Raw genomic sequence first — 57,671 nt, 5'->3', positions numbered from 1 at the left:
AATCAATAAAGCTCCAATTCCAATAATTGCAATAACAAAAATAATCCCTATAATTTGAAAAATTTTTTTCATTATAATCATCCTTTCAATGTGTACTATTTTTCAATTTAAGATATACGCCATATTTATTACCAATTTTTAGGGGTAATCCTATCTATATCTTTTTTCCTTAATATGAATATATATTAACCTACTAATTAAAGCAAGTCAATATTTTTTTATTGTTATTCAGTATATTTTTATTGTTAAATTTATTTCAGTTAAATAATTTCTCAATAGTAACACTAAATGCCACTTTGTAAATTTAAAAGCAATCTTTGTAACTGACAACTAAATATTTGNNTATTCCAAATGCATGCTTTGTAAGTGAGATGCAGTTTCATTTTTCACATTTATTGGAGTATTATATTAAAAATAAGCATGCTAAATGGAGATTGACTCCCTCTCAATTTTTTGTAATCGGAGATTCCACCCATTAATATAATAAATATCTATTATATTTTATATAAGTTAGCATACATAGGCTCTGAGTTTTCACTAAATCTATACACCTCTTATACCTACATAACATATATTAAAAGTATATAAATATATTGATATATTTTATTGGAGGAGATTATGAAAAACTTATATTATTAATATAAAACAATAGCTCAATTGGTATTATAAATAAAATCAATAAACATAAGAAACAATTATAGCAACTTCTTCTTACCATTGATTTATATAATTTATTCTATTATGGTACAAGTTTTAATTTTCCTATTACATATTATCTATTTTCAACTAAAAAATAACATGAAAACTTTTGCAACTTGGTACAAGACCCGTTATTGACAGAGCTAAAGCAAATGAAATTATATCCTCTATAAGCACTAGCAGTAACCTATATCTATTACCCAAATATGAGGATTATGATATATTGAATTATCCTTTCAACAAAGAATAAAACTTGTAATTTTAATATTAAATATAAATTTGTTAATGTAATCTATTTAGCCCCCTTTCTAAATTCATATTATAGTGCTATTTTATCGAGCTTATTTACTAATTATAATGAAATATCAGACTTTATATTAGTATAAAATCATGTAAAGTAGTATTTTTTTAATAATATATATTTTAAATAGGAGAATTGATGAAAATGGAAAACACAAAAAATTGTAATGACTCTATAATCTTACCTAATCCAATAACTCAAATAGCTAGTATGCCATACCCTCTATATCTTTCACTTCAAGGAAAATATTTTGTAGGCTATGCAGATGAATTAAATTTTGGCAGGGGTAAAAGTGCATGGTCAGGATTAGTAAATCCTTATTATTCAGGAGTTAATCTACACGTATATGTTTGGACTGTCACAAATATTGGAGAATCACCAATAAGAGCGCAAATATGGTTTAATTCAAATCCACCTGGATGCCCAGAGATATCAAAATTAGTTACTCCAGCTAATACAGCTCTTTGTCCATTACCAAAGCCACGAATTAGGTTGCTTAAAGCAAGCAATGTTATAGGAGAACCTAAAGGTGGAGTTAAGGCATTTGTTAGAAGAGCCCTTCCAGAGGTTACAATTGCCGACGAAGAAGTAGGTAAATTTATTTTTCCTCCTGGAGGATCATTTATTATTTTCTTATCCAATCCAGAAACGCCAAATGAACTTGCTCAAGGTAGAGTCGCATTTGGATGGTGGGAAGAAAAGATAAAGTAAATCCTACTAATAATTAAATTAAAATATAAAAAAGGTGCTGCTACACAATAGAAAATATTTTCTAGGTGTGACAGTACCTTTATTAATTATATTTTAAGTATAGTAAAACTAATAGTAGTTCCAGATTCTAAAGAAGATGAACACTTTATATTTCCTCCATGACTCTCTACTATATACTTAGATATAGAAAGACCAAGCCCTGAACCTGATATATTAGTGTTTCTATACTTTTCACCTCTATAAAACTTATTAAAAACAAATGGTATATCCTCAATGCTAATTCCACTACCAAAATCCTTAATATTTACAGTGATTTTATCTATCTCATCATCTACCCATATCTCAATTTTTTCTCCTGATCTAGAGTATTTTATTGAATTTGAAATAATATTATTTATAACTTGATTTATTCTTATTATATCTATAGAAATCAAAACCCTTGGCAATTGTCCCTTAATATCTAATTTCATATTATGAGTAGCTACATCAATAGATAAATCCCCTAAAACTTCTTTAAAATAATCATCAGAGTATATTTCTGTTCTTTCAATTGACATTTCATCCAACTCTGTTTTCGATTGTTCTAATATATCATCTATTAACTTTGAAAGTTCTTTAGATTTCTTCAATATAATGTTTGAATACCTTTTTATGCCATCTTCATCATTTACAATTCCATCTCTTATGCCCTCAACATACCCTGATATGGATGAAAGAGGAGTTTTTAAATCATGTGAAATACAGGCTAATAATTCTTTTTCATTTCTTTTTAGCCTTTCTTCCTTTTCTTTTGAGTCTATCATTTCACCTCTCATAGCTTCAAAATCATGGCAAAACTCTCCAACTTCCCCATGGTAATCATAGTTTATTTTACACTTATAACTTCCATTTAATATAGTTTTTGCACTACTATGAAGTTCCTTAATGGGTTTTATTATATCAACTTTTACAAACTTATTTATCATAATAGCTAATATAACTATAAAAAATAAGAGTATGCATAGGGGTATAATTTTCTCATTTTTGCTTTCCTTTTTTAATATACTCTGTGGTAAATCTATAATTATAATACCTTTCTGAGCCTCATCATTAACTAACGGTGTGCTATATCTAATTAATCCATTCTTTCTATTGTGAAAGGCATTATCATAACCTATTTCATTTTCAAGATTTATCTTTTCTCCTTTATTAAAATCATCTATAGAAGAAAATATAACCTCTCCTTTTAAGTTTATAACTGTATAATCATAAAAATCATTTTTCATGTAATAGCTATTTACTTTAAACATTTCTTTGATTAATTCCCTTTGGCTTGATGTTCCTATCCTTAATAAATTAGACTTATCTTCTTTTTTAATATCTTCCTTTAAAATTAGGAAAGAATATATCACAGATAATATAACAAATAGACATATTAACCCTGCAAATATGTCTATTTTTTTATTGAGGTAATTATTACTTACTCTATTATTTCCCACTTATATCCTACTCCCCATATTGTCTTTATCGACTTTTCACCGTATTCTCCAAGCTTCTCTCTTAACCTTTTGACGTACACAGCTATAGTATTTTCATCCATATATTCACTGTAACCCCATACACTTTCATATACCTGAGACTTTGAAAATACTTGGGAAGGATTAGAAGTAAAAAAATTCAATATTTGAAATTCCTTAGAAGTTAGTGGTACTTCCTTATTATTTAGTAAAGCTTTATATGCCTTAGAGTCTACTATTAAATCACCAAATTGTTTTACATCTGATAGTGTATCACTAGAAAATGAAGTATACCTTCTTATATGAGCTTTCACCCTTGCTACTAATTCCATTGGAGAAAAAGGTTTTGTCATATAGTCATCTGCCCCTACACCTAATGTTAGTATCTTATCCATCTCTCCACTTTTAGCTGATAACATAAGTATTGGCATTTTCGATATCGTCCTTATTCTTTTACAAACTTCAACACCATCTAAAAGTGGGAGCATAATATCTAAAATAATGAGCTTTATCATAGGATCATTAGCCAGTTCCACACCTTTTAACCCATCATTAGCTATCAATACCTGAAACCCATCTATCTCTAAGTAATCTTTTATTAAGTTTCCTAAATCATTATCATCTTCAATTACCAAGATTTTATCATTCATTCTACTCACCCCCACTTCCATTATATCATTATTTTACCATCCCCTACTTTTTATAAATTCAAATATCTTTTTTTCTCTACTATCTGAATCTTTTTCATTATATCTTCCAATAGACAAATCACCATCAATTCTTCCATCCTTCAAATAAATCAATCTACTTGCTCTAGAAGCTGCCTTTAAATCATGAGTTACCATTACTATGGATTGTCCCTCTTCATTTAATTCTGTAAGAATATCTAAAACCATAGCTCCCGTCGAAGAATTAAGTGCTCCTGTTGGCTCATCTCCAAAAATTATCTTAGGACTATTAATTAATGCTCTTGCAATTGCAACCCTTTGCTGTTGTCCTCCCGATATTTCTGAAGGATATTTATTCTCAATATCTTTCAGATCTAATCTATTTAATAGTTCATCTGTTTTTTTATTTATGCTCTTCTTGTCTTTATTGTTTAGATAACCACAATAAGTTATATTTTCTCTTATAGTTAAATCATAAAGTAAGTTTATACTTTGAAAAACAAAGGATATTTCTTTATTTCTAATACTTGTGGCTTCTTTTTCTCCTATATTGGTTATATCTTTTCCTAAAAGTTCAACACTACCTGCACTTGGGTTATCCATAGTACTAATAGAATATAATAATGTAGTTTTTCCAGAACCTGAACTTCCCATTATTACAGTAAAATCACTTTCATATATATCTAAATTAATATTTTTTAATACATTGTTTGATGTTTTTCCTAAAATAAATGATTTACATAATCCACTTGCTTTAATAATACTTTCCATCTCTTCTCCCCCTACTCTTCCATAAGCTCCGCTGTAGATATTTTTCTTATACTAAACATTGATATTATTGTTGCACCAAGAGTTAATATTTCAATAAAGACTATTGTGCTTATGACCTTACCATTTGAAATCATTAAACCATCTATTCCCATCATTGCATATTTAAATACACTTTTAGATATAGTAGCATTTAAAATAAATCCAACTAAAGATGAAATACCTGTAAGCAGCATAATTCTATATAAAGTTCTCTTCAAAATATAAATATTTGAAAATCCTAGAGATTTTATAATAGCGTTATTTCTTCTATTATCGGTATTATTCATAATTATAAGATTTACTATATTTAATATACTAAATAGTAATATTCCTAAAAGAATAATTGTAGTAACTGGTATAGCTATCTCAATAACTGACTTACTTGTTGTAGCAATTAAACTTGGACATGTATCTATAGAACATACTTCATATTTCTGTTTATAGTTTTCTTTAAACTCTTCATAATCATTTTTATCTTTTAAAGTGATATTGATGTTTAAGTTATTAAGGTTATTTCTAATTTCCTTAGGCACTACATCTAAAGTCATTCTCATATTGTAGTTATTTGACATCATTCCTATATATTTACCAGTGATAAGTAATGATCTTTCTTCCCCTAATATTTTTATATCAATATAATCTCCAATATCTAAACTTGCATCTTTTAGAATTTGTTCTGTCAATGCAATTTCGTTTTTATTTTTAGGATTTCTTCCCTCTTTAATAGATACATTAAACCCTTGGTTATTGTCATAGTTATCATATAAATAAGTAATAACCTGAGCATTTTTTATATTGTATCTTGATACATCTAAATAAGCGATCTTTCCTACATCAAATGAGCACTCTCTTACTCCTAAGACCCTCGGATCACTCTTAATTTCTTCTAAAGCCTTATCATATGACTCCTCTCCACTTGGAAAGTCTAAGGTAACATCTCCCTGAAGTAATCCAAACATATTCCATGCATTATCTTTCATATTAATCATTGAGTAATTTACACTAACTAAAAATACTGAAAGGTATATTACAAGGGATAATACTGTTCCTATAATTAAATTTTGCTTTTTGTATTTAAAAATATCATTTATAGCCATGGACAGTGGTGATGAAGCATCTTTAATAATTGACTTCTTAAATTTCTCTTTAGATGAAGTCACTCCTATTCTAAATGCCTCAACAGGCTTTATTTTATTTATTCTTCTAAGTAAAAGATAAATATTAGATATTAAAACAAAACTCATTAATATTATTGTTAAAAATATAAAGTTAAAATTATTTATGCCACCTTCATATATTCCAATATATTTAATAGATATCTTTACTAAATAATTAATATACCAAATACTGAAGAAACTTCCAGCTGTTATTGCAATGATTCCCACTATTCCAAAACTTTTTAAATATATATTACGTATCTGGTTTGAGGTAAATCCCAATGATTTATATACGCCTATAGATTTATACTCCTTTAAAATGTTGTTCCATAATACGAACCTTATTATTACAATAGATACAATAAATATCAATATAGCTGTACTTAACCCCACTGCACTCGTAATTTGACTTCCAGCATTTGCTGCAAATATTGTAATCCACTTATCATATATAACTCCATCAATTGAATCACCTATATAAGAAATTAATTCAGATGTTGCATCGTTTCCTTCTTTAGATGAATCATAACCAATATATTCAGATTTAATAGGTTCATTAAAGTCATCATAATCATTACTACTTATATATAAATTATTATAGCCCACAACAGAACTTGGAACTACTGAATCGTTTACTAAAGCTGATATAGTTAAATATTTGTATTCATAACCATCTTTTATCTTTAACTTATCTCCTATTTTTAAATTCTTAGAATCAGCTAAAAGATTTGAAACCCAAATAGTACCTTTACTTGGAGTCGTTACTTTTTCTCCTTCTGTTATAACTACATCCCATGGATGAGCTTTCATACCTTCATAAATTATTAAATTTGCCATTCCCAAATCAAGGTTTTCATCCCCTAAAAATACTTGTCTATCTACTGTTAAACCCTTTGTTTTTCTAATATCTTTTTCATTAGTTTCTTCTTCCATAATAAAACTTTCAACTTTTGAAATAACACCCTCATTATATGTCTGAACTACAATATCCTTTATATTTTCTCCTTCATAATAATCATTAGTATATTTTGAAACTGTACTTGTAAAGCTCGTAGATAGTGCAAATATAGATGAAGATACCATTAAAATAATTGCTATTAAAATTAATTGTAATTTTTTTTGTTTAATTTTCTTTTTCCACATCATCATCCCTCCATACTTTTATATTACTTATTAAATTTTAATATATTTATTTCAAATTCTTAATGAATTCTTACATTATTATAAATTGATTATATACTAAGGAATTCCATCAATAATGCTATAATTAATTTATATTGCTCCAACAAATCATTAAGTTTTTGGTATAATAGATTTACTATACTTAGGAGGTACAGCATGAAATCAGCACAATATTATATAGAAAGATTAGGCATGACACCCCATGTAGAAGGAGGATACTTCAAACAATCAGTACTATCAGAAGATTTCTTTAGAGAAGATAAAAAATTATTTAGTAGCATATACTTCTTGCTTGAAACAGGAGATGTGTCTCATTTTCACAGATTAACTTCTGATGAAATGTGGTATTACCACGATGGGCAACCTCTGACTATATATATGATCACACCAGAGGGTGAGCTTATAACTAAGCAATTAGGATTAGATGTAGAAAAAGGAGAGGTTCCACAAGTTTTAGTTCCTAAGGGATATATATTTGGTTCTTCTATGAATAATGATGGATTTGCTTTAGTTGGATGTATGGTAGCCCCTGCCTTTACTTTTGATGATTTTGAATTATTTGAGAGAAGAGACCTTTTAAATATGTATCCAAATCTAGAAGATATAATAAAAAAGTTAACTAGATAAACCTTCTTCCTGATATTAGCTAAATATTTATTTAATATATCATGGATAAAAAAATGGGGCTATCACACTAAAAAATTAGTGCTACAGCCCCATTTTAATATTGGAGATGAAATGTAGTATTTATAATCCTCCATATAATCTTTTATTTTATTCAATGCCCTTATTAATATTTTTAATCTATGTAGAATTAGCCATTCTTTATGTCTTTTTTTATGCACATTTGCATTAATAATATTCTGACACTTCCTTATATCCGATTTTATTTGTCGGTTTTCAAAAAATAAACTTCTGTGACTGACCAGATAAATACCCAACACACTATGCTTAATATACCTGGGAAATAAGCAATATATAGAATTGCTACCTTCTACACCTTTGTTATTCTAAATAATATATTTATATTATTTGAATCTATATATAAATATATTCAGATTATCTTCCCAGTCCTTACTATGCAAAATAAAGATGACAAAAGGAGTGAACCCAAATGACTTGATTCACTCCTTAGTTATTATCTTATTTGACCATTCCCAAATATTATATACTTATTAGTAGTAAGCTCTTTAAGTCCCATGGGACCTCTCGCATGTAGTTTTTGAGTACTTATGCCTATTTCTGCTCCAAATCCGAATTCCTCTCCATCAGTAAATCTAGTAGAAGCATTTACATAAACTGCTGCTGCATCTACTTGTTGATGAAATTTTTGAGCATTTTGATAATCATTTGTTACTATAGCTTCTGAGTGGCCTGAGCCATATTTATTTATATGAGTTATCGCTTCATCTATATCCTTTACTATCTTTATGCAAATTATATAATCTAAATATTCTTTATAATAATCCTTTTCAATTGCTAGTATTATGTCATTTACTATTTCTATAGATTTTTTGTCTCCTCTAACTTCTACTTTTCTTTGTCTTAATTCATCAACTATTACTGGAATAAATTCTTTTGCTATTTCTTCATGAACAAGTAATTTTTCCTCAGAGTTACAAACTGCTGGTCTAGTAGTTTTTGCATTTATAACTATTTGTTTTGCCATTTCTAAATCACTATTTTTATCAACATAAACATGACAGTTCCCTGTTCCAGTTTCTATTACTGGTACTGTAGCATTTTCTACTACTGATTTTATTAATCCAGCGCCTCCTCTTGGTATTAGCACATCTATATATTCATTTAACTTCATCATATTTTTAACAGTTTCTCTACTTGTATCTTCTATTAATTGAATACAATCTACTGGTAACTTAGTTTTTTCTAAGGCTTTTTTTAATATTTGTACTATTTTTTTGTTGGAGTTTATAGCTTCACTTCCACCTCTTAGTATTGTTACATTACCTGACTTTAAACATAGCCCTACTGCATCACAAGTAACATTTGGTCTTGCCTCGTATATTATTCCTATTACTCCTAGAGGTACCCTTTTTTTCCCTATTTGTAGTCCATTTGGTCTAGTTACTATTGAACTTACTTCACCTACAGGGTCTTCTAAGCCTGCTACTTGTATTAAACCTCCACTCATCCCTTTGATTCTGTCTTCATTTAAAAGCAATCTATCTACTATTGCTTCTGATGTTCCCTTATTTTTTGCATTTTCTATATCAATTTTATTTGCTTCTATTATTTCACTAGCATTCTCTAATAATGCTTTTGCCATTTCATTTAAAGCTTTATTTTTTTCATTTGTTGAAATATTTGATAATATATACGCAGCTTCTTTTACTTTTTTACCTTTTAAAATTAACTCTTCCATCTTAAATTACTCCCTTCATATTTTGTTTATCTTTCTTTTCCCAGAAATAAAGTTCCTACATCATCCCCATTTAATATATCAATAAGTTTACTTGGGTCTTTTCCATTTGCTAATATCATATTTGTACCATTATCAGTTACAAGCTTTGCTGCATGTATTTTAGTTTCCATTCCACCTGTACCTAAATTACTTCCTGCACCTTCTGCAAAATTTAGTACTTCTTCCGTTATATATTTCACTTCTTTTATAAGCTTTGCATCCTTATTTGTTCTTGGATTAGAGTCATAGAAACCATCAATATCTGATAGTATTATTAAAAGATTTGCATCCACAATAGTAGAAACTATCGCTGCCAGATTGTCATTATCTCCAAATTTGGATATATTTTCAATTTCATCTATAGCTACACTATCATTTTCATTTACTATTGGAATTATTCCGCACTCTAGCAAGGTTTCAAAAGTATTTGCAACATTATTTCTACTTCTTTCACATTCTATAATGTCTCTTGTTAAAAGTATTTGACCTACTGAATAGCCATATTCTCCAAATAGTTTGCTATAAATATTCATAAGTGCTACTTGTCCCACAGATGCTGCTGCCTGTTTTTCTCTAATAGTTTTTGGTCTTTCCTTTAAGTTCATTTTACTTACTCCAACACCTATGGATCCAGATGTTACAAGGATTATTTCTTTGCCACTATTTATTAAATCAGATATTGACATGGCTATTTTTTCAATTCTTCTTAAGTTTATGTTTCCATTGTCATAGGTTAAGGTTGAAGTACCAATTTTTATAATTATTCTTCTTGAATTTTTAATATTTTCGCGATATTTCATTTTTATCTCCTCTTAAGTTTTCTTCATTAATTTTATCTTTTAATAAGCTTGTAATAATATTATCATAAAAATATAAGTTTATTAATACTACCCCACTCTGCAATTTATTAGAAATAACTTCCAATGCATAGCAAACCTAAGAATATATCCTGTACATAAAATAACCCACGACAATACATTGCTGTATTGTCGTGGGTTTTATGCCGGAGGCGAGACACCACCATTAAATTCAAAACTTATTTACATATTAATTTAAAATCAATATAAATTTATTAGCCCAAAAGCTTTGAAAATCCTGGCTCTTTTCACAGCTATGTAGCAAGTCCAAATTTTAGTAACATTTCTAGCTACTTCACTATCTACTCCCCAAGAAAAATTAGGTTGCCAAAAACCTTCTTCCTTCAATGTATTAATCCAAAAAGAAAAGTTCTTTTCTATAAAGGCTTCAACTAATTTATACCATTGTGACTCAGGTGAAGTTACTAAATCTAAAGGTTGTGATACATATTCCATCCATTTAGCCTCATCTATACAAAGACAGTCCAATATTCTTCTTTCCATAGACCTTATAGTTACATCACTAATCAAATTTGAATTTAGTTCTTTTAAAACTATAAATAGTCTTTGTAGGCAATAGCAATCATGGTCAGAACACTCTTCATTACTATTTAAAAACTCTATACATCTAGCTGCAATTTTATTACCTATCTCTTTTTGGACAATATTACCATACTTGATAAAAGCTGAGGCAACAACAGCACAAGGGTTAGGATTAAATTTTGTATCTGGAGCATATATCCACCATGGTGCATGGGGAAAGTTTTCAACTTCCTTTGGAACCTTCTCCCAGAATGATGGCGTATCTTCAATGGTTTTTTCAAAATAATTTAATAAATTTCCAAACCAAGGCTCCTCACAATTAAGGTCATAATCATATGCAATAAAAATGGCCTCAGTAGATGATATACTTGTTGATGATGGTAATAGCATATCAGCTTCTAATCCATTTCCAAAACCACCATCCTCATTTTGATATTTTATTAGTTCTGATACTATATCATCTTTACTTCCCTTATTAAAAGTATAATTCCATTTTACTTTTTCAATATCTCTACCATTACTAAATATATGCTCCTCTATATTTTTAAATTGGCTCATCTTTAACTTTTCCATAGTACACCTCACAAATTTTATTTCATAACTTAATGTTAATATATTAAGTACCTTTAGTATTGTAAAAATGCGACGTTCTATTTAATTAACTCGTTTATAGCTTTCATAGGAGTGTTTCCATGGTATTTTTTAAAGTCATTTATCATATGAGCTTGATCACAATAACCATAACTATAAGTAATATTACTAAGATTAAAATCTCTCTTAAAAGCTATGTCTTTCCATATATTTTGATATCTAACCAAACTGCAGCACTTCTTAGGAGTTATTCCAATATATTCTCCAAAGATACGCTCCAACTGTCTAGAACTAACAGACATATAATTACTAATCTCTGATATTGTAGTTACCCCTTTAGACTTCAAAATATAATATACTCCATTTAATAAATTTTTATTTCTAAAATTCTTATTGAATAATCTTCTAAGCAATAACTTTTCTATGTAATATATTCTTTCTTCAATCTTAGGATAATATATAACTATATCTTCAATTTCTTTTCTTAAACCCATAAAATATTGGTCTACAATTGCAAACTCATTACACTTTTTAGGCAATTGATTATCTGTAAATAAATGCACAGCCCAAAAGTTAAATCGGATACCAAAGGTAGAAATCAACGCTGAGGTTTTAACCTCTTCTGTATAAAAAGGAGAATCATTTATACTACAAAATAGGTTATTCACTTTATTATTACTATAATCTATATCAAAAATTATATCCATACAACAATCTGGAATCACAATATTGTTTCTATCCCCCTCTTTAGTTATTTCCTTATTTCTATAAGGCACTGGACTTCCCCAAAAGCATCTTATATATGGCTTTAAAGTATCACATGGCTCAACTTCTCTATAATTATCTGATTTATTTATTATATTATTAGTTATGGGTTTAAATAAGTCTGATAGCTCTTTCATTTGTTCCACCACTTTATAATAATTTATTTTTATTTTTGTTAATAATCGTACTAATATTATAACATTATTTCTAATATTTAGAATAAACTTTATCTATTAAAATCTTTAATAGATAAAGTTTATAAAAAGTGTTAGTGCGCTTAATTTATTACTAGAATTAAATGTAATTAAGTGTTAATATATTCATATATTTTACAAATAGCATATATTGAATTGTACTAACTACATTACAAATATTATTTAGTTATAAATGAAAGGAGTATAAAATTTTATCTATTTTAAGATTAAAACAAAGGTTATAATTACTAATAATTTTGGGGAGGGATTAATTTTGAAAGGCATAAAAAAAATAATATGTATATGTTGCTCTTTAATTGTTATAACATCACTTGTGGGTTGTAATGGTGTTAAAGACAAGTCCTCTAGCTTAAGTGATATAACTAGCATAAAATTCAAAGATTTTTCAAAGGATATTTCTGAAGATAGGATATATAGCACTATAGAGAAACTTTCAGCAAAGGATGATGCTAGAATAACCGGGTTTGATGGAGAAAAGGATGCAGCATCATATATTTCTAAAGAGTTTAAAGACATGGGACTTAGTGTTGATGAACAAGAGTTTCCTGTAACCGCATTTAAATGTAATGATGTAGAAGTAAAAATAGATATACCTGAAAGTAAAGTTATTGAATCTAAGGCTTTAACCTTTAGTAAAGAGACTCTAAAGGAAGGCTTAACTTCAGAAGTCGTCAATGGATATATGGGAACACAAACTGATTTAGAGAAAGCTAAAGTAAAAGATAAACTTGTTATTATTCAACGTGGTGGTGATACATTTAAAAATAAAACTGAAAGAGCTACTGCAATGGGTGCTGTAGGTGTTATATTTTTTGATCCTAATAGCGAAGAACCTCTATCAGCTACTCTAGTTGAACCTACAAAAATACCAGCTGTTACAATATCTAAAGTTGATGCAGAATATCTTAATTCAACAATAATAACCTCAAAAAAAGGCCTTAAAGCCACACTAAAGGTTGATAGTCAGTGTATAGATAGTAAATCAAAAAATATTATTGCAACATTAATATCTAAAAAGAAAGATGCTAAAACCTTAATAGTTGGAGCTCACTATGATGGAGTAGATACCCCAGCTGCAAATGACAATGCTTCAGGTATTTCTACTGTAATGGAATCAGCAAGGATTTTATCCAAGAAAAACCTTGATTGTAATATTAAATTTATTGCATTTGGTGCTGAAGAAATAGGTTTAGTAGGCTCAAATTATTATGTTCAATCTTTAAATAGTGATGATTTACAAAATACTATTTCAATGATAAATGCTGATATGGTTGGTATCGGTGATAACTTATGTGTTTACACAATGGATAGCTCTAAGGATTCTTTAACTGCAGATTTAGCAGTAAGTTGTATGAATAACTTCCAATATGATAATAGTAGAGATGAAAGTAATAGAAGTGATCATGTAGCTTTTGAAGCAGCTGGTATACCAGTGGCATATTTTGAATATGGCCCATTTGTTGACTACCATACAGATAAGGATACCGCTGATAAGATCAATAAAGAAAACTTATCTAATACATGCAACGTAATCACATCTTTATGTAATGAAATTGGTAATAATCCAGAAAGATTCTCAAAATAAGAAATAAAAATGAAATCTTATATCTTATATAAAAAAAAGAACTTAAGTAACATAATACTTCTAATGTAATATTCCTATGGATAATAATAAACAAGTCAATGCAATTGGAACGGATAACTCTCTCTAATAAAATAAGGCTCTATAAANNTTTATAGAGCCTTATTTTATTTAGAACTAACCTTTTCAAATCCTGCTATTCCAATAGCTCCTGGACCACTATGAGATGTAATTACACATCCTGCTTGAATCCATATAATCTTTCTAAATCCCTCTTCTTTAGCAATTCTCTCCATGTTATGTTTTATAGATTCATCAAGACCCAAAGAATAAATAAGATATAATTGCTCTTTATCAAAATTGTATCTCTTAATATATTCTCTCATATACTTATCAGCAACACTAACCATTTTCCCACGAAACTTTTGTGTTGAAATTAACTTTCCATCTACAATTTCAATGAGGGGTTTTATTAGTAGTAAAGCTCCTCCCAAGTATGCAGCATTGGATACACGCCCTCCAGCTCTCAGATATGCAAGATCACCAGGGATAAAAGATACCCTGGCTCTTGCCACGTAATCCTGAATTTCTTCAATTAAATTAGTTATCATTATATTGGGATGTTTTTCTATGATTTCAGCTGCTCTTAAAACAATTGATCCTTGACCACCAGTGACATTTAAAGAATCAACATGATAAATATCTTCCATTCCTTCTGAAGCAATAAGTGCATTTTGATAAGCACAAGAGGCTTTAGATGTATATCCAATATGAAGAATAATACAACCTGGATTTTCATCTTTTATTTTTTTAAATAAAATATGAAATTCTTCTGGATTAGTTGCTGAAGTGGATGGTATTTTTTTAGTTTTTTTATAATAATCATAGACTTCTGTTACAGGTATTGAACCATCTAAATAAGATGAGTCTCCCATTATCACGTGCATGGGGATAACCTGAATATTATGTAATGTGGCTAAATCTAATGGAATATCAGCTCCACTCTCTGCTAAAATAATTATTTTTTTCACAAGTTTACCTCCATAAAATTCATAACATTTTTCATTTGTATAATTTACTGAAAAAGCTTCGTTAAATTTCTAAGATAAAGTTTTATTAATAATTTATTCGCATATTCCTAGAAATTCTACTAAGAACTTAGATACTTATATTTTACACACAATAATCCAGAAACATTCAAAATAAGTGAAACATAAAATCTTAAATCTTAAATCTTATAATTGACTTATCTTTATTTTAGCATATGCTCCCAATGATATTGTTGTTGATTCTTTGTAATAAAATACTCATTAAGTCTATCCTCTAACATTACTTTAACCATCCTATCAAATCCATGGGCAAGATTTAATAAATGAAGTTTATCTATATCATGCCAAAATACATGACCTTCTTCACCATGCTCTATTAAATCTCCCTGATATGAATCAGTTTTAAAAAGAAAAACCATATACCTTTTATTATCTTCTGACCTATACCAATCTTTAATACCGCAAATTTCTAAATTATTTACTACTAGTCCAGTTTCCTCATCAACTTCTCTGATGGCTGAATCTACAATAGACTCACCCTTTTCTACATGTCCCCCTGGAAAAGCTATACCAGTCCAATTTCCTTTAATGCGGTTTTGAACAAGAACTTTATTATTTAATTTATCCATTATCATAACCATATTTGTTAGTTCTACATTCTCCATATATTACACCTCTTAAATGCAATTTATATTTTTTATTTTATACCAGAAGCTTTTTTACTTCTTCTTCTTTTTCAAACAGTATACATCCACCCTTATGTTCACCAACAAGCATTTCTGCTGCACTTAATTTTTTAAATAAAGGTGATTGTAATGCATCTAACAAGCTAGAGTTTTTTAAACTTGTATCAGAAAAAGGTGAAAATGGACATGGTTCTACTCCTCCACTTGTGTTAATATGAAAGAAACCTCTTCCAGCAGCAAGACATCCCCCTGAATGTTTTTCATCGCCTGGAAAAGAAATAAAAATCATATCTTCATAAATTTCTCTAAGATGAGCTTGTTCACTTTCAAGATAGTTCCTTTCTTTATCAGTTGGTGCTAAATCTTTAGTTGAATCAACTACTGGTACATATTCTACAAAAATTACTAACTTGCAACCTCTGTTATATAATTCTGCTATAAACTCTTTACTAGTCACATTATAGATATTTTCTGTGGTAACAGTTATAGAAGCTCCATATAATATTCCTTTAGATTTAAGTGAATCTATTTTATTTATGAGAAGTTCATAGGTTCCTTTACCTCGTCTAGCATCAGTTTTGTTCTCATCACCTTCAATACTAATAACAGGCACAAGATTTCTATTAGCATCCAATAGCTTAATATATTCTTCATCAAGGATAGTCCCATTTGTGAATATAGGAAAAATAATTTCTTTAATTTGAGACGCTTTTTCTATAACATCCTTTCTCATTAAAGGTTCTCCACCAGCTAGTAATATAAAAGAAATTCCAAGTTCTTTCCCCTGTTTAAATATATCTTCCCATTGATCACTTGTCATTTGATCTTTATTTGATTTTTCACCACAGGTATTATTGGCTCTTGCATAACACCCTTTACAAAAGAGATTACAGCTACTAGTGATGCTTGAGATTAGGAAAGGTGGAATATGTTGTCCTTTTTCTTCAAAGTTTTTTCTTCTTTTAGCTGCTTTTTTGCTTTCTAAAATATATTTCATAATGAACTTTGATTCTTTAGGGTTTTGAAAAGAAGCCTTCATTGCACCCTTTACAATGCTTTCTACCCCTTCATTTAAATAGTTAACTAAACTAAACTCTGTACCCATTTTAATGCCATCTCCCTATAAATTATTTATTTAATTTACCTTATATCAATATCAAGTATTCTTTAATATTCACAAATCACCTTACTTTTAGTATGGTAAATTCTAATTAAATACATTATATCATTATATAGTAAAACCCATATCATATAATTATGTTATAATATAAGAATTAATGAAATTATTTACACTTTAACTATGATAATTTAATTGTGAGGTAAATATGAGTACTATAACTAAAACAGATATAGTTAATACACCAGTAAGTATTAACTTTAAGACTATTGATATGGATACAAACAATAAAAATGTAATTAAAAATGAAATTATTAAAGCTAGTGAAACTGGTTTAGTAAATAGCTTAATCCATTCAAATTTAGCTTTAGCACCAAAGTTAATAGTAAATGACTATTCAAAAGGTAGCAAAGTTTTAAATGAAATAATCTCTGAATTAACAAAATGTAAAGAGTTTTTTATATCCGTTGCCTTTATTACAAGCAGTGGCATAACACCCTTACTAGAAACCTTCAAATACTTAAATAAAAAAGGTATTAAGGGTAAAATTTTAACTACGGATTATCTTAATTTCAGTGAGCCTAAAGCATTAAGGAAGCTACTTGAGTTTCCAAATATTGAAATTAAGCTATATAGTAAAGAAAACTTTCATACTAAAGGATATATATTTAAATATGAAGATCACTATAAATTAATTGTAGGAAGTTCGAATTTAACTCAATCAGCATTAACAAAAAATAAGGAATGGAATTTAAAAATTTCTTCTTTAGAGACTGGTTCCTTAACTGAAAATGTTATTGATGAATTTCAGGAGCTTTGGAAGGATGCTGATGACCTAACTTTAAATTGGATAGAAACCTATGAAGATATTTATAAAAAGCAAATTGAATACGCAAGAAAAAGTAATATTCCTCGTATAGCACAATATAAGCTTAAGCCAAATAAAATGCAAGTAGCTGCTATTCAAGGATTAAATAGAATTAGGGAAAATGGTGCAGATAAAGCTCTGTTAATTTCTGCTACTGGTACTGGTAAAACCTATCTATCTGCTTTTGAGTTAAGAAATTATAATCCTAAAAGAGCTCTATTTATAGTACATAGAGAACAAATAGCCAATCAAGGTTTAAACAGCTTTCAAAATGTGTTTGGCGATACTCGAAGCATGGGAATTCTCTCCGGAAACCGAAAGGAAGTTAATAAAGACTTTGTCTTTTGTACAGTCCAAACACTATCAAAGGATGATGTACTTCAAAGTTTTAGCAAAGATGAATTTGATTATATTATCATCGATGAAGTTCATAAGGCAGGAGCTAATAGTTATCAAAAGATAGTTGAATATTTTAATCCTAAATTCTTACTTGGCATGACGGCCACCCCAGAAAGAAGTGATGAATTTGATATTTTTAAAATGTTTAACTACAACATTGCCTATGAAATACGTCTTCAACAGGCCTTAGAAGAAGATTTACTTTGTCCATTCCATTATTTTGGTGTATCTGATATTAGTGTAAATGGCATGGAATTAGAAGAAAAATCAGACTTTAGAACTTTAGTAGCTGAAGAAAGAGTTAATCATATCATTGATAAAATTAATTTTTATGGATATTGTGGTGAAAGAGTAAAGGGGTTAATATTCTGTAGTGATAAAAAGGAAGCCATTCAGCTTTCAAATATATTTAATACTCGCGGTTATAAAACAGTAGCCTTAACTGGAGAAAATACTCAGGATGAAAGAGAAGCAGCAATTCAACGTTTAGAGCAAGAAGAATTAAATAACTCTCTAGATTATATTTTCACAGTTGATATATTTAATGAAGGTGTAGATATACCTGCTATTAATCAAGTTGTTATGTTAAGACCAACTAAGTCAGCTATAATTTTCGTTCAACAATTAGGTAGAGGTCTTAGAAAACATAATTTCAAAGAATATGTTGTTATTATAGACTTTATAGGAAACTATAACAGCAATTTTTTAATTCCCATTGCCTTATCTGGAGATAGAACCTTTAATAAAGATTCCATTAGAAAATATGTTATGGAAGGAACAAGAATAATACCTGGTTGTTCAACTATTAATTTTGATGAAATATCTAAAAAGAAAATATTTGAGTCCATTGATAAAGCTAACTTTAATGATATTAAGCTAATTAAAGAAAGTTATAATAATCTTAAGCAAAAGATTGGTAGAATACCAAGTTTAACAGATTTTGATACTTATCAATCTATTGACCCTTTAAGAATATTTGATAATAAAAGCCTGGGTTCATACTATAAATTCTTAAAAAAATATGAGAAGGACTATGCTATAGAACTTAATAAGTCTGAAGAATTATTTATTGAATTCATCTCTAAAAAGCTAGCTTCTGGTAAAAGAATTCATGAACTGCTTATGCTTAAGCTTGCTATTAACCATGGAACCAATCTAATTCATAGACTAAAAAAAGAGCTAAAAGATGATTATAATATAGACTTTAAAACTATCACTGAAACCAATGTAGTTAATATTCTTACAAATGAATTTTCCACTGGCTCTGGTAAAAAAACATATGGAAAATGTATTTTCTTAGAAGAGTCAGATTCTGATTATAGAATTTCTAAATCCTTTAAGAATCATCTTGAAAATAGGGATTTTAAATATATAGTTGAGGAATTAATCCATTTTGGAATGGAAAGATATAAAAAATTCTATAGTAAAAGTTATTTGAATACTAGTTTTCAGTTATATCAAAAATATACCTATGAGGATGTTTGTAGATTACTTCAGTGGGAAAAAGGTGAAGTTGCACTTAACATTGGTGGATATAAATATGATAAAACTACTAAAACTTATCCTGTATTTATCAACTATGAGAAATCTGAAGATATTACCCACACTATTAACTATGAAGATAGATTTCTATCTCCTTCTCAGTTAATCGCTATATCAAAATCAGGTAGAACAATAACTTCTGATGATATTGTACAAGCTTATAAAGCTGAAGAAACCGGTGTTGAAATGAGCTTATTCGTGAGAAAAAATAAGGATGATAAAATTTCAAAAGAATTCTACTTCCTTGGGAAAATTAAAGCTGTAGGAACACCTGTCCAATTTATTATGAAAAACACTAATAAAACAGCTGTAGAAATTAAATATCAACTAATTACTCCTGTAAGGGAAGATATTTATGAATACATTACTTCATAAAAAAATGGACTTAGCAAAGTAAACTAATTTGCTAAGTCCCTTTTCTTACATATTCTTAAGAGCATCAATGACTAAAACATCCGCTGGAATCCACTTTTGATTATCTAATTCATCAAAGGAAATCCACATAGCATCATTATGAGCATTTAGATTTAATTTTCCACCAGAAATTTGGCAGATAAAACAATGCATGATAAGATGAAAATTAGGATAATCATACTCTACTGTAGTTAAAAAATCTGATATTCTTATATCTAATTCTAATTCTTCCTTTATCTCACGAATAAGCGCTTCTTCTTTTGATTCACCAATTTCTATTTTCCCTCCAGGAAATTCCCACATATCAACAAAGTCACCATATCCCCTACGTGTAATAAATATTCTATCATTATGCTTTATTACTGCTGCTACTACTTCTATTGTCTTCATTTGTTCCCCCTCTTTTACTATGTTTTTTTGTAAATACTAATCTACTTTTATTATATAATTAAGTTCGTCTATTTTTCTATACTCTAGCTTTTTATTATATTTCTTAAATTCATTTTCTAAAAAATCAATATGTGAATAATGCTCATCCTCTATTTCTTCTAATTAATATTATTCTAAACTTTTGTCTAGGATTAAAGTCAATAAAAATAGCTAGTAAAATTAAATTAATTTTACTAGCTATTTTATATTAGGTTCCACAATAGGTTCTATATGGACAAGATGATGGTTCCGGCAATATAGTGTAATAATCTAGTTCTCTAGAGTGATTATATGGTTCTGAGAGAGCATCTAATAATCTCTCCATAACACTATAATCTCCTTGATTTACCGCAGCTTCTAGTGCTTCTTCTACCCTATGGTTACGTGGAATTACCGCTGGATTACTTCTCTCCATAAGCTCCCTTGAAGAAATTTCCGATTCTTCTTGTCTCATCAATCTCTCTTGCCATCGCTTATACCATTTATCAAATTCCTCTTTGCCAAAGAGTATATTATCCTCTATCTTTCCACTAGTCAATACACGGAAGGTATTGGTATAATCTGCACCATACTTTTGCATAATACTTAAAAGTTCCTCAACTAAAGCTTCATCATCAACTTCTTCATTAAAAATTCCAAGTTTTGCTCTCATTCCTCTAATCCAATTATTCTTATACAAATCAGCAAAATGTGAAACTTCTTTTTGTGCTAGCCTTAATGCCTCATTCTCATCAGTGTGTAACAATGGTAACAGAGTCTCCGCAAATCTGGCAAGATCCCATGCACCAATATTAGGTTGATTACCATAAGCATATCTACCCTGAATATCAATAGAACTAAATACAGTAGAAGGATCATAGGCATCCATAAAAGCACATGGCCCATAATCAATTGTTTCTCCACTAATTGTTACATTATCAGTATTCATTACACCATGAATAAATCCAACTAACTGCCATTTTGCAATAAGCTCAGCCTGCTTTCTAATTACTTGTTGAAGTAATAAAAGGTATGGATTTTCTTTATCCTTTACTTCTTGAAAATGTCTTTGCAAAGTATAATCAGCTAAAGCTCTAAGTTCTTCAACGGTACCCCATTTTGATGCGTATTGAAATGTACCAACACGAATATGACTAGCTGCTACACGAGTGAGAATTGCACCAGGTAACTGTATTTCTCTCATTATTGACTCACCAGTTGTAACCACAGCTAAACTACGAGTAGTAGGAATACCGAGTGCATTCATTGCTTCACTTATGATATATTCCCTCAGCATTGGACCTAGTGATGCTTTTCCATCACCTCCTCGTGAATATGGAGTTCTACCTGAACCCTTAAGCTGAATATCAACTCTCTCACCTAAGGGAGTAATATGCTCACCTATGAGAACAGCTCTCCCATCACCTAACATGGTGAAATGTCCGAATTGATGTCCTGCATATGCCTGAGCAAGAGGCATAGCTCCTTCTAGAACCTTATTCCCTGCAAGTATATCCACTCCATCAATGCTTTGTAATGCTTCAGCATTTAATCCTAAAGATTTTATTAGTGGATAATTTATCATAACTAGTTTAGGTGACGGTACATGACTCGGTCTTTGCATTGCAAAAAATTTTTCTGGAAGTCCAGCATAACTGTTTTCCAAGTTGAATCCTGTATCTATTAATACTTTTCCTTCTTTCATCCTGTCCCCTTTTCTTTTTTGTCTTAACACAAAACAAAAATAGCTAATTTTATTATTTTATATATATGAACTTCTATAATAACTAAACTCTTTTTAGTTTATACTTTTAATAATTATTTATTCTAATATGTTATTCATTAAATACTTATGTCTTTGTTTACTATTGAAATATCAAATTAAATCTACCTATCTTAATATAGAATAAAAAGCAAAAAAGATGCTTCATCCTAAGATGATTAGCATCTTTTACCTTAATTTGAACTGTTTGTATAATCCATCTACTAAGGCATCATTACAGTATCAATTACATGTATAACTCCATTTTTAGCCATAATATCAGTAATTATAACTTTCGCACCATCAATAAATACTGAATCACCCTTAACCTCAATTTTAGCATTCTTTCCATTTGCCATGGTTATTTCCTTGCCATTTAATTTAGCAACATCTGCAGCAGTAGCTTTACCTTTGAAAACATGATAAGTTAGAATATCTGTAAGCACATTTTTGTTTTCTGGTCTTAATAGCTCATCAATTTTTCCTGCTGGAAGTTTTGAAAATGCGTCATCTGTAGGTGCAAACACTGTAAATGGACCTTCACTCTTTAGGGTATCAACTAATCCGGCTGCCTCTAAAGCTGCTGTTAAAGTTTTAAATCTGCCATCACTTGTAGCTATATCCACTATGTCCTTTGGTTCCGCCATTTCTTTCATGGTATCACTTTGAATATGTAAAATACTCTGTGCACTTGCCACTAAAGGCATTTGGATAATAAATACCATGATTGCTAATGCTACAATAATTTTAATTTTTCTTTTCATAATCATTCTCCTTTACTATTTGGGTTAGTGTAAAATTTTTACACCCTCTTTTAAAATTTGTAACTTTTATTCCATTTAAGTTTGCCCATTAACAATCTAGATTATTCTAAATAAATATAAACGTACTTAATTAATATCTCTCTGAAATAAGTTCACATAAAAAATATAGTAGCCCCAACCTAAATTGAAAGCTACTAATTTTTATCATTTATATACTATTTTTATTTCATTTAATATCTATAAATAATATGTTTCTATTCATTAAATACTAATCTCATGGCTAGAAAGTCATAGTCATTTCCTCTTATTGTATTAACAAATTCTTCAATAACTTTAAAGCCTAATTTCTCATATACTTTAATAGCTCTGTTATTGAACTTTGCAACTATTAAATCAATATAATTAAATTTATATTTTTCTCTTCCATAATCAATTATTGATTTTGCAAACTCTACACCAAAACCTTTTCCAGTAAGCTCTGGCCTCATTTGCAACCCTACGCATAAAATTTCTTGNNTGAACAATTCCCTACTAGCTTGTTGCTGTCATTATAAATTGAAAAATTATCATCTGAATCAACAAAGCTTTCTATCCACTCCATTTTTTCTTTTTGTATATCATTATCATAGAATGAATATTTTCCGTCATATTTCCAAGTTAAAATATCATCTATATCACTTTTTGTAGGTACTCTAAATTCTAATTTCATATTATCTTCGCCTCCTAATTAATATAATTACTTTAGCAAAGACTACTTGAAAATTATTTTAACATGCTGTAATTCAATTTCTTCATAGCAGCCTTTGCTATGAAAATAAAAATATTTTTAAAGAAGGATATTTCATAAAAATCACTCCTATCGTATCATTTTAGGTTTGAATTTGTTAAATTATATCTAATTATAATATTAGCAATATTATGCTTACAAGTCAAATTATTCATATTATAGTTTTTATAATTACTAGGATGATTATACATGATACAATAGCCTACTTTGCACTTCAACACCTCTTTTACTAAATCCTCAATTACTATTGCTTTCTTTTATGACATAAGATTCCTAATACTAAACACATTATTCTTTAACAAACTCCCTCAGCCTAAAGCTACCTGCTGTAAAGAACACAATAGACATTAAAAATATAATTAAGATAGGAACAATAATTTCCCCTGTATTTATTATTCTCAGTAGCCATGTAAATGGTGATATTACACTGATTTTACTTATTATTTCTGGAACATTATCAAAGCTATCTAATTCTGATCCAAACATACCCAAACCAAAAGCAGCTATTCCAAAAACAACTGTAGATAGACTTGCTAAGGTTACATTTTTAATCCATCTTGTTACTACTACAATAATAGATGTTGTAACTAAACTACCTAGAAATATAATCATTACTCCTTGAGGAATATTGTTGTTAGGAAGCTTTAATACGAAGGTTAATATTATAAAAGCTGAACAACTTAAAACTCCTTGGATTATAAAGGATGAAATAAATAAACTACCTAAAATAGTTATATCTGAATTACTAGTAGCTATGGTTCTTTTTAATACCTTTTGCTCTCTAAGTTTAATTATTTCTCCTGCAATAACAGATCCACCTATCATCATAAAATAACATAGCATTAATACAGTCATCTTATAGTCCTCTTTACTGTCTACTTCTTTATCTACAATAACTGCAGTGGTAGAATTTGTGCTTAGCCCCTCACTTACTTCTTCCTCAACAACTCCAGATACATAGCTCGTTATAATATCTTCTGCTATTATTGAGCCACTAGCAGCCTCAGTTCTATAACACTTAATTTTAGGAAGCTCTCCATTACCTAATAACTCTTGAAAATTATCGTCTATAGCATAAATTGCTCCTAATTTATTTTCTCTAAGCAAATCGAAATTATCTTCTACCTCTCCCTCTAATGTACTTATATCATATTCTTCCCTTAACCTATCAATTACTTCAGTAGAGTAACTTGAATTACTTTTATCTATAATTCCTATACTTCCTAGTCCCTGACCTAAACCTCCACCATTTATAACTAAAATCATAACAACAGGAAATATTAAGGTCATTATTAACATAAATGGACTTTTTAATTGTCTTTTCATATTAACTAATACTAATCTTACTAAGCGCATACCTTTTTCCTCCCCTGAATTACTGCTTTAATTATTGCTGCAGAGTATATAATAATTGACATTACAAATATGATTAATATCCATTTACCACAGCCTTCTAAATTTCCATTTAAATTATATAGATTAAATGCATTGTTTAAATAATGTGTTGGCGTTAGTAATGCAATTTTATTTCCTTCACCCGTAAATATTTCTCCACTTATTAAGGGTAAAGTAAAAATTATGGTTCCTATTATTTTCCCATATTTAGGACCAAATATAGTAGATATACTTTTAGATATGGATACTACTAATATAGTTCCCAATAACACTAACAACATTAAATCTAAAATATTTCCCCTAAAGCTTATTCCAGCTACTCTAAAGAAAATTACATATGCGCTGATTATTATAAATACATATACTATCAAAGCTATAGTCTCATAAAAAAGATATTGTAATTTTGTTATAGGAGTTGCATTAATTCTTTTATCTAGATTTATACTAATATCCGCATATCCCCCTTGAATCATAGTAAATATAAGCATGGTGATTACAAATCCAATCATAGATGCTGATATTTTTTCATAGGGATTATTTGTATTTACAGTATCTATTGTGATACCTTCAATTACAGATGACTCCTTAATCTTATTTAAACTCTCCATATTTCCACCAGCTCTAGATACATATAAACTTTGATGATATCTATCTAGAATTACTTTTAAAGTGTCAGTAGACATTCCCATGCCTTCTACTTTTTTATTAATAATTATATCTCCCTTATTTAAAGATAAAACATTTTTCTCATATCCTTTTTTTATTACTAATTCCACATCTGGTTTTTTATCTACTATACTTACAACCTCTTTCAAATCATCACTGTCTAAAAGCTCTATAAGCCTTTTTGAGGTTTCTGTATTGTCTTCATCAACAATTTGAACATTTAATGCCTTAAGTTTTAATGGATTTTCATGGTTCAAATTTTGAAAAAATGCCATAAAACACGCAAGTAAAATAGGAAATAAGATAAAATATGCTATGGTAACTACTCCATTTGCAAACATACCTTTAAGGGTAGTTTTCACATAATATAACGCCTTCATAGCTCTTCCTCCTAATCTCTCAAAGTTTTCCCTGTTAATGATAAAAATACATCTTCAAGTTTTGCTTCTTCATAACTAATCTTCTTTATACTAACACTTTCTTTCTCTAATAAAGAAAGTACACTAGCAAGCTTAAACTTTGAATCAATAGTTAAAATAAGTACACTATCCTTATCTGATACCTTATCGATTCCCTCTATATCTCTTAACTTCATTATTGTTTCTCCACTTATCTCCTGAGTTTCAATAATTACCTTATTATTCGAGAATACTGAAGCCTTAATCTCCTCTCTGTCTCCATAGGATACTTCTTTTCCTAAGTCTATTATAAATACCCTCTTACAAAGCTCTTCAATTTCCTCCATATAATGAGAAGTATAAATTACTGTAGTGCCCCATTCCTTACATATATTTTTTATAAAAGAAAATATATGATTTCTTGATTGTGGATCTACACCAACGGTAGGCTCATCTAATATTAAAACTCTTGGATGATGCAGAATTGATACTGCAATATTTAGTCTTCTTTTCATTCCACCTGAAAACTTCTTAACCTTTTGCTTTTTAGTATCCTCTAATCCAGTTACCTTAAGTGCTTCTGATATTCTTTCCTTCAAAAGTTTCCCCTTTAATCCATATAAAGCTCCAAAGAACTCTAAATTATCATAGGCGTTAAGGTCCTCCATTAGAGATAACTCCTGTGGAACATACCCCATACATTCCTTTGCCTTAATTGTATCCTTTAAAATATCATATCCACATATTCTAATAGTACCACTATCCGGAGTTAATAAACTTGTCATAATATTTATTAAAGTTGATTTACCTGCTCCATTAGGTCCAATGAATCCAAATATCTCCCCTTCTTTTACTCTATAGCTAATATTATCTAAGACTAGCTTGTCGTTAAATCTTTTTGTTATATTTTCTACCTCTATAATACACATAAAATTACCCCCTTAGACTTATCTTACTATTATAATAAGATATTTCCAGGGGGATAGCCATAACTTAAAGTCACTATATAAATGACTTAAGTCACTATTTTATTTTAATAAAACTGGTATTAAGAATAAGCACCAATCGTATGATATATGAACAAGGAAAGATATCCAAATATTTTTTGTTTTTACATATGTGAATGTTAGAATTAATCTAGCAACACTAATTCCTAAAACTGACTGAATAAGATTCCAACTATAAGTTGGCAAATGTAAAGCCCCAAATATCACAGCTGAAATAATCCAAGCTAAAACTACTGCTTTTTTCCTAGAAGTTTTCAAAACTTTAGTAAAAAACTGTAGGATAACTAAAAATGGAATAATAGTAATTAATTCTTCTCCTAGCAGCATTGGAATTGTTCTCAAAAAAAGTAAAATATTTTCATGTATTGAATTAGTTTGAACACTTATTCCTACCGGATTTGCATTAGCTCCAAAATACTTTGCCATTATAACTCCACTTATCATAGCATATATTATACTAACTGCAAGAGCAATAATTACTACCTTCATATCTTTAAAGTAAATTTTTCTAAAGAGTTTAGTCCAGTTTGAATCAACAACAAGGATAAGGGCAGCTAACGGAAAAGCTAAATTTATAAAAGCTTGTAATGAACTAGGTATTTGTACCCAGTAAAAAAATAGTACACTCCCAATGGATATAGCTAAAAGAAATAACCCTTTCATAAATGTTATAACGCTTGGTTCACTATTATAAAATGGAAAATCATCATTTTTATTTTCAAATCTAAAAAAATCAGTTTTTTTCATATTAACATTCTCCTTTTTCGTAAAATTTTAAGTCAATAGCTTAGATTTCATAATAAAGAATATAATATCTTAATTATCTTTGTTTATGCATCAATTCTTCTCTCGCTATTCTGATTTTTAACATGTTATACAATAAACTAGTTTGTTATTAAATCTATCTATTATGTTCTTCCACTTCTATAATGCTCATAAAATTACCTCCTAGATTTATCTTAATTTTATAATAAGATATTCCTAGAGGGATAGCTATAACTTAAAGTCATTATATAAATGACTTAAGTCACTATTCCATTTTTGAAAGCAAAAATTGCAATTTGTGTTCTATCCCTAAGCTTTAGCTTTGATAGTATATTAGTAATATTATTTTTAATTGTTCCTTCTGATAAAAATAGCTCTTCTGAAATCTCTTTATTTGTTAGTCCTTTAGCTATTTCTTCTATTATCTTAATCTCTTTCTCCAAAAGTCCATACTTATCTATATTACTTTTAATTACTCCATTACTTCCCATCATTTCTAAAGCCACATCAGGATGAACTACCATATTACCTTTATAAGCTGTCTTTATACCTCCATAAATTACATCATGGGAACTATCCTTAAGCATATAGCCAAAAGCTCCATACCTCATAGCTTCTTGGATATACTCCTTATCCTTGAAGGTAGTAAGAATTACAACCTTTATTTTTGTAAACTGTTCTTTAATAAGTCTTGTTCCCATGACTCCATCACAAGTTTTCATTCTTATATCCATAAGAACAACATCAACATCAGTGGTTTTACAAACTTCCAAGGCCTTATATCCATTTTCAGCTGTTCCAACAACCTCAATATCCTCAAATATCGAAAGCATAGTCTTTAAACCTTCTCTTATTAATTTTTCATCATCTACAATCAAAAGTTTAATCTTATTCATATCTATACCTCCACTTCCCTTTGAACTATGACCTTAACAAAAAAACCATTATCTTTACTAGATTTCATATGAACTATACCGTCTAATTCCGATACTCTTTCTCTTATACTTTTAAGTCCAACTCCACTTTCTACAATGTTATCTGTTCCTATGCCATTGTCACTAAGGGACATTACAAAGTCATCATCCGTAAAGTTCATAATAACCTTAACCATAGTTGCCTTTCCATGTTTTAAAGAATTTGATAAAACTTCTTGAATTATTCTGTATAAATGACTAGCTTGCTTAGTTGATAAATTCCAATCACCTTTTGATATAATAATTTTAACTTCTACTCCAGACATCCTTTCAAAGTTTTTACATACTTCCTGAAGCCTTAAAATCCCTTGATAATTATCATATTCATCCGGCTTTAACTCTCTTACCGCTTTCTTAACATCTTGGAAATTTTCACTAATAAATGCCCTTAAACTTCCTAACATATCCTTCATATAACTATTTTCTTTCTCAGCAATAGCTTCCATTGCAGATAGCTGAATAATAGCAGTAGATAGCGTATGTCCAACACTATCATGAATGTCTCTTGATATTCTATTTCTTTCCTTTAATAAAGTTAATTCCTCAATGGATTGTATGTACCCTTCAAGCTCCTTATTTGCCTCTATAAGTTTTTCATCTGAAACCCTAAGCTTATCATAAAGCTGCTGTGCTTCCACCTTAGTACTGCAAAGTCTTGATATATAGCTTAAAAGAATAAAAAATATCCCAAGCAAAACAAAATTAATAATACCGTCTTCAATAGGTATACTAAACTTAGGGTAAATTCCAATAAATAAAATTAAAAGGCATAATCCATACTTAACTATTTTATTTTTCAACGCAAATAAATCTATACATACCCCTATTAAGTAAAAAATAATAGTTCCACCAAAATTTAATTTTGCCACGGGTATAAATACCAACTCAATTATTATTGAAAGAATAATATTTCTCTCTTTTTTAAAATAAAATATTCTCAAATGATTATTTATAATAAATAAAAGCAGGAAAATTAAACTTACTATTCTCTTATTTTCTGCTCCCACTAATAACTGAAAAGTTAGTATGAAAAATGATATATATCTCATTAACAATAGCTCTTTACTCTTTACCATAACACTCTCCTAATACATTTATTCTATATATCTTTATTTAATCCTAAATTACAGAAAATTACTAGGGTATTTTTAGGTAACGTCCGCTGTTGATATCCCCTTTTTGTATTATTGCTTTTAATATAACTTATATACTTGTATAAATTATCAATTTCACCTTATAACAAATATTTTTAAAGATTATTTACTAATATATTTATAAAAATCATCTTTATTCAAAGGTCTGCTATAGTAATATCCTTGAACTAAATTACAACCTATCAATTTTCAATTTATCTACATTATATTGTTATAATTTTCAATAGAAAAATAGATACGGCTAAAATTATTTTTATTGTCCTTGATAATATCATTTATTAATGTTGGTTTAACATTTAAAGTATAGGTGTAACGGGAGGATCGCTATTCTTCAAATAAGTAATAAGTACGTTTGAATTATCCTGATAAGCAAGCAAAACGTCAGCAGAACTTTTAATACCTTGACTCTGTAATTCTGTATTCAGCCAGTTTATGTCTTTACCTATTGTTTTCAAGTGACCCTCAAGTATTTCTCCATCAACAATAAGATTTATACACAGCCCCTTACATAGAGTTAGCATGTTCATATCCTTTGGTGTTAGTGGCTGATTGGATGACTTAAGCTGGATACTTAATTTTCCGCTTGTTTCCATGATCGCAAATTCAATAGCTGATATATCAAATACATTTTTTAATCTACACTCCTCTAATAAATCATTAATATTCATTTCAGCCTTTTTTAAGCCATTTTCAACAATTTTACCATTTTCAATTAAAATTGTTGGTATGCCGTCTAGAACTTTTCTTCCAAGATAACTTTTTAAACTAACAAAAGATAGAAGTATAGGGAAAATAGAATAAACAACCATACCTGTCAATCCTTTGATATATCCAATTGAATCATCTACTGCAAATGCTGCCGCTATCGAACCAATTGAAATACTCACAACATAATCAAAAAATGTTAGTTGCGAAATTTGTTTTTTCCCCATGATTCTAGTTAATACAAACAATATACTTACTGAAATCAGGGCTCTTAATGCAACTCTATATATTTCATGTATCATATTTACTCATCTCCTTACACCCTATATACTTTCCTTTACCAACTAGAATTTATACAGTATCATTTAATCACTTTTGTAGACGCAAAAATGGAAGATTCACTAGCTAATAAGCTGTTAATCTTCCATAGCTTTATTTATTATTTAAACATTTTAATTCTGCTGTTTAATTTCCAATTAAATAGTACTTATTATATTTTTATACATTTCATATTGTGATAATATTTATAATATAATAAAATGAAATCAATAGATTAACTATTTCTACATGTGGCTGAACTGAGTATTTAGGAATGTGCCAACAAACATATAATTAGTAGTCCTCTTTTATGAAAGCTTAAGTTAAATTTTCTCTAAAACAAAAGAATTTCAAGAAACTTATAGATTAGAAAAAATCAAATATAGAAGAACTGCTATAGTTTTGTTCTATAAATCTTCTGAGCTTAAACTTCTTGGATTTAACTAGAACTTAATAGCAAAGGCAAAAGCACCACTCCTGAAAAGAATAGTACTTTTGCCTCTTAAATTCATAATCTAAAAACCATAACTATTGGACTATTTATATTAAGTGAAAAATATCCAAATAAAATAATACTTTATCATTAGTTTTTTAAGACATGCTTTATGATATGAAAAATCAATCTTCTTTAATTATATTCTTACAGCATAAATAGGTAATGATAAAATATCCTCCATATATTACTATTAAAAAACCTGCTGTCATTATTATTGATGGAAGTATATTTGCCTTTCTAAAGGTTTGAAGTATAAGATTGCTCACCTGTATTCCGAATATGGAGTGTATAACTGCTAAAACCAATGGGAATGCAAAGAATACACCAATCTGCTTAAATATTGATTTATTAATCATCCTTTCATCTGCACCTAGTCTTCTAAGAATGCTATATCTCTTTATATTATCTGAGCACTCAGATAGCTCTTTTAAGGCTAAAATGGCAGCGCTAGAAATTAAAAATACTATACCTAGATATATTCCAAGGAATACAGCCATAGCTGCCCTGCATATACTCCTATCATTAATTGATATCTTAGTGTTAATGTACAATCCAGAATTCGGTGCATAGCTGTTACTGTGTAAATCTAAGATTTTATCCTGGATTTTTTGCTTATCCACCTTGTTGGTAGCATTATAGTTAGCAATTAAATAACTTCGATTTTTCATAGCCTTGCTAACTGCATTATCCGGTACAAGGATAATTCCCATATTCATCTTGTCTGAAGTCATAGTTATAAATCCATCCTCACAATGATCAAACTTAGGAGTGTATTTATGATTATCTATAGTAATTGTAGCTCCAGTCTTCAAGGCCTCATTTCTAATATTCACCATATTGTCATAATTACAAAGAACCATGTACTCATTATCTCCTAGCTCATACTGTGTCAATCCATAAAGCTTCGCCATCTCATTATAATCACTAATTTTTACTAACTCCTGTAGGTCTGAAAAATATAAGTCTGGAAAAATCTCCTCAATGCTAGAGAAAGTACTTCCTAGAGTATCCTTAAGGGTAACCTCCTCTGTTTTGTAGCTGTAAAATTCAAAGACATCCTTTAAATTATCTTTCACATTAAAATTCATCCTTGTTAATGTTTCTTCAATGGAAATTTTAGAATCCTCTATTTTTCCCTCAGTATATGGATTTCCATCACCATCTACATCTGCTGTTGATAAATCTGCCATCTTTTGAATCTGAATATCTACTGGAACGTTATGTCGTAAATTCTCCTTAGTAGCAGTGTTTACGGATACTGCACTAGAGAATATGCAAATAGTTAAAAATAGCATTAAGCATATAACTGTCATGGAAAATACCATTGTATTTATCTTGCTACTAAACTGTCTTATGGTAAAGCTATTAAGCTTTTTATAGTAAGAATTCTTCATAGACATTACAGCCTTTAATATAAAGCCTGATAAAGACCAAAAGATTAAAAAGGTTCCCACTACACCATAAATTATCTGCTTTGATACATCTGAAAATTCCACTAAGTTACTTGCTCCTGTTGTAACATTATAATAGGCATATCCAAGAAGCACTGTTGAAAACAAAAACACTATGACACATAGATATGGATTCTTCATTTTAACATTCTCTGACTTCTTATCTGCTTGAATTAAATCAATAAGCTTACATCTACTTACCTGTATTGTATTAAATATCATAACAATGATGTACATAATACCAAAATAAATAATAGTTTTCACCATAGCTGAAGATGAAAAAGTAAAGGTGAATTTACTCATATCTGCATCAAACATATTAGCTACAACAATAGACATAATCTGTGATAAAGCAATACCTATTCCAAGACCTATGACTAAGGATATTGCTCCAATGGAAAGAGTTTCAAAAAATAAGATTTTAGATATTCTTCCCTTGCTCATTCCTAATGTCATATATATGCCAAACTCCCTGTTCCTTCTCTTCATCAAGAAACTACTAGCATAAATTATCAAAAAGCCTAGGACGAATGAAACGAAGACACTTACTGATGATAATACATTATTAATCATGTGAAATGCTTGACTAGTTGATTTAGACATGGTAAGCATAATATTCTGACCATCAATGGAGTTAAAAACATAAAATATAGCTACTCCTAAAATAAGAGTAAAGAAGTATATTAGATAATCCTTAAAGCTTTTCTTTATATTTTTCAAGGATAGCCTAAATAACATCATTTGCATCCCCTCCAAGTAACGATACCATATCTATAATTCTATTAAAGAGTTCCTTTCTTGTGTCATTGCCTCTTATAAATTCATTGAATATCTTTCCATCCTTAATAAATATTACACGAGAAGCATAACTAGCTGTAAAAGCATCATGTGTAACCATGAGAATTGTAGCCTTTATATCCTCATTTAAATTTTTAAGTCTTTCTAACAACATCTTAGAGCTTTTAGAATCTAAGGCTCCTGTAGGCTCATCAGCTAAAATCAGCTTTGGATTTGTAATGATAGCTCTAGCACTTGCTATCCTCTGCTTTTGTCCTCCAGACATTTCATAAGGATATTTATTTAACACTTCAGTGATACCTAGCTTTTCCGCTACACTCTTAATCCTCTCTTCAATTTCCTTAAACTTTACATCCTGTATCTGTAGTGCTAAAGCAATATTTTCATAGGCTGTAAGGGTATCAAGAAGATTAAAATCTTGAAAAATAAAGCCCAGCTCCTCTCTCCTAAATCTATTTAGAGCATTTCCTTTAAGCTTTGTAATGTCCTCATTTTCAATAAACATATGACCACTTGTCACCTTATCTATAGTGGAAATTACATTTAGAAGTGTAGTTTTTCCTGAACCACTAGCTCCCATAATGGCAACAAATTCTCCCTTTTCAACCTCTAATGAAATATCATCAATAGCTTTAGTAAGATTAGACTTATTTCCATAATACTTACTAATGCCCTCAATTTTTAATACCTTTGACATTCTGTATCCCACCTTTCTTATATTGGATTCAATACTTCTCCTAACCCATAACAACCGTTTATCACAATATTAATTATATAAAAAGACTAGGTACATAAACATCGAAGTATATTACATTACCTTACGCCGCTGTAACCTATACTAAGGAATCTGAAAATAAATAATAAGTCAAAGATGGGAAGTATATTTTGAGTTAGACAAGGAAACAGGTTCCTTAGATAGTAGCACTATCTAAGGGTTGTGTTGACGCAGTATAAAACAAAATAGACGAGCATTCTGACTTATTTATTTTTTGAAGATACCTAATTCAAAACTTCATAATATTCATTATTGTTAAAGATAATTGATACTCTAGTAAACTGTTCCTTTACTGAGGCTATATCTATACTATGACCAAGCTTTTTACATAACTTCTGTGCTAGGTATAATCCCATTCCTGTAGAAGTTGAAACTAATCTTCCATTTTCCCCTGTAAAGGACTTTTCAAAGACCTTTGAAATATCTTTCTCGTTTATTCCAACACCATTATCTTCAATATATAAGGTACTTTGAGTCCCCTCCACTACAACTTTAAAGGATATACTTGGATATTTGTCACTACAATACTTAATACTGTTACTAAGTACCTGATTTATAATAAATTCAAGCCACTTACTGTCACTTAACACCTGTACCTCTGTATTTTCCATTTGAACTCTTATATTTTTCAAAATAAGAGTATCTTTATTCTTTTTAATCACAGTATTTATTATATCTTTAAGGTTGCATCTCTTTATTAGATAATCTTTCTCTGAATTTTCTCCTCTAGCAAAATATAAAACCTGCTCCACATAATTCTCTATACGTTGAAGCTGTTCTCCCACCTTTTTATTAGCATCAACCTTATTATTGTGTAAAATTAAAACACAACTAGCAATAGGCAACTTAACCTCATGAATCCAAAGCTCAATATATTCCTTAAAATCTCTTATACTTCTTTTGTACTCTTCAATATCCTCATTCATAGACTTATCTGTTTCATAAAGGAATTCACAAAGTAGCCTACCCTCTAAAAAGTTGGGCTTATTCACCATCTCAGTTATTAAATACTTCTTATCAAGACCTTCTAGTCTCCTTTGAAACTCATTATAAAAGGCTCTTTTACTTAAATAATCATAGACTATCATCGTTGCTCCAAAAATAAAAAGCACAATTGTAATAGATGTTATTAATGCTATTGGCACCTTGAACATTATGAGAAAAAATAATATAAGAACCATAAGAAATATATACATTAAAATAATTATAGCTTTATCACCTAAATAATCCTTTAGCTTCATATTAAAATGTACCCCTGCTCTCTTCTAGTTTCAATAACACCTTTAAGCTCTATACTTTCTAGCTTCTTTCTCAATCTTGTTATATTAACTGTAAGGGTATTATCATCAATAAATTTATCCTCTCCCCAAAGGTGATTCATAATTTGGTTCCTTGTAACAATTTCTCCCTGATGATTTAATAAGAAGTAAAATATACTCATTTCATTTTTTGAAAGCAATAACTGCTTATCACCATTCTCTAGTGTACTTTTTAATGTATTCACCTTAACACCTCTGTAGCTTTGGATATTATTAATTTTGTTCATTCTCCTAAACAAAGCTTCAATATGTAGAAGTAGTAATGCTGGATTATATGGCTTTGTAATATAATCGTCAGCACCATAACTCATACTTAAAACCTCATCTAACTCACTATCCTTACTAGTCACCATAATTACTGGTACATCAGATTCCTTTCTAATTTCCTTCAGAAGCTGTTGACCATTAATATTTGGTATCTTTATATCTAGCAAAACTAAGTCCGGATCAACAGCTAAAATTTCCTCTTTAGCATTATAAAAAGAAGGTAAAATCATAGCTTCATATCCAGTATCATCTAACAATAATTTAAGCTCATTCCTTAACTCTATATCATCTTCAACTATTAAAATCTTCATAAAAATCACTCCTCTTCATAATAAATTATACTTTAAATTAAAAGTTATTTCTAAAATCTATACAGAAATGTACTATATTTAATACATTTCTGGATCAATATATTATATCTCTATTCTGTGAACTCCATATAAAATATGTTATTATTATTAAAAGACATTTTATTAATGTAGAGTGAATGAAATCAACTTTAAAAATCACAGGAGATTTGTATGAAAAAACTTACTTTTGTAATGGAAAATTATTTAGAAGCTATCTATGAGTTATCAGAAGAAGGTAAAGGAGTTAAAATGACTCGCATAGCAGAAAAGCTTGGAGTAACTAAAGCCAGCACTAATAGCGCTATGGTAACTTTATCTGAAAAAGGACTTATAACTAATGAAAGATACAAGGAAATATTTTTAACTCCTTTAGGCTTAGAAATAGCTAGATCTACATCTAAAAAGCATCACATTATTAAAGATTTCTTTATAAAAATTCTAAACATCGATAGTTCTATTGCAGATGAAGACGCTTGTGCTATAGAACACGTTATTAGTTCAGATTCTGTTTATGCTATGCAAAAATTTCTTTCAGAACATAATAATAAATAAAAAAATCAACGACTCAAAATTGCTTTTGCGATTTTGAATCGTTAATTTTTTTACATTTAAGATACCTGACTTCTATATAGCATAGCATAAGTTCCTCCATAACGAATCAGCTCATCATGGTTTCCCGTTTCTTTAATGCTTGTTCCTTCTAGAACTACAATTTTATCTGCATTACGGATAGTTGATAATCTATGGGCAATTACTATAGTTGTTCGATCTTTTGAAATTTCATCTAATGCAGCTTGGATTTCTTTCTCTGTTTTTGTATCAAGAGCTGATGTAGCTTCATCCAAAATAAGAATAGGTGAATTTCTAAGGATTGCTCTAGCTATGGAAATTCTCTGTTTCTGTCCTCCAGAAAGACGTACTCCACGCTCTCCTATTATGGTATCATAACCATCTTCTAAATTTTCAATAAAATCATGAGCATTAGCCGCCTTTGAAGCCTTAAGAACCTGCTCCCTAGTAGCTTCTTTCCAGCCATAAACAATATTTTCATAAATTGTTCCGTTAAATAAAAAGGTGTCCTGTAAAACCATGCTTATATTATCTCTAAGACTCTTTAAAGTTACATCTTTAATATCTATTCCATCAATTAAAATGCCTCCACTCTGAGGATCATAAAAGCGGTTTAAAAGACTGGCTATTGTGGTTTTGCCCACTCCAGTTGCCCCAACAAAAGCTATAGTTTCTCCCGGATTTACTTTTAAATTTATATTTTGCAAAATGTTTATTTCATCATTGTAGGAGAAAGAAACTTCCTTAAAATCAATTTCTCCTTTAACCTTAGACATTTTCTTTGCATTAACTTTCTCTTTGACATCTGTAACTTCATCCATAACCTCAAAAACGCGTCTACACCCTGCAAGTGCGTTACCTGACATTTCCATAAGTCTTGAAAAGCTTTTTATAGGTCCATAAAACATACCTAGATACATAGAAAATCCTACAATATCTCCAATGTTAATTTCTCCTCTTGAAACCATAAATCCACCAAATATTATAACTATAACAGAACCTAGAGCAGTGAAAAATGCAAGAAGCGGAAAAGTCGTTTCAAAAAAGAAGCTTGCCTTTAAGTATGCTTTACTATGTTTTACAGAAAGATTCTTAATCCTTTTTTCTTCTCTTTCCTGTTGATTAAATATCTGTATCTCTTTAATTCCAGAAAAATTATCTTGAACAGTACCAGAAAGTTCTCCCCTAACCATAGAATTCTGCTTCCATATAGGAGAAAGATGATTACTCTGCCAAAGGGTAATCATAATAAGAAAAGGAATAGTAACAAGACTTAAAAAAGCCAACTTTACATTAATAGAAAATAATAGTATCCCAACACCTACGAAAGTCAATATATTAACAACAAAATCAGGAATTACGTGAGCTAAAAGAATCTCTACCTCCATAACATCATTAATAACTCTGCTAGTTAAATCTCCTGTACGACTTTTATTAAAATACTTAAGCCCCATATGTTGAAGTTTAGAGTAAATTTCTGTTCTCATATCTGCAACATAATGTAAAGCTGCATGATGGTTTAGATATCCTGAAATAGAACTTCCAGCTGATTGAAATACAGTTGCAACTAAAAGCATTAATCCTATTCGTAAAGATTGAGCTCCAAAATCAGCGCTTCCTTCTGTTGCTATACTTGTAAGCTCTCTTAGGGCCCATGGATTATAAAATCCTGCTATGGTAGAAATAATAATGGCTATTAATGCTAATATTAAATAAATCCAATATTTTCTCGCTCCCATAAAAATACGTAAGGTAGTTCTCATATTCCTATTACCTCCTTTTCCTTCAACTCTACATCCTCATTTTCATCTACAATATCATAGGTAATGCATACTGGACGATTACTCTTTGGTTCAATAACAACATCAGCATTGATATTAAATGTTTTTCTAAGCACCTCTGAAGTCATAACTTCCTCAGGAGCTCCATGTTTTATTATATCGCCTTTTTGAATAGCAATAATATAGTCAGAAAATCTTGCAGCAAGATTTAAATCATGAAGTACCATAACAATTGTACACTTTTGATTACGGTTAAGCTCATATAAAAGCTTTAAAACCTCTAATTGGTGAGCAAGATCAAGGTAAGTAGTAGGTTCATCTAATAAAATTAAATCAGTTTGCTGTGCTAGAGCCATAGCAATCCAAACTCTCTGTCTTTGCCCTCCTGATAAAGCATCAACTTCTCTTCTCTCAAACTCACTTAACTTAGTTGCAGTTAAAGCCCATTTAACAATTCTTTTATCTTCCTCTGTGAGATTTCCAAAACCTTTTTGATGAGGGAAACGTCCATATGCAACTAACTCACCTACAGTAAGTCCACTTGGTGCAGTAGGAGTTTGAGGAAGTATTGCCATCTTTTTAGCTATTTCTTTTGTAGGTAATTTACTTATATCTTGTCCACTTAGATGTACTACACCCTTCTTAGGCTTTAATATACGTCCAACTGCTTTCAAAATAGTTGATTTACCGCATCCATTTGCTCCTATAATAGAAGTTATCTTTCCCTCTGGTATCTGCATATTTAATTCCTTTACAATGAGAGTATCATCATAAGCTATATCTAAATTTTTAGTTTCAATACTTTTCATACAAACCTCCTTAATTTGACTTTACTAATAAGTATAAGAAGTAAGGTGTAGTTAATACAGTAATAATAATTCCTGTAGGAACATCTGTTCCAAGACTTATAGTTCTAGTAATAGTGTCTGATAATAGAATAATTATTGAGCCTACTAGAGATGCGGTAGGAATCAATAGTTTATGATTTGAGCCTACAAACTTCCTTGCCATATGTGGAGAAATCATTCCAACAAAAAAGAAGTTACCACCCAAGGCCACACTACCTGACGATAGAGCAACAGCTGCTACAGCTAAACCTATAAATTCTCTCTTTACTGCTACTCCTAATCCTGTTGCAGTTTGATTACCAAGGTTTAAAGTATTCAAAGTACGAGATTTATAAAGTGCATATAAAAATAGAATCAATATCCAAGGTGCAAGAATAGAAATATACGTCCAATTGTCTCCCCAAAGACTTCCTGCACTCCATCTTTGAATAAAATCCATCTGTTTCTCATCTAGCTTTAAAGTAAGCATCATAGTAATAGCACTATATCCACTTCCAACAGCTACACCTGTCAAAATTAATCCTGTAGGTGATATGCTTTTTCCTCTTTTATATGAAAGTAAAAATATAAGCACTGCTGCTGTCATTCCACCTATAAAAGCTAAAAGTGGGAGAGCAATAGCTGAAGATACACTATCTACCTTAAAAATAACTATAAACAATAATACAAATAATCCTGAACCCGAACTTATTCCCAAAGTTCCAGGACTAGCCATATCATTGCGAAGTAAACTCTGCATTACACATCCAGCTGTTCCCATACCAATACCTACAAGAATAGTTAATACAATACGAGGAAGACGAAAATCATATACTATAAGATTTTGTTTAGCTGTACCTTTTCCAAGAAGAACATTAAAGACTTCTGAAGGAGATAGATTCATTTTACCTGAGTTCACGCTTATTACTGCCACAACTAGCAGTACAATGGTAAGTACTAAAATAATAGTTAAGCCACGTGAAACTGAGTAACCCTTTTTCTTCATTGGAATTCCCTCCTTTGCTTCCTTGTAAGATAAAGAAAATACGGAACCCCTATTACAGCAAAAATAATTCCAATGGGAGTTTCATAAGGCTTATTAATAAGCCTTCCAACTAAATCTGCTGCCACAGTAATCAAAGCTCCATATAATCCTGAAGCTGGAATTATGTATCTATAATCTACGCCTATAAGGTAGCGGACAATATGAGGTACTATTAATCCTATAAAACCAACAGGTCCAACAACAATTACAGAAAGCCCTGTAAGTATTAAAACAACTACAGTAGAAATAGCTTTAACCTTCTTAGTATTAAGTCCAAGACCTATAGCTGCATCATCTCCAAGATTTAAAAGAGTAATTGAAGGTGATATAATAAGAGCTATAATTATGCCCACAATAAAGAATGGGAAAACTATAGCAAGTTCACTCCATTTAGCACCTGCTGTTCCTCCAGCCGTCCAATAAGCTAAAGCATGCCCAAGTCTATATTTTATAGAAAGATATTGGCTAAAAGCACCAAATAGCATTGATATAGAAATACCTGCTAAAACAAGTCTCTGTGGTTTCATGCCTCCTCTGCCAATAGACGCAATAAAATAAGTTATACCTGTAGTAACAGCTGCACCAATACATGCAAAAAGCATCATCTGTCCATAACTTCCACCAGGTAAAAATGCCATACAAAAAGCTATAGCAAAAGAAGCACCACTACTTATACCCATAAGTCCAGAATCAGCAAGAGGATTTCTTGTGGTTCCCTGCATTATAGCACCACATATGGAAAGGCTTGACCCAACAATTATATTAGCTGCTATACGAGGAAGTCGAAGAGTTTGAATAATCTGGTGTTCAGTTAAAGAAGAGTCAAAATTAAAAATGGCTCCCCAAGCCGTAGATAAACTCATATTAGCAGCACCAAAAGAAATTGATGCTGCTGACATAATCACCAGCAAAACCACCCCTGCAATCATATAGATTGTAAAATTCAAAGCCCCTAATTGTCGCTTTTTATTATAGGTATTTTGCATATTTATTTTCCTTTCTTAATTAGAATTATTTAGCTAATGAATTTATTGCATTAACCATATAGTCAAGTTGTTCAGTAAGACTTAAGATATCAGAGTAAAAGAAAAGCCCTTGATACTTTGCTGGAATTTCTATAACCCTTCCCTCTTTAACTGCAGGGATACTCTTCCAAATATCTGTTTTTGCATAATCAGATTCCTTACCTTCCTGTCTACACCATAGTATATAATCTCCAAAATACTCATTGGCTACTTCATAACTTATATGTCCACGTCCTTCTCCTGATTTTTCTATAAGTTCTTTAAGCTTGTCTGGATATTTAAGTCCAAGATATTCATATACTAAAGTGCCACCTCTAGAACCAGTCTCATAATATATACCGCTCCACTCACCAGTAGCTCCCCAATCTTCCAAAATACTGAAAGTTTTACCTGCAAATGTATCGCCTTTAAAAGTTTTCTTCACATCCGCAAGTTTTTCTTCAAAGTTAGAAACTGCCTTCTCTGCTTCAGCCTTACGTCCTGTAGCTTCTCCTATGGTTTTTATACGTTCAAGAGAATCCATATCTCCTTCTGGAATAACAAGAACTGGAGCTATTTTGCTGAATTTATCAAAGTCTGCCTCATCATATGTAATAATAAGATCTGGTTCTAAATTCATAACGTCTTCAGGCTCCCACTTTTCAATTTTTGTAGAAGCTTTAAGAGTATCATAAAAAGGCATACTTTCTTGTTCCCAAGCTTTATATCCAACTAAATTTAATCCCAAAGTAATAACATCTCCAACATACCAATTAGCAATAACACGCTTAGGATTAGCAGGAACTTCAATATCCCCTTTTACAGTAGATATAGTACGAACAGTGGCTTCTTCTTGCTCTGCATTTTTAGATGAAGAACAGCCAACAAAAATCATAGTAGTCATAAATATTGCACAAAATAATAACAATAATTTTTTCATTTTATACCTCTCCCTTATAAATATTTTATATTAATCTAATAACGCTAGCACCTGCGTTATATACAAATGTAAGACTAGTCTAACTTTTTAAATCGTAGCATTTATAAATTCCACTGTCAATGGCTTAAAAACCCCCTTTTCAGAAGTCATTTTCTATTAAAATGAGAGTAACTTATTGTTTTATAAGAGTTAAATGAAAATACTTCTCATCATTATGGATTGTAATTTAAATAAAATGGATTATGCTCTTATTGAAAATCTTTCTCAAATGATGCTATAATATTGTTACTTTAAATCAAAAAAGAGAGGGGTAAAAATTTTATGGATGAATATAATGATTGTTCTTGGAGTGCTTTAGCAGATAAATATAATTTAGTTAAAAGGCCTTATGGTAATGGACATATTTACGATTTTCCTCCTCATTGGTCAAATGGATGGATTGCAGAAATAAATGCTGCTAAAGGATTATTTGTTTCAAGTGCTTGGTTTACCCCAAGTGAACAGATAGTACATACAATAAATTCAAGTAAGCCTTTTATGATTATCTTTTGTGTTGACTGTGGAGAAATAGTCTATTCACATCAAGGGAAAAAGAGGCAAGCTCTTCCTCCAATAACTAATTTAATTGTTAACCCTGAAAAACAATTTACTTTTACTTTCTCTAAAGACGTACACTATTGTTTTACCAGCGTTTTAATTTTTGATGACTTTATAAAACCTTTTCTTAAAGATCGCATCCATGCATCTAAAATCAGTGTTCAGGATGCAAAACTTTGGAAAACTCAACATTACAACACTCCTGATATAATGCTTATTTTAGAGCAAATTAGATGGGCTGTAAGAAATACAGACATGCCTTTACTTGCTTTTGAGGGGATGACTTTACATCTTTTATCTGCAATCACTAGAAACTTTCCTGATATCCCTAAAAGAAGAAGCAGCCGCCGCCACTACATTACTTGGGAAAATGAGCAGAAGATTTATCAAGTTAAGACTAAGATTGATGAAGATATTTTAAATACTCCAGATACAATTGAACTATGCAGAATGGCTGAAATGAGCGAAAGTAAACTTCGCGAATCATTTAAAAATCATTATGGAATTCCTCTTTATAAATATATTCGAATAGAAACCATGAAAAGAGCCATGCAACTCTTATCTGCTGACCATCTAAGTATTCGTGGCATATCTGAACTATGTGGCTACAAAAATCCAGCTAAATTTGCCGCTGCCTTCAAAGATGTCCATGGAATTACTCCTAGTGATTTTAGAAAATCTTTTAACTTATAAAAACAACCTTAACTATGTAATACTAATAGTTATTGCTATAAATATCATTTATTTATGATACTGTTCATTATTCTTTATTCTAAAAAATAAATAACCCTCTACAACACATTTCCGTATTGTCGAGGGTTTCATGATGGAGACCAAGGGTCTTATACATCCATCTGACTATATCTCAGTGTATAAGTTCTATACATGAGAAAAAGTGCTCCATACCGCAAAGATTAGCACTTTCTCTAAGATTCATAGTTTACAGCATATATATAATCCAATAGCTCTAAAACAAAATAAGCACGCTGCGAAAGTGACTTACACCAAATCAAAGCTTTGGATTATCTACTTTTGTTCTTAGGATTGCTTAGTGCCTAGCAACTAAGCTTTTCTTACTTTAAAAAATATTCTAATGCCTCAAGACTAATTACTGGCCTTAAGAGTTGCATTTTTTTCACTTCTTCATATTCAACACCTGCAATACCATTTTGAAGTAATGATGTTCCATATCCCATCTCTTTTGCTCCATTATAAGAGAACAATACGCAATACTCTGCTGCAAATCCGCTTATAACAAGAAATTCAACTCCAAGTTCTTGAAGCTTATCATGAAGCTCTGTCTTGAAAAATGCATTATTATACTCTTTATGTATAACAATATCATCTGTACTCTCATTAATAGAATCAACAAATTCAAACTTCTCAGAACCAGGACCATCTCCCACTTCTATATCCAATACTTTAACAACAGGCAATCCTTTTTCTCTAAACATACGTGCTGCCTCATTTATATACTCTACTGCATCATCAAATTCTCTTTGACATTTACAAAAGTCATAACATCCCTTTTGCATATCAATTATTAGAAACGCTGCTTTCATTCTTATACACCCCTTTAAATTTTTATATCTTACCCATGAAAATATATTTCCAAATTATATTAAAAGTTAACAAATATATACTATTTAATTATAATACATTAAGTAGTATACGTCTCAACTTTTTCAAAAATAAAACCATCTAATTTAAATACTCAATTACTTTAATGTTCTTACTAATGAACTTCTACTCTTTGAAAGAAGTTCATTCTTAATTAGAAAATTCCATACTGGCTCAAATTTTTTCCATGCCCCTGCATAGGTGAAATGTTTTAATCTCATTTTAAGATTTTCATGTTCTTTTGATGCCTTATATATATTTCTCCACCTATAAAAATCCTTATAAGCTCTATTATATCCACTTTCCATTTCTTCTTTTGTAATATTAGGGTGATTAAATACTAAATGCCTAGTATCGTATAGTCTCCAATCCTTAGTAATAATTCTCTTATCTTCATCCATTTTACTAAATATACCCGTACCAGGATACGGAGTAAGAATATGATTAGTTGCTGTGGTTATACCACTATTAATAGCCCATTCTGTAGTTCTATCAAAAACATCTAAAGTATCACTATCCAGTCCAAAAATAAAACTTCCATTTATCATTATTCCTAATTCATCTAATTTCTTTATTGCTTTACTATAATCTTTTCCTATGTTAGACCCTTTATTAGCTTGAATTAAGTTCTGTTTATTAATACTCTCAAACCCAATAAAAGCACTCCTAAATCCAGCCTGATATGCAAAATCTATTGTATCATCTCGAAGAATAGAATCTACAGTTATTGCACCTTGGAAAACTCTATTCATTCCCCTCATTTCCTTGAAAACTTGCCTTGATAACTTTTTATCTGCAAATATATTATCATCAAGGAAATATAAATGCCTCCCTTTCATACTTTCAATTTCTTTTAATATCCTGTCCACTTTATATGCAAAAAAAGATTTTCCGCCTTTATAAAATGAACTAACATAACAAAAGGAACATTTATTAGGACACCCTCTTGAAAATACCATGGAATTTGGAACTAAATACTTCTCCTGTTTAAATAAGTCCCTTCTTGGCAGCGGTAGATTATCTAATGAAACCTCCCCCTGCTCATAAAACTCCTTAATATTCCCCTTCTTAAAATCCTTTAAAAACTCAGGAAAACTTCTTTCTCCAAGACCAAGTAATACAGTATCTGCATGATTCTTAGCCTCTATAGGTAATGATGTTGCATGAATTCCACCAATAGCAACCTTTATTCCTCTTTTTCTATAAAAATCTGCAATTTCATAAGCTCTATTAGCATTAGTTATATAACTTTCAATACAAACTAAATCTGGTTCATCATTTAAATTTATTTCTTCTATATGTTCATCAACTACTTCTATTTCATCTGAGTCATCACACAATGATGCTAAAGTAGCCAAGCCTAAAGGAGGAAACAGTGAATATTTTATAGGCCTCCAATATGGACTTTTTGCCTCTTCTAACGCAGGTAAAATAAACTTTATTTTCACAATAAATTGTCTCCTTTTCAAAAGCTATCATAGTAACAAATATCTATTACTACTTTCTTTTTTGAGAGTAGCAAGTCAGTAGTAATTTAACAATATTTTACTCTTTATTTATATATAATACCATTGTTTTTATTGTTTTTCAATATATTCTTATTCTTTTAAATAATATTTTGCAGAAAAAAGGAGTCGCAATTTGCGACTCCCTTCAATTTAAACTTTACTCTATGGATTTTAGTGCATCAATCATATTTATATTTTTTAATTTTATATGCATCATTATCATAACTAATATAGCAAAAAACATTGTAATTAATCCAGAGATTACATAACTACTCATGTCTACAGTTGGTATCATCATCATATTATCCATCTCTGCTGTACTCACTAAAAATACATATAATATTTTACCCATAACTGACCCTGCAAGTATACCTAATATTGTTAGTATTATGTTTTCTCTAAATATATACATGGCAACTTCATTATCATAAAAGCCTAGTACCTTTATGGTAGATATCTCTCTTATACGTTCAGATACATTTATATTAATTAAATTATATAATACAACAAATGCTAAACTTCCAGAAGCAACTATTATTACTATCATAACTAAGCCTAAATCAGCAGATTCACTTAAGCTTCTTAGCTTTGAAGCAAGGGTAACATTTACTACTTTATCATTGTCCATAAGGGTAGTAGATATTTTATTATCATCTTCTCTATTAGAATTTAACTTTAATAATTGTGCATTATATTTGGGAGCACTTTTAAATATCTCTTTATAATAGGATGGTGATAGATATATATAATGTCCAGCATAATTTTCTACTATGTTATCTACTTTAACCTTATGAGAATTATTATCTGAATCTGTTAAAGTTACATAATCTCCAGCAGATACCCCTAAAATATTTCCAAGTTTTTCATTTATAATTACTCCACTATCTGATAGTTTGTAATTAGTTCCAGTTTCTCTATGGTTTAATAAAATATATTTATTTAGCTCATCTATATTTTCTGGTACATACATAATAGCACTTTGCTTACTTACACCTTCTTTTATGAAGGTTACTGAATCTTGATGAATATTTAAGCTACTTTCATATCCTTTTAAGCTTTTTAAACTACTTTCATATTCTGTATCTTCTTTTTTACTATTATTATCATCAAATACTACCATAGCATCATACTTTAATAACTTCCCAAATTGAATATCCATAACTGAAGAATTGGATTTTTCAAGAGATATCCCTGCAACAAGCATAGCCATACATCCTGATATACCAAGTATTGTCATTAACATCCTTTGCTTATATCTAAAAAGATTTCTAAAGGTAACCTTTTGATTAAAGTTCAGTCTTCTCCATAAAGGTGTAATTCTCTCTAATAATATCTTTTTACCAACCTTTGGAGCTTTTATCCTCATTAAATCAGAAGGATTTTCTCTTAATTCCTCTTTTAATACAATTAATGATGCTCCTACTGTACAAAGTATTGAAGCTACTAAAGACTGAATTATATAGGATGGATAATAGTGTATTTTTACCTTTGGTAATGCAAAGGCAGATGAATAAGCTTTACTTATTATATATGGAAGGATACTGCTTCCAACTACAATACCAAGGACACTACCAACAATACTAGCCAGCGCTGCATAAACTATGAATTTCCTAGCTATTTCTAAATCCTTATAGCCTAAAGCCTTTAGTGTTCCTATTTCCACTCTATTTTCTTCCACCATTCTAGTCATTGTAGTTAAGCATATAAGTGCTGCAACTAGGAAGAAGAACACAGGAAATACTGAAGCTATCTTATCTAAGCTATCAATTGAACCTTTGTAAGTTGCATAACCAGGATTATCATTTCTATCAAAGAAATAATATTTACTATTATCTAAATCACTTAATTTTTCTTTTTCTTTATCTATCTCTTTTCGCCCATCTGCAAGTTTTGCTTTATTCTCCTTGATATCCTTCTCTCCATGAAGAAGTTTTTTCTCTGAAGCTTCAAGTTCCTTCTTAGCCTTATCAAGTTCCAATTGTCCTTGTTTTTTACCTTCCTCAAGTTCTTTTTTGCCTTTGATAAGTTCCTCTTTCCCTATGAGTATTTGCTTTTCAGCTGCTTCAAGTTTTATCTTCCCTTCATTAAAGCTTTTAACTTTCTCTTCATAGGCAATTACACCTTGTTGATACTGAGTTATTCCAGCGACTAAAGTTTCTACCTTAGACTTATTCTCACTTGCACTTTTACTAGCACCTTCTACTCCTTGTGCCATACTAATCACTAAAGAAATATTAGTTGGGTCTTTTTCTAAACTATTTACTAAGTTACTTAATTCACCTAATCCTAAATCAGGATTAGATAAAGCACCTTTCCAATACTGAATTTTTTCTTCTAAAACTTTTTCACCTTCTTTAAGGTTCTTTGCTGTTTCTCTCATATCACTAGAAAGTGTATTGTATGTCCCAATTAAAACTTCTAAACTATCTATTTGGTTTTCATACTCTATCGTGCTTTTAGTTGGATCAATTCCTTGGTTTAAAAATCCTTCCTTAGCATTATCAAGTTGAATTTTTCCTACCTCTAGCTGTTTCTCACCCTGTAAAAATTGCTCTTTTTGTTTATCAAGTTCTTTCTGACCCTCAACTAACTCTTTTTCACCTTCAATTAATTTCAGTTCACCAGCTTTAATTTCTTGCTGATACTTTTCTGCAAACTCTTCATATTGATTTTTACCCTGAAGAAGTTGCACCTTACCCTCCTCTATTTCTTTTTCAGCATCTTTGAGCTTTCTTTCACCAGCTTCTATTTTTTTATAAGCCTTACTAAGCTCCTCTTCTGCCTCTAATTTTACTTCTTCAATTCTTTCTACAACTCTATTGGAGTATAAACTTTCAAGATACTTATTGTTTTCCTCCATCTTATCCTTATACTCATCACTATATGCACCAAGATTAGCTACATTTTTAAATCGTACATATATTTCCGTATACACATCCATGGATATATCTAAGCTATTTAATATTGCAAAATAGTCTACACTTCCTTTTCCAACGGTAGTTGTTCCCCTAGATATATTTTCTATATACATGGGACTTTGTACAAATCCAACAATTTTAAAAGTTTTCTTCTTAAAGTATTCATCCAGCTCTTCATCAGATTCTATAGTATAGGTATCACCTATCTTTAAATTTTTATCTTCCTTTAAAGCATTTTCATCTAAAGCTATTTCACCACTATTTTCAGGTAATCTCCCTTTTGTAACAATAAGTTTATTTATATTACTAGAGTCCTTCTCATCATATTCCATAAATTTAACCACATTATTTATATTAGTTAAATTTACGTCTATACTAGATGTTCCAAAGTAATCTAAAATTTCATCCTTATTCTCCAATAACTTTAAATCATTTTCATTAAGCCCTATACTAGATACTATCTTGCTATCCATTAAATTTTGCGCTCTAAAAAATTCATTTATGGACTCTTTTAAATCTGGTCCACTGGATTTAATTCCAGAGTAGAATGCAACTCCTAAAAAAATTATAGCAAGTATTGATATAAACCTTGCTTTAGAAGATAATATTTCCCTTATTATTGATTTTTTATATGCTCCATTTTTCATCTTCTACCCTCTACCACTCTATGTCTTCAACTGAAACAGGGTTTTTATTAACTTCAACACTTGTAACCTTTGCATCCCTAATTTTTATAACTCTATCTGCAATAGGTGCAAGGGCTGAATTATGGGTTATAACAATTACTGTTGTTCCAGTATTTTTGCATGTATCCTGCAATGTCTTTAAAATCTGTTTTCCTGTTTTATAGTCAAGGGCTCCAGTTGGCTCATCACATAAAAGCAACTTAGGATTTTTAGCTATAGCCCTTGCTATAGAAACCCTTTGCTGTTCTCCTCCTGATAATTGAGATGGAAAATTGTTTTTTCTATGATCAAGTCCCACTAACTCAAGAGTTTTATCTACATCTAAAGCATCCTTTGAAATTTGTGTAGCCAATTCCACATTTTCCTTTGCAGTTAAATTTTGAACTAAATTATAAAACTGGAATACAAACCCCACATCATGTCTTCTGTACTTAGTAAGCTGTCTCTTGTTAAACTTAGATATATCAACGTTATCAATAATTATTTCACCTTCATCACAAGTATCCATTCCTCCAAGTATATTGAGCACAGTTGTTTTACCTGCACCACTTGGTCCTAGAATAATAGTAAACTCTCCCTTTTCTATGGAAAAATTAATACCATTATTTGCTGCAATGGTAGTTTCTCCAACCTTGTATCTTTTATATTCATCTTTTATCTCTATGTATGACATGTTGCCCTCCCTAATCAATACTACCTTTAAATACTCAATGTCATTAAATAGACACCTTGTTTAGTTAATGCTATAATTCAAGTATAAATAATATATGGATTAGTTACAATAATCACATATTTTTATAGTGTTATTAAATATACATTTTAACGAATTTTGTTTATTTAATAACATATAATTAATAATTGCTTTAATAAATACTAAAAAAGGATGAGTTAAATGGCAGGCGTTAAAGGAAATAGAAGAATTTTATATACTAAAAAAATAATAAAAGAAAGCTTAATTGACTTACTTAAACATAAAAAAATTCATGAAGTTACTGTTACTGATATCTGCAAAAAATCAGATATTAATAGAGGAACTTTTTATACCCATTACAAAGATACCTATGACCTACTTAAATCTCTAGAGGATGAACTATTTAATCAAGTCTTAGAATATATCGAAGAAACCCCAGTTGAAGGATACAAAGATATTTTATTACTTAAAGCTCTTGAATTAATTCAAGAAAATAAAGAATTATGCCAGATACTATTCAGTAGACAAATGGAAAACAACATTATGGACCGCATTATTTACGTAGCAAATAAATCTAAAATTGATAAGCTAGTTAAAAATTCAAAAGTTGATGATAAGTTTTTAGATTACTTTATAAAATACTCTGTAGGAGGAGTTGTTTCAGTTGTTCAAACATGGCTAGATAATGATTTAAAGGAATCTCCCAAAGAAATAGTTCACATTATAAATAATATTATCTCTTTTCGACCTTAATATTATAACTAAACAAAGAAGCTAAAAAGCTAGATNNATCTAGCTTTTTAGCTTCTTTATTATCTGCTTATTTACTTTTTTCTAATTGCTCTTTAACTAATTTCCCAATTTCACTATACTTACTATTTATAAGCCCATAGTTATCTTTAACATGTGGAACCATGCATCCACTACAGTCTTTTATTCCGTCTTCAGTAATTTTGAAATTACCACCACATTTATCAGCTAATGCGTAAAGTGGGCAATAACAAAATAGGCAATTAAACTCCTCAGGTTTATTAGTTTTGTGACAAGGGAAATATTCACATTCCTTATTTTGATGAAAAGCATAATGCTTACCTTCCCAATATTTATCTATCATTTTTTCTCCCCCTACCCTTTATCCTTAGTGTAAAGTTTTTTACACTATTTATCTTACACTTTTTATTATACAATGTGTGATTATAACCGTCAATTTATAGCATCTATAACCTTCAATATAGAATCAGCTGCTTTCTTTGAACCTCCAGCACTTTTGAAACCTTCTGCTAATTTATATGCGTTTTTCTTATAATCATCATTATCCATAACCTGCAATACTGCATATTTTATGGATTTAGGATTATTACCTTTTAAAAATATCCCAGCTTTCAAATCAGCAACTCGTTTCGCTACCATTCCTTGCTCTTCATGCTGTGGGTATAACACCATAGGAACTCCATAATACAAACTTTCATTAACACTATTCATACCACAATGAGTAACAAATACATCTGTATTTTGAAGCACTATAATTTGCTCCACACTATTTTTAACCTGAAAATTTTCTGGTATATAGCCTAAGTCTTCAATTACAGTATCTTTTCCAACTGACATAACCACATGAAAATCACAAGTTTCAAAGGCTTTTATACAATTTTTATAAAACTTTATATTTTTGTTATTAACCGTTCCCAAGGAAATATATATTTTTTTACGCTTTCTTTCTTCATATCCAGCCTTAACATTAGATACTGAAGGACCTATAAAGGAATATTTATCTGAAAAAGTCTCTATCATTGGTTGAAACTCCTTTGAAGTATATACAATTGTATTTGTATCATTATCATTTTGAATTATAGAAACAAAATTCTTAACATTATATCCATGGTTTCTCAAAAGCTCTATTTTCTTATTAATACGACTCATGCCTAAAATCATACGTATAACTTCCTTAAAGCTTTTCTTCATCATCTTTGCTGTATACTTATTAAATGCAAAGGTTGTTGTAGAACATACATAGGAAATATTCAATTTTTCTGCAAATAGCTTACCCCAAAAACATAAAGAGTCTGATACAATACAATCTGGATTAAACCCTTTAAGTTCACTACATACTTTTTCATCTAAAGCTATAGTTGTATCTGCTATCATCTCAATTAAAGCAGCAAAATCCTTCCCAATTTTTTTCTCATCTCCAGGCTTTAATTCTGGAAGATACTTATTACAGCTAATAAATTTTGCACCTGCTCCTTCAATCTTTTCTTTAAATTCATCAAAAGAATAATACCATACTTCATGGCCTCTATATGATAATTCACGCACTACCTCAATAGTAGGATTCGTATGTCCATGTGCAGGAATGCAAAAAAATACTATCTTACTCATATTATAATCCTCCCCCTTTAACCCCTCTGCTTAAAACTATTACTCCTTAGTTACCACACCAATTTGTCCTACAAAATTTATAAGGTCACGTTGATGTACAATGGCAATTCCCCTATCTTCGTCTCCTAATATTAATAAATTATCACCAGACTTAATATTAAATAGCTCCCTAGCTTTTTTAGGAATAACAATCTGCCCACGTTCTCCAACCACAACAGACCCAAAGAAATGTTTTCCCTTAGGTGGCACAACAACACCTGAATCTTCTTCTGAATGGTTAACTAAATCATCTATAGTAACGTTATACAATTTTGCAAGGGCAATACAACTATTTATATCTGGAGTTGACTCTCCATTTTCCCATTTAGCAACAGCTTGCCTAGAAACATTAATCTTCTCAGCTACATCCTCCTGGGTATATTGATTGATTTTCCTTAATCTTTTCAAATTTATATTAATCATATTTATCATACCTTTCATATTTATTATATTTTTCTTACCTTTCAATGTCTATCAACCAGTATTAACATTCATGTATATATTTGTATTGAGTTTATAATTTCCTTACTCCTAGAAATAGTAGATATACAGAAAAATTACTTTCCAAGAAAAAATTTTATAAGAACTCATTAATAGAAAAATAGCTACATAAGTTTAAACTTACATAGCTATAATTATTAATTATTTTATTTGTTTTCCAGTAATTTTTATTTGTTTTCCAGTAATACTTTTGGTTTACTTTTAATTCCCTTTATTCCAAGATTACCATATATTTCGCTAACTGTTCCTGCGGTAATAAATGCATCAATTTGTTCTTTTTTGATAAATTCCATAAGATAAGAAAATTCATTTCGTGTCATTAAACTTTCAATTTCATACTTGCCCTCAGCTTCTAATCCACCTTTAATTGGATATAGTGTTGCTCCACGCTTCATATCTTCTATTATAAATTTACGAATTAACTGATAATCATTAGATATAACACAAACCCTTTTTCTAGAATTAAATCCTATCATAAAGTGCTCCAATATTAATCCATTGAGATAAGTTCCAATTAATCCTATGATTACCGTTCTTACATCATACACAAAAATTGCGGTACAACAAATAATTGCTCCTGCAATAGTAACTGATGTACCTAAATCAACGTGAAAATATTTGTTTACAATTTTAGCTATAATATCTAGACCCCCAGTTGATGCATTGCGTCTAAATAAAATTGCTTGGGAAAAACTCAAAAGTAACACAAAACATATAAGATCTAACCACTGATCCTGCATCAATGATTGGCTTATCGGACATAACTTTTCTAATATGGCAAGGAGCGGTGACAAGATCAAAGCTGCATATACAGTTTTAATGCCAAATTCTTTCCCAATAAGAAAGTAAGATAAAATTAATAAAAATGAATTTATAATAAAAATTAATACCGGCAATGGAATGGATGTAAGTAAATTAATTACTATTGATAAGCCAGTAATAGATCCAACAATTAATTTACTTGGAATCAAAAAGAAGTGTACAGCTAATGCTCCAATAAACATACCTAATGTTAATATAGGTATTTCCTTAATAAAAGATTTTACCCTTTCCCCCATTTTATCTCTCCTCAACCTTTAAGCTAACCGTTTATTTTCAAATACGATTAGTTTATTATAATATAAATAATAAAATCGTTTACATGATTAATTTTAACATAAATACCTATATTTCGAAATCATAATTTAAAATTTAAAAATATTCTTATCCACACCTCTTGTAATTTTTCAAAGTAATAATCCACAGTTCTCACTTCAGCTGTTAACATTTTTCCTCCATCTATAAGTCTTGCAAGTAATTAATTATATTATTTTTAGTTGGGGTTTGAGGTAATGACTACCAAATAATATTCGTTTGTACTAAACGGTATCTTTATTCATTTGTAATTAAACAAAACAATTATATTAGATTACTAGAAGATATTTATCCTTACTAATTATAGAATCTAAAAGAAAACGTGCAGAAGAAAAAATACCTATATTTCTATATAATATTTTCTCCATAAAGAATTCCAAATCTTACCCTTTAGAACTACCATTATACAATTGGTATATAGTTTTTATTGTCTTCTAAATCTGATAATTCCCTCATAAGTTTGCAAAGTTTTTTAATTGTGATTTCTAAATACTCTTCATGTATATAAGCAAAACAAATTCTTAAAGTATTAAAATTTACCTCATTGGGATAACATATAGTTCCTGGTAAAAAAGAAATCTTTTCACTATTAATCGAGTGAAATAAAAGCTTCTCCACATTAACATTTTCCGGTAAAGTAATCCAAATGTTTATTCCCCCTTCTGGCATAGTCCAAATTGTACCTTTAGGTGTATTCGCTTTTAATAACTTTATTACAGTGTCTCTCCTTTTCACTAATTCTTTATTTAATTTTGCAACATACCTTGTAATCTCATTTGTCCTAATAAAATCTAAAATTATTTTTTGACTTAAAATTGATGTTCCTAAATCGTGATTAGCCTTAGCTACTATTAATCTTGAAATTAAAGAGCCTTCAGCAACAACTGCTGCTAATCTATTTGTGGGTCCCAGAATTTTTTTCATACTTTTTATATAGATAACATGTCCAGTTTTGTCCATTGATTTTAGTGATTTTACACTATTATTTGTATAGGAAATTTCACTCCATGGATCATCCTCTATTATTATGCTATTATTGTATTTTGCAATATCTAAAAGTTCAAATTTACGTTTCATAGACATGGAATAGCCTGTAGGATTTTGAAAGTTCGGCATTGTATATATAACCTTCGGTGAATATTTATCACATAGAGACATTAAAATATCCGTTCTCATGCCCTCTTTATCCACAGGCACCGTTAGAATTATAGCTCCTCTACATTTAAATAAATCTATAGATCCAGGATAGGTAGGTGTTTCCATAACTACAACATCACCTGGACCTACAAAAGTACTTGCTATAAGACTTATCCCTTGTTGTGCTCCATTAGTAATTAATATATCTTCTCTATTAGTTGTTATCCCTTTCAAACCTAGATATTTTGCCATTGCTTCCCTAAGTTCACAATCTCCTTGTATAGGAGGATATGTAGAAAGTTCCTTCTCATTAAGATTAAAATTTTTAAAAAAATCCTTTAAAATAGTTGCAGTAGGAAGTAATTTATAATTTATTGAAGCTATTGAAAGATTAAAATACTTGCTGTTATAAGATAAATTAGGATTATTTCTAAATTGAGATCTAGCTAAATAATCAGTTACAGAGATTTGCCATTGAAAGTCATCTTTCTCCAATTGTATTTGCTCTTCTCTTGCATTGTTTCTTTTGTTTACAAAAGTTCCTTTTCCTTGTATTGTTGTCACAAGTCCACACTTTTCTAGTTCATTATAAGTCTTTACTATAGTCATAGGGCTAACATTTAATTCTCTTGCTAGACTTCTAATTGATGGAAGTTTCTCTCCATCTTTTAGAAATCCAGATAAAATTCTATCTGAAAATAACTGTATTAATTGTTGCGTTATTGTGATTATACTATTTTTATCAATTTTAATATTCATACTAAACCTCCATAAGTGTTATATACTGTTATAGTACTTATTTTATATTTATAATCATATTTTATACCACTGTATAAAAAAATCAAAGAACTAAATTGAAAATGATTATAACTCATCAGAACTGTTACACTTAACACTTGACTGTTCTACACTGTATTGTTTTATAATTACATCATAAATCATATATGTAGGAGGTTTTATTATGAAGAAATTATTGTTAACTTTAGGGAGATTATTTTTAGGTCTTTTTCTCTATGCTGCAGGAATAGTTTTGACAATAAACGCAAATTTAGGACTTTCTCCTTGGCAAGTTTTTCATCAAGGAGTTTCTAACCATATTGGTATTACTATGGGGCAAGCAAGTATAATAGTTGGTTTTATATTTGTAATTCTTGATTGGATATTAGGTGAAAAGTTAGGTATAGGAACTATTTGCAATATGCTTTTCATAGGTATTTTTATGGATGTTTTAATGCTTAATAACTTAATTCCTGTAGTCAATAATATATTTGCCCAATTTTTAATGCTAGCTCTCGGAATGTTTGTTATAGGTATAGGTACCTACTTTTATATTGGTGCTGGACTTGGTTCTGGACCAAGAGATGGTCTCATGGTTGCTTTAACAAAAAAGTTTAAAAAATCTGTTCGTTTCATAAGAAATAGTATTGAGTTAACAGTGCTAGTAATAGGTTATATATTAAGTGGAACTGTAGGGGTTGGTACTTTAATTATGGTAATTGGATTAGGATATTTTGTTCAATTCGCCTTTACATTATTTAAATTTGATGTAAGTAAAGTTAACCATATATTTATTGATGATTATATTAGAATTATAAACGACAATATAACGAAGAAAAAGGAAGATAAAAATATTTCAAAAGAAAAGGGGGCGTCGCAAAATA

General features: G+C 29.7%; 49 protein-coding genes (1 of these 49 running past the window's edge). 8 read left to right on the top strand and 41 right to left on the bottom strand.

The window, feature by feature from the left end; all coding sequences use genetic code 11:
• Positions 1–81: the 5' portion of a TlpA disulfide reductase family protein gene (locus tag B3630_RS02070; RefSeq protein ID WP_346895097.1), read on the bottom strand. 528 nt of this gene lie to the left of the window's left edge; 81 of the gene's 609 nt are visible here — the first part of the coding sequence; the start codon lies at positions 79–81; its stop codon lies beyond the left edge, outside the window.
• Positions 82–1,144: 1,063 nt separating this feature from the next.
• Between B3630_RS02070 and B3630_RS02065 the strand changes: the two genes are divergently transcribed.
• Complete coding sequence (locus B3630_RS02065) at positions 1,145–1,711, top strand: DUF6143 family protein (RefSeq protein ID WP_346895095.1); 567 nt, start codon at positions 1,145–1,147, stop codon at positions 1,709–1,711.
• A gap of 86 nt (positions 1,712–1,797) precedes the next feature.
• On the opposite strand, the gene B3630_RS02060 is transcribed toward B3630_RS02065, so the two are convergent.
• The 4 genes from B3630_RS02060 to B3630_RS02045 are packed head-to-tail and all read right to left on the bottom strand — an operon-like array spanning position 1,798 to position 6,985.
• The gene (locus B3630_RS02060; protein WP_346895093.1) at positions 1,798–3,189 is read right to left on the bottom strand and encodes a HAMP domain-containing sensor histidine kinase; all 1,392 of its coding nucleotides are present in this window, start codon (positions 3,187–3,189) and stop codon (positions 1,798–1,800) included.
• Positions 3,171–3,857 (bottom strand): response regulator transcription factor, encoded by a 687-nt coding sequence (locus B3630_RS02055; RefSeq protein ID WP_346895091.1) that lies wholly within the window; start codon positions 3,855–3,857, stop codon positions 3,171–3,173. Before B3630_RS02055 ends, B3630_RS02060 begins: the two co-directional genes overlap by 19 nt.
• Before the next feature lie 33 nt (positions 3,858–3,890).
• Complete coding sequence (locus B3630_RS02050) at positions 3,891–4,646, bottom strand: ABC transporter ATP-binding protein (protein WP_346895089.1); 756 nt, start codon at positions 4,644–4,646, stop codon at positions 3,891–3,893.
• A gap of 11 nt (positions 4,647–4,657) precedes the next feature.
• The gene (locus tag B3630_RS02045; protein ID WP_346895087.1) at positions 4,658–6,985 is read right to left on the bottom strand and encodes an ABC transporter permease; all 2,328 of its coding nucleotides are present in this window, start codon (positions 6,983–6,985) and stop codon (positions 4,658–4,660) included.
• 195 nt (positions 6,986–7,180) lie between these two features.
• Here B3630_RS02045 and B3630_RS02040 point away from each other — a divergent pair, with 195 nt between their 5' ends.
• Complete coding sequence (locus tag B3630_RS02040; protein ID WP_346895085.1) at positions 7,181–7,651, top strand: cupin domain-containing protein; 471 nt, start codon at positions 7,181–7,183, stop codon at positions 7,649–7,651.
• A 511-nt stretch (positions 7,652–8,162) separates the two neighbouring features.
• Here B3630_RS02040 and B3630_RS02035 read toward each other — a convergent pair.
• From B3630_RS02035 to B3630_RS02020, 4 genes are all read right to left on the bottom strand, one after another.
• Complete coding sequence (locus B3630_RS02035; RefSeq protein ID WP_346895083.1) at positions 8,163–9,407, bottom strand: glutamate-5-semialdehyde dehydrogenase; 1,245 nt, start codon at positions 9,405–9,407, stop codon at positions 8,163–8,165.
• A 26-nt stretch (positions 9,408–9,433) separates the two neighbouring features.
• Positions 9,434–10,246, bottom strand: a complete 813-nt coding sequence (gene proB / locus B3630_RS02030; protein ID WP_346895081.1) for a glutamate 5-kinase — start codon at positions 10,244–10,246, stop codon at positions 9,434–9,436.
• 258 nt (positions 10,247–10,504) lie between these two features.
• A complete protein-coding gene (locus B3630_RS02025) occupies positions 10,505–11,419 on the bottom strand; it encodes a hypothetical protein (protein WP_346895079.1) in 915 nt (304 codons plus the stop codon).
• A 77-nt stretch (positions 11,420–11,496) separates the two neighbouring features.
• A complete protein-coding gene (locus B3630_RS02020; protein ID WP_346895077.1) occupies positions 11,497–12,339 on the bottom strand; it encodes a helix-turn-helix domain-containing protein in 843 nt (280 codons plus the stop codon).
• Positions 12,340–12,670: 331 nt separating this feature from the next.
• On the opposite strand from B3630_RS02020, the gene B3630_RS02015 reads away from it, so the two are divergent.
• Positions 12,671–14,002 (top strand): DUF4910 domain-containing protein, encoded by a 1,332-nt coding sequence (locus B3630_RS02015; RefSeq protein WP_346895075.1) that lies wholly within the window; start codon positions 12,671–12,673, stop codon positions 14,000–14,002.
• Between the two features lie 164 nt (positions 14,003–14,166).
• Here B3630_RS02015 and B3630_RS02010 read toward each other — a convergent pair whose 3' ends face one another.
• The 3 genes from B3630_RS02010 to B3630_RS02000 all read right to left on the bottom strand — a co-directional run bounded on the left by B3630_RS02010 (position 14,167) and on the right by B3630_RS02000 (position 16,839).
• The gene (locus B3630_RS02010; protein WP_346895073.1) at positions 14,167–15,030 is read right to left on the bottom strand and encodes a DegV family protein; all 864 of its coding nucleotides are present in this window, start codon (positions 15,028–15,030) and stop codon (positions 14,167–14,169) included.
• 221 nt (positions 15,031–15,251) lie between these two features.
• Positions 15,252–15,713 (bottom strand): 8-oxo-dGTP diphosphatase, encoded by a 462-nt coding sequence (locus B3630_RS02005; protein ID WP_346895071.1) that lies wholly within the window; start codon positions 15,711–15,713, stop codon positions 15,252–15,254.
• A gap of 37 nt (positions 15,714–15,750) precedes the next feature.
• Positions 15,751–16,839: a radical SAM protein gene (locus B3630_RS02000; RefSeq protein ID WP_346895069.1), complete on the bottom strand. Its 1,089-nt coding sequence runs from the start codon at positions 16,837–16,839 to the stop codon at positions 15,751–15,753.
• 220 nt (positions 16,840–17,059) lie between these two features.
• Here B3630_RS02000 and B3630_RS01995 point away from each other — a divergent pair, with 220 nt between their 5' ends.
• A complete protein-coding gene (locus B3630_RS01995) occupies positions 17,060–20,035 on the top strand; it encodes a DEAD/DEAH box helicase (protein WP_346895067.1) in 2,976 nt (991 codons plus the stop codon).
• Between the two features lie 45 nt (positions 20,036–20,080).
• Here B3630_RS01995 and B3630_RS01990 read toward each other — a convergent pair whose 3' ends face one another.
• From B3630_RS01990 to B3630_RS01920, 15 genes are all read right to left on the bottom strand, one after another.
• The gene (locus B3630_RS01990; RefSeq protein ID WP_346895065.1) at positions 20,081–20,464 is read right to left on the bottom strand and encodes a (deoxy)nucleoside triphosphate pyrophosphohydrolase; all 384 of its coding nucleotides are present in this window, start codon (positions 20,462–20,464) and stop codon (positions 20,081–20,083) included.
• Between the two features lie 247 nt (positions 20,465–20,711).
• A complete protein-coding gene (locus B3630_RS01985; RefSeq protein WP_346895063.1) occupies positions 20,712–22,187 on the bottom strand; it encodes a protein adenylyltransferase SelO in 1,476 nt (491 codons plus the stop codon).
• Positions 22,188–22,468: 281 nt separating this feature from the next.
• On the bottom strand, positions 22,469–22,900 hold the full coding sequence (locus B3630_RS01980) for a fasciclin domain-containing protein (RefSeq protein ID WP_414632084.1): 432 nt from the start codon (positions 22,898–22,900) through the stop codon (positions 22,469–22,471).
• Positions 22,901–23,262: 362 nt separating this feature from the next.
• A complete protein-coding gene (locus tag B3630_RS01975; protein WP_346895059.1) occupies positions 23,263–23,496 on the bottom strand; it encodes a GNAT family protein in 234 nt (77 codons plus the stop codon).
• A gap of 587 nt (positions 23,497–24,083) precedes the next feature.
• Positions 24,084–25,151 (bottom strand): ABC transporter permease, encoded by a 1,068-nt coding sequence (locus B3630_RS01970; protein WP_346895057.1) that lies wholly within the window; start codon positions 25,149–25,151, stop codon positions 24,084–24,086.
• Positions 25,142–26,236, bottom strand: coding sequence for an ABC transporter permease (locus B3630_RS01965; protein ID WP_346895055.1), 1,095 nt, complete (start codon positions 26,234–26,236; stop codon positions 25,142–25,144). The genes B3630_RS01970 and B3630_RS01965 overlap by 10 nt, the downstream gene beginning before the upstream one ends.
• An 11-nt stretch (positions 26,237–26,247) precedes the next feature.
• Positions 26,248–27,183, bottom strand: a complete 936-nt coding sequence (locus B3630_RS01960) for an ABC transporter ATP-binding protein (protein ID WP_346895053.1) — start codon at positions 27,181–27,183, stop codon at positions 26,248–26,250.
• A gap of 99 nt (positions 27,184–27,282) precedes the next feature.
• Positions 27,283–28,008 carry a CPBP family intramembrane glutamic endopeptidase gene (locus B3630_RS01955; protein ID WP_346895051.1) on the bottom strand — a complete coding sequence of 242 codons (726 nt, stop codon included), beginning with the start codon at positions 28,006–28,008 and terminating at the stop codon, positions 27,283–27,285.
• A gap of 275 nt (positions 28,009–28,283) precedes the next feature.
• On the bottom strand, positions 28,284–28,922 hold the full coding sequence (locus tag B3630_RS01950) for a response regulator transcription factor (RefSeq protein ID WP_346895049.1): 639 nt from the start codon (positions 28,920–28,922) through the stop codon (positions 28,284–28,286).
• A 2-nt stretch (positions 28,923–28,924) separates the two neighbouring features.
• A complete protein-coding gene (locus B3630_RS01945; RefSeq protein WP_346895047.1) occupies positions 28,925–30,076 on the bottom strand; it encodes a sensor histidine kinase in 1,152 nt (383 codons plus the stop codon).
• A gap of 374 nt (positions 30,077–30,450) precedes the next feature.
• A complete protein-coding gene (locus tag B3630_RS01940; RefSeq protein WP_346895045.1) occupies positions 30,451–31,161 on the bottom strand; it encodes a DUF421 domain-containing protein in 711 nt (236 codons plus the stop codon).
• Positions 31,162–31,795: 634 nt separating this feature from the next.
• Complete coding sequence (locus B3630_RS01935; protein ID WP_346895043.1) at positions 31,796–33,865, bottom strand: ABC transporter permease; 2,070 nt, start codon at positions 33,863–33,865, stop codon at positions 31,796–31,798.
• Complete coding sequence (locus B3630_RS01930) at positions 33,852–34,619, bottom strand: ABC transporter ATP-binding protein (protein ID WP_346895041.1); 768 nt, start codon at positions 34,617–34,619, stop codon at positions 33,852–33,854. The genes B3630_RS01935 and B3630_RS01930 overlap by 14 nt, the downstream gene beginning before the upstream one ends.
• 302 nt (positions 34,620–34,921) lie before the next feature.
• Complete coding sequence (locus B3630_RS01925; protein WP_346895039.1) at positions 34,922–35,938, bottom strand: sensor histidine kinase; 1,017 nt, start codon at positions 35,936–35,938, stop codon at positions 34,922–34,924.
• Positions 35,935–36,594, bottom strand: a complete 660-nt coding sequence (locus B3630_RS01920) for a response regulator transcription factor (protein WP_346895037.1) — start codon at positions 36,592–36,594, stop codon at positions 35,935–35,937. The genes B3630_RS01925 and B3630_RS01920 overlap by 4 nt, the downstream gene beginning before the upstream one ends.
• Before the next feature lie 210 nt (positions 36,595–36,804).
• Between B3630_RS01920 and B3630_RS01915 the strand changes: the two genes are divergently transcribed.
• A complete protein-coding gene (locus tag B3630_RS01915) occupies positions 36,805–37,185 on the top strand; it encodes a metal-dependent transcriptional regulator (RefSeq protein ID WP_346895035.1) in 381 nt (126 codons plus the stop codon).
• A gap of 56 nt (positions 37,186–37,241) precedes the next feature.
• On the opposite strand, the gene B3630_RS01910 is transcribed toward B3630_RS01915, so the two are convergent.
• From B3630_RS01910 to B3630_RS01890, 5 genes are read right to left on the bottom strand one after another with little or no spacing between them, the layout of a single operon-like run.
• A complete protein-coding gene (locus B3630_RS01910; RefSeq protein ID WP_346895033.1) occupies positions 37,242–38,966 on the bottom strand; it encodes an ABC transporter ATP-binding protein in 1,725 nt (574 codons plus the stop codon).
• Entirely contained in the window at positions 38,963–39,793 is an 831-nt protein-coding gene (locus tag B3630_RS01905) for an ABC transporter ATP-binding protein (protein WP_346895031.1), read from the bottom strand. Before B3630_RS01905 ends, B3630_RS01910 begins: the two co-directional genes overlap by 4 nt.
• Before the next feature lie 10 nt (positions 39,794–39,803).
• Positions 39,804–40,817 (bottom strand): iron ABC transporter permease, encoded by a 1,014-nt coding sequence (locus B3630_RS01900; RefSeq protein ID WP_346895029.1) that lies wholly within the window; start codon positions 40,815–40,817, stop codon positions 39,804–39,806.
• Positions 40,814–41,842 (bottom strand): iron ABC transporter permease, encoded by a 1,029-nt coding sequence (locus tag B3630_RS01895; RefSeq protein WP_346895027.1) that lies wholly within the window; start codon positions 41,840–41,842, stop codon positions 40,814–40,816. Before B3630_RS01895 ends, B3630_RS01900 begins: the two co-directional genes overlap by 4 nt.
• A gap of 25 nt (positions 41,843–41,867) precedes the next feature.
• Positions 41,868–42,800, bottom strand: a complete 933-nt coding sequence (locus B3630_RS01890; RefSeq protein ID WP_346895025.1) for an ABC transporter substrate-binding protein — start codon at positions 42,798–42,800, stop codon at positions 41,868–41,870.
• 321 nt (positions 42,801–43,121) lie between these two features.
• Between B3630_RS01890 and B3630_RS01885 the strand changes: the two genes are divergently transcribed.
• Positions 43,122–44,090, top strand: a complete 969-nt coding sequence (locus B3630_RS01885) for an AraC family transcriptional regulator (RefSeq protein WP_346895023.1) — start codon at positions 43,122–43,124, stop codon at positions 44,088–44,090.
• Positions 44,091–44,470: 380 nt separating this feature from the next.
• Here B3630_RS01885 and B3630_RS01880 read toward each other — a convergent pair whose 3' ends face one another.
• The 4 genes from B3630_RS01880 to B3630_RS01865 form a co-directional block, all read right to left on the bottom strand.
• Positions 44,471–44,959, bottom strand: a complete 489-nt coding sequence (locus B3630_RS01880) for a cysteine hydrolase family protein (protein ID WP_346895021.1) — start codon at positions 44,957–44,959, stop codon at positions 44,471–44,473.
• Positions 44,960–45,115: 156 nt separating this feature from the next.
• Entirely contained in the window at positions 45,116–46,465 is a 1,350-nt protein-coding gene (locus B3630_RS01875) for a B12-binding domain-containing radical SAM protein (protein ID WP_346895019.1), read from the bottom strand.
• Between the two features lie 217 nt (positions 46,466–46,682).
• The gene (locus tag B3630_RS01870; protein WP_346895017.1) at positions 46,683–50,090 is read right to left on the bottom strand and encodes an FtsX-like permease family protein; all 3,408 of its coding nucleotides are present in this window, start codon (positions 50,088–50,090) and stop codon (positions 46,683–46,685) included.
• A 10-nt stretch (positions 50,091–50,100) separates the two neighbouring features.
• A complete protein-coding gene (locus B3630_RS01865; protein ID WP_346870429.1) occupies positions 50,101–50,802 on the bottom strand; it encodes an ABC transporter ATP-binding protein in 702 nt (233 codons plus the stop codon).
• Between the two features lie 219 nt (positions 50,803–51,021).
• On the opposite strand from B3630_RS01865, the gene B3630_RS01860 reads away from it, so the two are divergent.
• Positions 51,022–51,573: a TetR/AcrR family transcriptional regulator gene (locus B3630_RS01860; protein WP_346895015.1), complete on the top strand. Its 552-nt coding sequence runs from the start codon at positions 51,022–51,024 to the stop codon at positions 51,571–51,573.
• Between the two features lie 67 nt (positions 51,574–51,640).
• On the opposite strand, the gene B3630_RS01855 is transcribed toward B3630_RS01860, so the two are convergent.
• From B3630_RS01855 to B3630_RS01835, 5 genes are all read right to left on the bottom strand, one after another.
• Positions 51,641–51,934: a cysteine-rich small domain-containing protein gene (locus B3630_RS01855; protein WP_346895013.1), complete on the bottom strand. Its 294-nt coding sequence runs from the start codon at positions 51,932–51,934 to the stop codon at positions 51,641–51,643.
• 89 nt (positions 51,935–52,023) lie between these two features.
• On the bottom strand, positions 52,024–53,199 hold the full coding sequence (locus B3630_RS01850) for a macrolide family glycosyltransferase (protein ID WP_346895011.1): 1,176 nt from the start codon (positions 53,197–53,199) through the stop codon (positions 52,024–52,026).
• A gap of 39 nt (positions 53,200–53,238) precedes the next feature.
• The gene (locus B3630_RS01845) at positions 53,239–53,706 is read right to left on the bottom strand and encodes a helix-turn-helix domain-containing protein (RefSeq protein ID WP_414632989.1); all 468 of its coding nucleotides are present in this window, start codon (positions 53,704–53,706) and stop codon (positions 53,239–53,241) included.
• A 200-nt stretch (positions 53,707–53,906) separates the two neighbouring features.
• On the bottom strand, positions 53,907–54,797 hold the full coding sequence (locus tag B3630_RS01840) for a YitT family protein (protein WP_346895009.1): 891 nt from the start codon (positions 54,795–54,797) through the stop codon (positions 53,907–53,909).
• Between the two features lie 478 nt (positions 54,798–55,275).
• Positions 55,276–56,769: a PLP-dependent aminotransferase family protein gene (locus tag B3630_RS01835; RefSeq protein ID WP_346895007.1), complete on the bottom strand. Its 1,494-nt coding sequence runs from the start codon at positions 56,767–56,769 to the stop codon at positions 55,276–55,278.
• 202 nt (positions 56,770–56,971) lie between these two features.
• On the opposite strand from B3630_RS01835, the gene B3630_RS01830 reads away from it, so the two are divergent.
• Positions 56,972–57,671 (top strand): hypothetical protein (locus tag B3630_RS01830; RefSeq protein ID WP_346895005.1); only part of this gene is annotated, 700 nt, incomplete at its 3' end.

The sequence above is a fragment of the Clostridium sp. UBA7503 genome (genome assembly GCF_002477055.1).
Classification (GTDB): Bacteria; Bacillota; Clostridia; order Clostridiales; family Clostridiaceae; genus Clostridium_J; species Clostridium_J sulfidigenes.
This window is presented reverse-complemented; position numbering and strand designations above follow the sequence as displayed.

What these genes read in the sequence shown, in the direction of transcription:
- B3630_RS02040 (WP_346895085.1), top strand. Translation starts at nt 7,181, where the DNA reads ATGAAATCAGCACAATATTATATAGAAAGATTAGGCATGACACCCCAT.
- B3630_RS01930 (WP_346895041.1), bottom strand. Translation starts at nt 34,619, where the DNA reads ATGTCAAAGGTATTAAAAATTGAGGGCATTAGTAAGTATTATGGAAAT.
- B3630_RS01980 (WP_414632084.1), bottom strand. Translation starts at nt 22,900, where the DNA reads ATGAAAGAAATGGCGGAACCAAAGGACATAGTGGATATAGCTACAAGT.
- B3630_RS02020 (WP_346895077.1), bottom strand. Translation starts at nt 12,339, where the DNA reads ATGAAAGAGCTATCAGACTTATTTAAACCCATAACTAATAATATAATA.
- B3630_RS01975 (WP_346895059.1), bottom strand. Translation starts at nt 23,496, where the DNA reads ATGAGGCCAGAGCTTACTGGAAAAGGTTTTGGTGTAGAGTTTGCAAAA.
- B3630_RS01905 (WP_346895031.1), bottom strand. Translation starts at nt 39,793, where the DNA reads ATGAAAAGTATTGAAACTAAAAATTTAGATATAGCTTATGATGATACT.
- B3630_RS01855 (WP_346895013.1), bottom strand. Translation starts at nt 51,934, where the DNA reads ATGATAGATAAATATTGGGAAGGTAAGCATTATGCTTTTCATCAAAAT.
- B3630_RS01915 (WP_346895035.1), top strand. Translation starts at nt 36,805, where the DNA reads ATGAAAAAACTTACTTTTGTAATGGAAAATTATTTAGAAGCTATCTAT.
- B3630_RS01850 (WP_346895011.1), bottom strand. Translation starts at nt 53,199, where the DNA reads ATGAGTAAGATAGTATTTTTTTGCATTCCTGCACATGGACATACGAAT.
- B3630_RS01965 (WP_346895055.1), bottom strand. Translation starts at nt 26,236, where the DNA reads ATGAAGGCGTTATATTATGTGAAAACTACCCTTAAAGGTATGTTTGCA.
- B3630_RS01955 (WP_346895051.1), bottom strand. Translation starts at nt 28,008, where the DNA reads ATGAAAAAAACTGATTTTTTTAGATTTGAAAATAAAAATGATGATTTT.
- B3630_RS01925 (WP_346895039.1), bottom strand. Translation starts at nt 35,938, where the DNA reads ATGAAGCTAAAGGATTATTTAGGTGATAAAGCTATAATTATTTTAATG.
- B3630_RS01995 (WP_346895067.1), top strand. Translation starts at nt 17,060, where the DNA reads ATGAGTACTATAACTAAAACAGATATAGTTAATACACCAGTAAGTATT.
- B3630_RS01865 (WP_346870429.1), bottom strand. Translation starts at nt 50,802, where the DNA reads ATGTCATACATAGAGATAAAAGATGAATATAAAAGATACAAGGTTGGA.
- B3630_RS01960 (WP_346895053.1), bottom strand. Translation starts at nt 27,183, where the DNA reads ATGTGTATTATAGAGGTAGAAAATATAACAAAAAGATTTAACGACAAG.
- B3630_RS01895 (WP_346895027.1), bottom strand. Translation starts at nt 41,842, where the DNA reads ATGCAAAATACCTATAATAAAAAGCGACAATTAGGGGCTTTGAATTTT.
- B3630_RS02035 (WP_346895083.1), bottom strand. Translation starts at nt 9,407, where the DNA reads ATGGAAGAGTTAATTTTAAAAGGTAAAAAAGTAAAAGAAGCTGCGTAT.
- B3630_RS01920 (WP_346895037.1), bottom strand. Translation starts at nt 36,594, where the DNA reads ATGAAGATTTTAATAGTTGAAGATGATATAGAGTTAAGGAATGAGCTT.
- B3630_RS01990 (WP_346895065.1), bottom strand. Translation starts at nt 20,464, where the DNA reads ATGAAGACAATAGAAGTAGTAGCAGCAGTAATAAAGCATAATGATAGA.
- B3630_RS02025 (WP_346895079.1), bottom strand. Translation starts at nt 11,419, where the DNA reads ATGGAAAAGTTAAAGATGAGCCAATTTAAAAATATAGAGGAGCATATA.
- B3630_RS01890 (WP_346895025.1), bottom strand. Translation starts at nt 42,800, where the DNA reads ATGAAAAAATTATTGTTATTATTTTGTGCAATATTTATGACTACTATG.
- B3630_RS01840 (WP_346895009.1), bottom strand. Translation starts at nt 54,797, where the DNA reads ATGGGGGAAAGGGTAAAATCTTTTATTAAGGAAATACCTATATTAACA.
- B3630_RS01900 (WP_346895029.1), bottom strand. Translation starts at nt 40,817, where the DNA reads ATGAAGAAAAAGGGTTACTCAGTTTCACGTGGCTTAACTATTATTTTA.
- B3630_RS01935 (WP_346895043.1), bottom strand. Translation starts at nt 33,865, where the DNA reads ATGATGTTATTTAGGCTATCCTTGAAAAATATAAAGAAAAGCTTTAAG.
- B3630_RS01940 (WP_346895045.1), bottom strand. Translation starts at nt 31,161, where the DNA reads ATGATACATGAAATATATAGAGTTGCATTAAGAGCCCTGATTTCAGTA.
- B3630_RS01950 (WP_346895049.1), bottom strand. Translation starts at nt 28,922, where the DNA reads ATGAATAAGATTAAACTTTTGATTGTAGATGATGAAAAATTAATAAGA.
- B3630_RS02045 (WP_346895087.1), bottom strand. Translation starts at nt 6,985, where the DNA reads ATGTGGAAAAAGAAAATTAAACAAAAAAAATTACAATTAATTTTAATA.
- B3630_RS02050 (WP_346895089.1), bottom strand. Translation starts at nt 4,646, where the DNA reads ATGGAAAGTATTATTAAAGCAAGTGGATTATGTAAATCATTTATTTTA.
- B3630_RS01945 (WP_346895047.1), bottom strand. Translation starts at nt 30,076, where the DNA reads ATGGTAAAGAGTAAAGAGCTATTGTTAATGAGATATATATCATTTTTC.
- B3630_RS01860 (WP_346895015.1), top strand. Translation starts at nt 51,022, where the DNA reads ATGGCAGGCGTTAAAGGAAATAGAAGAATTTTATATACTAAAAAAATA.
- B3630_RS01910 (WP_346895033.1), bottom strand. Translation starts at nt 38,966, where the DNA reads ATGAGAACTACCTTACGTATTTTTATGGGAGCGAGAAAATATTGGATT.
- B3630_RS01870 (WP_346895017.1), bottom strand. Translation starts at nt 50,090, where the DNA reads ATGAAAAATGGAGCATATAAAAAATCAATAATAAGGGAAATATTATCT.
- B3630_RS02065 (WP_346895095.1), top strand. Translation starts at nt 1,145, where the DNA reads ATGGAAAACACAAAAAATTGTAATGACTCTATAATCTTACCTAATCCA.
- B3630_RS01835 (WP_346895007.1), bottom strand. Translation starts at nt 56,769, where the DNA reads ATGAATATTAAAATTGATAAAAATAGTATAATCACAATAACGCAACAA.
- B3630_RS01885 (WP_346895023.1), top strand. Translation starts at nt 43,122, where the DNA reads ATGGATGAATATAATGATTGTTCTTGGAGTGCTTTAGCAGATAAATAT.
- B3630_RS01970 (WP_346895057.1), bottom strand. Translation starts at nt 25,151, where the DNA reads ATGCGCTTAGTAAGATTAGTATTAGTTAATATGAAAAGACAATTAAAA.
- B3630_RS02000 (WP_346895069.1), bottom strand. Translation starts at nt 16,839, where the DNA reads ATGGGTACAGAGTTTAGTTTAGTTAACTATTTAAATGAAGGGGTAGAA.
- B3630_RS02055 (WP_346895091.1), bottom strand. Translation starts at nt 3,857, where the DNA reads ATGAATGATAAAATCTTGGTAATTGAAGATGATAATGATTTAGGAAAC.
- B3630_RS01880 (WP_346895021.1), bottom strand. Translation starts at nt 44,959, where the DNA reads ATGAAAGCAGCGTTTCTAATAATTGATATGCAAAAGGGATGTTATGAC.
- proB (WP_346895081.1), bottom strand. Translation starts at nt 10,246, where the DNA reads ATGAAATATCGCGAAAATATTAAAAATTCAAGAAGAATAATTATAAAA.
- B3630_RS01985 (WP_346895063.1), bottom strand. Translation starts at nt 22,187, where the DNA reads ATGAAAGAAGGAAAAGTATTAATAGATACAGGATTCAACTTGGAAAAC.
- B3630_RS02005 (WP_346895071.1), bottom strand. Translation starts at nt 15,713, where the DNA reads ATGGAGAATGTAGAACTAACAAATATGGTTATGATAATGGATAAATTA.